Annotated in this window: 52 protein-coding genes, 1 pseudogene and 1 other annotated feature (1 of these 54 running past the window's edge); of the genes and pseudogenes, 8 read left to right on the plus strand and 45 right to left on the minus strand. The window is 37.4% G+C overall.

What is annotated here, in order from left to right:
• Positions 1-50: 50 nt before the first annotated feature.
• The 15 genes and pseudogenes from RV15_RS06275 to RV15_RS06345 form a co-directional block, all read right to left on the minus strand.
• A complete protein-coding gene (locus tag RV15_RS06275) occupies positions 51-563 on the minus strand; it encodes an adenine phosphoribosyltransferase (protein ID WP_071877203.1) in 513 nt (170 codons plus the stop codon).
• 3 nt (positions 564-566) lie between these two features.
• The gene (recJ, locus tag RV15_RS06280; protein WP_071877204.1) at positions 567-2,879 is read right to left on the minus strand and encodes a single-stranded-DNA-specific exonuclease RecJ; all 2,313 of its coding nucleotides are present in this window, start codon (positions 2,877-2,879) and stop codon (positions 567-569) included.
• 131 nt (positions 2,880-3,010) lie between these two features.
• Positions 3,011-3,445: a LapA family protein gene (locus RV15_RS06285; protein WP_071877205.1), complete on the minus strand. Its 435-nt coding sequence runs from the start codon at positions 3,443-3,445 to the stop codon at positions 3,011-3,013.
• A gap of 13 nt (positions 3,446-3,458) precedes the next feature.
• Positions 3,459-4,259 (minus strand): SDR family NAD(P)-dependent oxidoreductase, encoded by an 801-nt coding sequence (locus RV15_RS06290; protein WP_071877206.1) that lies wholly within the window; start codon positions 4,257-4,259, stop codon positions 3,459-3,461.
• 12 nt (positions 4,260-4,271) lie between these two features.
• Complete coding sequence (gene rnz, locus RV15_RS06295; protein ID WP_071877207.1) at positions 4,272-5,204, minus strand: ribonuclease Z; 933 nt, start codon at positions 5,202-5,204, stop codon at positions 4,272-4,274.
• Between the two features lie 68 nt (positions 5,205-5,272).
• Complete coding sequence (locus RV15_RS06300) at positions 5,273-6,568, minus strand: sensor histidine kinase (protein ID WP_071877208.1); 1,296 nt, start codon at positions 6,566-6,568, stop codon at positions 5,273-5,275.
• Entirely contained in the window at positions 6,549-7,253 is a 705-nt protein-coding gene (locus RV15_RS06305; protein WP_071877209.1) for a response regulator transcription factor, read from the minus strand. Before RV15_RS06305 ends, RV15_RS06300 begins: the two co-directional genes overlap by 20 nt.
• Before the next feature lie 142 nt (positions 7,254-7,395).
• Positions 7,396-7,518: pseudogene (locus tag RV15_RS19110) on the minus strand (DUF3788 family protein); the annotation flags it as partial.
• Positions 7,519-7,536: 18 nt separating this feature from the next.
• Entirely contained in the window at positions 7,537-8,109 is a 573-nt protein-coding gene (locus RV15_RS06315; protein ID WP_071877211.1) for a DUF1269 domain-containing protein, read from the minus strand.
• Positions 8,110-8,178: 69 nt separating this feature from the next.
• Positions 8,179-10,056, minus strand: coding sequence for a carbohydrate-binding domain-containing protein (locus tag RV15_RS06320; RefSeq protein ID WP_071877212.1), 1,878 nt, complete (start codon positions 10,054-10,056; stop codon positions 8,179-8,181).
• Between the two features lie 9 nt (positions 10,057-10,065).
• Positions 10,066-10,743 (minus strand): DUF4956 domain-containing protein, encoded by a 678-nt coding sequence (locus tag RV15_RS06325; protein ID WP_071877213.1) that lies wholly within the window; start codon positions 10,741-10,743, stop codon positions 10,066-10,068.
• Positions 10,733-11,461 carry a polyphosphate polymerase domain-containing protein gene (locus tag RV15_RS06330; protein WP_174549271.1) on the minus strand — a complete coding sequence of 243 codons (729 nt, stop codon included), beginning with the start codon at positions 11,459-11,461 and terminating at the stop codon, positions 10,733-10,735. The genes RV15_RS06325 and RV15_RS06330 overlap by 11 nt, the downstream gene beginning before the upstream one ends.
• A 116-nt stretch (positions 11,462-11,577) precedes the next feature.
• Positions 11,578-12,690: an alanine dehydrogenase gene (gene ald, locus RV15_RS06335; RefSeq protein WP_071877214.1), complete on the minus strand. Its 1,113-nt coding sequence runs from the start codon at positions 12,688-12,690 to the stop codon at positions 11,578-11,580.
• 22 nt (positions 12,691-12,712) lie between these two features.
• Positions 12,713-13,984 carry a kynureninase gene (gene kynU, locus RV15_RS06340; protein ID WP_071877215.1) on the minus strand — a complete coding sequence of 424 codons (1,272 nt, stop codon included), beginning with the start codon at positions 13,982-13,984 and terminating at the stop codon, positions 12,713-12,715.
• A gap of 75 nt (positions 13,985-14,059) precedes the next feature.
• Entirely contained in the window at positions 14,060-15,247 is a 1,188-nt protein-coding gene (locus tag RV15_RS06345; protein WP_071877216.1) for an MFS transporter, read from the minus strand.
• 333 nt (positions 15,248-15,580) lie between these two features.
• Between RV15_RS06345 and RV15_RS06350 the strand changes: the two genes are divergently transcribed.
• Positions 15,581-16,021 (plus strand): Lrp/AsnC family transcriptional regulator, encoded by a 441-nt coding sequence (locus tag RV15_RS06350; protein WP_071877217.1) that lies wholly within the window; start codon positions 15,581-15,583, stop codon positions 16,019-16,021.
• Between the two features lie 127 nt (positions 16,022-16,148).
• On the opposite strand, the gene obgE is transcribed toward RV15_RS06350, so the two are convergent.
• Positions 16,149-17,462 carry a GTPase ObgE gene (obgE, locus tag RV15_RS06355; RefSeq protein ID WP_071877218.1) on the minus strand — a complete coding sequence of 438 codons (1,314 nt, stop codon included), beginning with the start codon at positions 17,460-17,462 and terminating at the stop codon, positions 16,149-16,151.
• A 207-nt stretch (positions 17,463-17,669) separates the two neighbouring features.
• Positions 17,670-18,659, minus strand: coding sequence for a DUF4003 family protein (locus RV15_RS06360; RefSeq protein WP_071877219.1), 990 nt, complete (start codon positions 18,657-18,659; stop codon positions 17,670-17,672).
• A gap of 202 nt (positions 18,660-18,861) precedes the next feature.
• On the opposite strand from RV15_RS06360, the gene gap reads away from it, so the two are divergent.
• The gene (gene gap, locus RV15_RS06365) at positions 18,862-19,872 is read left to right on the plus strand and encodes a type I glyceraldehyde-3-phosphate dehydrogenase (protein WP_071877220.1); all 1,011 of its coding nucleotides are present in this window, start codon (positions 18,862-18,864) and stop codon (positions 19,870-19,872) included.
• Positions 19,873-19,963: 91 nt separating this feature from the next.
• Here the strand turns inward: gap and RV15_RS06370 are convergent, their stop codons facing one another.
• The 12 genes from RV15_RS06370 to RV15_RS06425 form a co-directional block, all read right to left on the minus strand.
• Entirely contained in the window at positions 19,964-21,052 is a 1,089-nt protein-coding gene (locus RV15_RS06370) for a 3-deoxy-7-phosphoheptulonate synthase (RefSeq protein ID WP_281246826.1), read from the minus strand.
• Between the two features lie 4 nt (positions 21,053-21,056).
• Positions 21,057-21,299: a binding site (T-box leader), on the minus strand.
• Positions 21,300-21,426: 127 nt separating this feature from the next.
• Positions 21,427-21,924 (minus strand): ferric iron uptake transcriptional regulator, encoded by a 498-nt coding sequence (gene fur / locus RV15_RS06375; RefSeq protein WP_071877222.1) that lies wholly within the window; start codon positions 21,922-21,924, stop codon positions 21,427-21,429.
• 124 nt (positions 21,925-22,048) lie between these two features.
• Positions 22,049-22,918 (minus strand): CvfB family protein, encoded by an 870-nt coding sequence (locus tag RV15_RS06380; RefSeq protein ID WP_071877223.1) that lies wholly within the window; start codon positions 22,916-22,918, stop codon positions 22,049-22,051.
• Between the two features lie 19 nt (positions 22,919-22,937).
• The gene (locus RV15_RS06385) at positions 22,938-23,264 is read right to left on the minus strand and encodes an AzlD domain-containing protein (protein WP_071877224.1); all 327 of its coding nucleotides are present in this window, start codon (positions 23,262-23,264) and stop codon (positions 22,938-22,940) included.
• Complete coding sequence (locus RV15_RS06390) at positions 23,257-23,961, minus strand: AzlC family ABC transporter permease (protein WP_071877225.1); 705 nt, start codon at positions 23,959-23,961, stop codon at positions 23,257-23,259. Before RV15_RS06390 ends, RV15_RS06385 begins: the two co-directional genes overlap by 8 nt.
• A 242-nt stretch (positions 23,962-24,203) precedes the next feature.
• Positions 24,204-26,222 carry a cell division site-positioning protein MapZ family protein gene (locus tag RV15_RS06395; RefSeq protein WP_071877226.1) on the minus strand — a complete coding sequence of 673 codons (2,019 nt, stop codon included), beginning with the start codon at positions 26,220-26,222 and terminating at the stop codon, positions 24,204-24,206.
• Between the two features lie 157 nt (positions 26,223-26,379).
• Complete coding sequence (gene rpoD / locus RV15_RS06400; RefSeq protein WP_071877227.1) at positions 26,380-27,486, minus strand: RNA polymerase sigma factor RpoD; 1,107 nt, start codon at positions 27,484-27,486, stop codon at positions 26,380-26,382.
• A gap of 76 nt (positions 27,487-27,562) precedes the next feature.
• Entirely contained in the window at positions 27,563-29,467 is a 1,905-nt protein-coding gene (gene dnaG / locus RV15_RS06405) for a DNA primase (RefSeq protein WP_071877228.1), read from the minus strand.
• 266 nt (positions 29,468-29,733) lie between these two features.
• On the minus strand, positions 29,734-30,648 hold the full coding sequence (locus RV15_RS06410; RefSeq protein ID WP_425429265.1) for an SPFH domain-containing protein: 915 nt from the start codon (positions 30,646-30,648) through the stop codon (positions 29,734-29,736).
• 52 nt (positions 30,649-30,700) lie between these two features.
• Positions 30,701-30,934: a hypothetical protein gene (locus RV15_RS06415; RefSeq protein WP_083429121.1), complete on the minus strand. Its 234-nt coding sequence runs from the start codon at positions 30,932-30,934 to the stop codon at positions 30,701-30,703.
• A 39-nt stretch (positions 30,935-30,973) separates the two neighbouring features.
• Positions 30,974-33,310, minus strand: coding sequence for a cation-translocating P-type ATPase (locus tag RV15_RS06420; protein ID WP_071877230.1), 2,337 nt, complete (start codon positions 33,308-33,310; stop codon positions 30,974-30,976).
• A 143-nt stretch (positions 33,311-33,453) separates the two neighbouring features.
• The gene (locus tag RV15_RS06425; protein ID WP_071877231.1) at positions 33,454-34,071 is read right to left on the minus strand and encodes a lysozyme family protein; all 618 of its coding nucleotides are present in this window, start codon (positions 34,069-34,071) and stop codon (positions 33,454-33,456) included.
• Positions 34,072-34,245: 174 nt separating this feature from the next.
• On the opposite strand from RV15_RS06425, the gene RV15_RS06430 reads away from it, so the two are divergent.
• Entirely contained in the window at positions 34,246-34,965 is a 720-nt protein-coding gene (locus RV15_RS06430; protein ID WP_071877232.1) for an alpha/beta fold hydrolase, read from the plus strand.
• 9 nt (positions 34,966-34,974) lie between these two features.
• Positions 34,975-37,563, plus strand: coding sequence for a bifunctional lysylphosphatidylglycerol flippase/synthetase MprF (gene mprF, locus RV15_RS06435; protein ID WP_071877233.1), 2,589 nt, complete (start codon positions 34,975-34,977; stop codon positions 37,561-37,563).
• A gap of 47 nt (positions 37,564-37,610) precedes the next feature.
• Here mprF and RV15_RS06440 read toward each other — a convergent pair whose 3' ends face one another.
• The 11 genes from RV15_RS06440 to RV15_RS06490 all read right to left on the minus strand — a co-directional run bounded on the left by RV15_RS06440 (position 37,611) and on the right by RV15_RS06490 (position 48,290).
• On the minus strand, positions 37,611-38,483 hold the full coding sequence (locus RV15_RS06440) for a PhzF family phenazine biosynthesis isomerase (protein ID WP_071877234.1): 873 nt from the start codon (positions 38,481-38,483) through the stop codon (positions 37,611-37,613).
• 117 nt (positions 38,484-38,600) lie between these two features.
• Positions 38,601-39,788: an elongation factor Tu gene (tuf, locus tag RV15_RS06445; RefSeq protein ID WP_071877235.1), complete on the minus strand. Its 1,188-nt coding sequence runs from the start codon at positions 39,786-39,788 to the stop codon at positions 38,601-38,603.
• Between the two features lie 202 nt (positions 39,789-39,990).
• The gene (locus RV15_RS18710) at positions 39,991-40,152 is read right to left on the minus strand and encodes a hypothetical protein (RefSeq protein ID WP_167364083.1); all 162 of its coding nucleotides are present in this window, start codon (positions 40,150-40,152) and stop codon (positions 39,991-39,993) included.
• Positions 40,153-40,165: 13 nt separating this feature from the next.
• Entirely contained in the window at positions 40,166-40,522 is a 357-nt protein-coding gene (locus RV15_RS06455; protein ID WP_071877237.1) for a hypothetical protein, read from the minus strand.
• Between the two features lie 336 nt (positions 40,523-40,858).
• Complete coding sequence (nagE, locus tag RV15_RS06460) at positions 40,859-42,856, minus strand: N-acetylglucosamine-specific PTS transporter subunit IIBC (protein WP_071877238.1); 1,998 nt, start codon at positions 42,854-42,856, stop codon at positions 40,859-40,861.
• Positions 42,857-42,877: 21 nt separating this feature from the next.
• Positions 42,878-43,711, minus strand: a complete 834-nt coding sequence (locus RV15_RS06465) for a PRD domain-containing protein (protein WP_071877239.1) — start codon at positions 43,709-43,711, stop codon at positions 42,878-42,880.
• 305 nt (positions 43,712-44,016) lie between these two features.
• Entirely contained in the window at positions 44,017-44,643 is a 627-nt protein-coding gene (gene rpoE / locus RV15_RS06470) for a DNA-directed RNA polymerase subunit delta (RefSeq protein WP_071877240.1), read from the minus strand.
• A gap of 75 nt (positions 44,644-44,718) precedes the next feature.
• Positions 44,719-45,153 carry a YwiB family protein gene (locus RV15_RS06475; RefSeq protein ID WP_025868892.1) on the minus strand — a complete coding sequence of 145 codons (435 nt, stop codon included), beginning with the start codon at positions 45,151-45,153 and terminating at the stop codon, positions 44,719-44,721.
• A 209-nt stretch (positions 45,154-45,362) separates the two neighbouring features.
• Positions 45,363-46,304 carry a sugar-binding transcriptional regulator gene (locus tag RV15_RS06480; RefSeq protein WP_071877241.1) on the minus strand — a complete coding sequence of 314 codons (942 nt, stop codon included), beginning with the start codon at positions 46,302-46,304 and terminating at the stop codon, positions 45,363-45,365.
• A complete protein-coding gene (locus tag RV15_RS06485) occupies positions 46,291-47,295 on the minus strand; it encodes an alpha-ketoacid dehydrogenase subunit beta (RefSeq protein ID WP_071877242.1) in 1,005 nt (334 codons plus the stop codon). The genes RV15_RS06480 and RV15_RS06485 overlap by 14 nt, the downstream gene beginning before the upstream one ends.
• Positions 47,292-48,290 (minus strand): thiamine pyrophosphate-dependent dehydrogenase E1 component subunit alpha, encoded by a 999-nt coding sequence (locus tag RV15_RS06490; protein ID WP_071877243.1) that lies wholly within the window; start codon positions 48,288-48,290, stop codon positions 47,292-47,294. The genes RV15_RS06485 and RV15_RS06490 overlap by 4 nt, the downstream gene beginning before the upstream one ends.
• A 193-nt stretch (positions 48,291-48,483) precedes the next feature.
• Here RV15_RS06490 and RV15_RS06495 point away from each other — a divergent pair, with 193 nt between their 5' ends.
• Genes RV15_RS06495 through yidA form a run of 4 tightly spaced genes read left to right on the plus strand, consistent with a single transcriptional unit; the run spans position 48,484 to position 51,924 of the window.
• Complete coding sequence (locus RV15_RS06495; protein ID WP_071877244.1) at positions 48,484-48,843, plus strand: hypothetical protein; 360 nt, start codon at positions 48,484-48,486, stop codon at positions 48,841-48,843.
• Positions 48,836-49,684 (plus strand): lipoate--protein ligase family protein, encoded by an 849-nt coding sequence (locus RV15_RS06500; protein ID WP_071877245.1) that lies wholly within the window; start codon positions 48,836-48,838, stop codon positions 49,682-49,684. The genes RV15_RS06495 and RV15_RS06500 overlap by 8 nt, the downstream gene beginning before the upstream one ends.
• A 37-nt stretch (positions 49,685-49,721) precedes the next feature.
• Positions 49,722-51,092 (plus strand): HD domain-containing protein, encoded by a 1,371-nt coding sequence (locus RV15_RS06505; RefSeq protein WP_071877246.1) that lies wholly within the window; start codon positions 49,722-49,724, stop codon positions 51,090-51,092.
• A 25-nt stretch (positions 51,093-51,117) separates the two neighbouring features.
• A complete protein-coding gene (gene yidA, locus RV15_RS06510; protein WP_071877247.1) occupies positions 51,118-51,924 on the plus strand; it encodes a sugar-phosphatase in 807 nt (268 codons plus the stop codon).
• 125 nt (positions 51,925-52,049) lie between these two features.
• Here the strand turns inward: yidA and RV15_RS06515 are convergent, their stop codons facing one another.
• From RV15_RS06515 to RV15_RS06535, 5 genes are all read right to left on the minus strand, one after another.
• Entirely contained in the window at positions 52,050-54,128 is a 2,079-nt protein-coding gene (locus RV15_RS06515) for a BglG family transcription antiterminator (protein WP_071877248.1), read from the minus strand.
• 38 nt (positions 54,129-54,166) lie between these two features.
• Positions 54,167-54,811, minus strand: coding sequence for a beta/alpha barrel domain-containing protein (locus tag RV15_RS06520; protein WP_071877249.1), 645 nt, complete (start codon positions 54,809-54,811; stop codon positions 54,167-54,169).
• A gap of 13 nt (positions 54,812-54,824) precedes the next feature.
• Positions 54,825-55,718: a 4-hydroxy-tetrahydrodipicolinate synthase gene (gene dapA, locus RV15_RS06525; RefSeq protein WP_071877250.1), complete on the minus strand. Its 894-nt coding sequence runs from the start codon at positions 55,716-55,718 to the stop codon at positions 54,825-54,827.
• 17 nt (positions 55,719-55,735) lie between these two features.
• Positions 55,736-56,356, minus strand: coding sequence for an SIS domain-containing protein (locus tag RV15_RS06530; RefSeq protein WP_245791269.1), 621 nt, complete (start codon positions 56,354-56,356; stop codon positions 55,736-55,738).
• Between the two features lie 62 nt (positions 56,357-56,418).
• Positions 56,419-57,671, minus strand: partial view of a PTS ascorbate transporter subunit IIC gene (locus RV15_RS06535; protein WP_071877251.1) — the 3' portion only. Its footprint extends 7 nt past the window's final position; the window shows 1,253 of its 1,260 coding nt (coding positions 8-1,260); its start codon lies off the right edge, out of view — the gene reads right to left on this strand; it ends in the stop codon at positions 56,419-56,421.

Genomic DNA, 57,671 nt, shown 5'->3' on the forward strand with positions numbered 1-57,671 from the left:
TTTCTTTACCAACATTAGTTGACAAAGAGCCTTTAAATTCCGCTAATTTTTTAATATTCCATCAATGTAACAATTTCATAACCAGTAATTTTATCTCTTCCATGCAGGTCCATCAACTCAATTAAAAAGGCACAACCGACAACAATGCCGCCTAATGCTTCAATTAGTTCGATGGTAGCTTTGATCGTACCGCCAGTTGCCAATAGATCATCACAAATCAATACTCGTTGACCAGGTTTTATAGCATCTTTATGAAGTGTTAACGTGTCAGTACCATATTCTAAATCATAGGTTACTTCAATCGTTTCACGAGGTAATTTGCCTTTTTTACGAACAGGAGCAAAACCAACGCCTAATTCGTAGGCAACTGGGCAGCCCACGATAAAACCACGTGCTTCAGGTCCAACAACCATATCGATTCTTTTTTCTTTGGCATAATCAACGATTTGTTTTGTTGCTTCACGATACGCCTCTCCATTGGCCATCAACGGGGAGATATCTCTAAAGATCACTCCTTTTTCCGGATAATCTGGAATACTAGCAATATAATCTTTTAAATCCATTTTTTATACTTCCTCCTCATTCCACAGCCATTGTTGTAATGTCTCACGATCGCTGTATAACAAAAACTCTTCTGTTTTGATTCTTTTTAAGCGAGTTTGATAAACCTGACTTTCCGTAAGTGCATGATTTTCAGGGTTCTCAACTTTTCTTAAAACACCGTTTTCTATTGTAACAAATCCTAGATCAAAAAACACCTGTATCATAAAAATTAATAGTTTTTCTTGGATTTTTAAGTGCTGCGCTACAACATTTAATTTGTAACGAACATCGACTTGTTCTTGTTGTCTAACAAATTTATAAAGTTGAGCATACTGCTCTCTTGTCCCAGTTCCATTTAGATACGCTTCTTCTGATGAAATACCCATCAGATACACACGCTCTATTTTTCCAGCTTGAGTAATTTGTTTTAACCAATCAATATCATCTGGACAATCAACAAAGACTAGTTGCTGGCTATTGGTTATTTTGATTTGCTCAACAGTCTCCTCAACGGTCGTAAAAAACTGTTGATGACTTGTTTGATGATCAATTAATTTTTGGCTATCAGAATTGAAAAATATATACATTGTATTTAAAACAGGAATTTCCTTTTGTCGGCCGTTTTTCCCTCGAAGGTCAAACAATTGAACGCCGTCCACTGAAAAATCACTGACCATCAGTTGCGGTTTTTTATTGCCGTTCCACTCATTGATTGACAGCTGACCAGTGATATTCGTCGTCCCCTGCCCGAATTCTTCTGCTTGATTACCCATCTGAAAAGCAATAGCATCTAATGTAGTACCTGCTTGACTCAGTTGGAATTTAAGGTGACTCTTATCTGCTCCAATTTGTCGACATTGTTCGACTGTTATATCTTCAAACAAAAAATTAGGTACGGGATTATCTGTCCCAAACGGACCAAGAATTTTAAGTTGTTGAATAAATGGAATTGTGGCTTCTTCCACTTTAAGCGTTTCATCGATCAATAATTCTTGACCTTGAGAAAGGTCTATCTGATTTTCTTTTAGATAGCTAATCAGATGTTCTTTCATTCTCTCGATGTTCATGACAGGCAAGGTCATCCCAGCAGCCATATGATGACCGCCAAAATGGGTAAACACGTCACGAATCTCACTTAGCGCGTCAAATAAGTTCAAAGCAGAAACGCTACGTCCTGAACCTTTAGCGGTTTCATTATTTTCATCAATCGTCAACACGATCGCTGGTTTTCCAGTATCTTGCATAATTCTTCCAGCAACAATCCCCAGAACGCCTTCATGCCAGCCTGGCTTTGCCACGATATGAATTGGATCAGTCGGGTCAATCAGTTCAAAAGCTTCATTTGTGATTCTTGTAACAATTTCTTTACGCTCATCATTTTGACTATTGATAAACATTGCAATTCGCTCAGCTTCCTCTTCATCAAAAGTCGTCATTAATTCTACCCCAGGTGCTGCATCACCTAAGCGACCTAAAGCATTTAAACGCGGAGCAATCGTAAAACCAATGCTCTCTTCACTGATTGCTTCTTTTTTAAGTTCTGCTAAATGGATCAAAATATCAAGACCGATTCTTTCGCCCGTTCGAATCATCTCTAATCCCATTTTAACCAGAACGCGATTTTCATCTGTTAAGGAGACTAAGTCTGCTATTGTGCCGATTGCAACTAAATCAAGAAATTCAGTAGGCAGTTCGCCCAATAAGGCTGTTGCTACTTTAAATGCAACTCCTACACCAGCTAGATCTCCAAAAGGATAGTGCCCTTGCGGATGCTTTGGATGGATGATTGCATAGGCATCAGGCAACTCTGGAGGCAGTTCATGATGGTCTGTAACAATGACATCGATCCCTTGTTCTTTGGCATAATGGATCGCTTCATGACCTGCAACACCATTATCGACGGTAATAATCAGTTGGACCCCGTTTTCAATTTGTTCTTTAAAGACAGCTAAATTAGGTCCATAGCCATGAATGAAGCGGTTTGGCAAGAAATAATCTACTTCTCCACCAATCAGTTCAATTGCTTCTTTCATGACAGTTGTACTTGTGATACCATCCGCATCATAATCTCCATACACTAGGATTTTTTCGCCTTGTGCTACAGCTTCTTGCAGCCTAGTGACCGTTTTTTCCATATCGTACATTAAAAATGGATCATACAAATTTTCTACTGTAGGATGCAAAAAAAGATCTAAGCTCTCCTTTGACCGAATGTCTCGATGCCATAAAATTTGTCCAAGTAATGGATTGATTTGTTCATTTACTAATATATTTGAAAATTCTTCTGGCAACTCTGTTTTTTCCCGTAATTGCCATGTATATTTTGCTTTTTTCACGACGTCACTCCTAACCAAGTAATTATATCAAATAGAATCGAAAAACTAAAGAAAGTATCCTAAAAAGAACGACAAATTAAAAAGCAAAGATAAAATAATACTGCTTTATCTTTGCTTTTACTGTTGTATATTTATTCTTCATTATTTCTTGGCTTGGTAAAATGATCGACCCGACTACCTACAGGCTCTGTATCTATCACGGGTTCTATTGGTACTTGAGCTTTAGTAGCATCATACTTTGCTTGTAATTCAGCTAGCTGATTTTCATACGTTCGTTTTACTTTTTCAACTTCTTCTTGAGCCAATTGATCAGCATCATTTTTGTATAACTCGATATCTTTTTTTAATTCTTTTACTTGTTTTTTCTGTTTCCACATGGTGGTTGTTGACGTCAATAGACCGATCAAAGCTCCAACGATGGCAGAGCCCAAAATAATGAGGATCAATGGACCAGAGATTTTAGTAAATCCAAAATTGACAGGTACTGTCTGATTATTTAATACAGCAAAAATCACAACGATCAGAACCAAAACAAGGCCCATAACCACACGCCACTGATTTTTCATATTAGTTTCCTCCTTATTTTTTATTTAACAATCCACCAGCCAATAGATCGCCTATGTGTGGGAATAGGGTATATAGGCGATAAGCGCCTTCCATGACACGAGGACGATTAATTTCACGTTTACAAGTTCCCATCGCACTGACAATTTCTTTAGCTAGTTTATTCGGTTCTAAAACAAGTAAATCAACTGAGGCTAAATAGTCCCCTGAAGGGTCAGCTTTATCAAAAAACTCAGTTTTGATTGGTCCTGGATTAACGGTTGTCACTGAGACACCTAATGGTTTTAATTCCAGACGTAAGGCATTTGAAAAACCTAAAACCGCAAATTTTGTAGCAGAGTAAGCAGTTGATTTTGCTGTTGCTATTTTGCCAGCCATAGAAGCGATATTGATAATCTGGCCTGTGCCTCTTTCGGCCATTTGAATCGCCGCTTTTTGAGTAAAGACCATCATCCCTAATACATTGACTTCAAACATATTTCTAGCAACGGCTAAATCAATATCTACAAAGTTTTCGAAAATGCCAAAGCCAGCATTATTTACTAACACATCGATGGGTCCTACTTCTGCTGCGATTTTTTCAAAAACAGTTTCTACATTTTCAGGATCCGCAATATCTAATTGAAATGAGAAGGCTGATTTTCCGCTTAATTCTTCACAAGTTTCTTTTACTTTGCCGATCAAATTGATCCGTCTGGCGCAAACAACCACGATCGCTCCTTTTTTAGCAGCCTCATAACAGATTTGCTCGCCTAATCCAGCTGAGCCTCCTGTAACTACAACTACCTTATCTGTTAAATCCTGACTATGATGCATGTTAATTCCCCCTTACTCATCTTTAAAAGGTACTTCTACAATTTCCATATCTTTCACAATTTTTGTTCTAGGAAAAATCTCCTTGGCTTCATTTTCTAACTGAATAATATCACCTGTTAAATAACGCGCACTGATATGTGTTAGTACTAGTTTCGCTACATTAGCTTTCAATGCAACTTGCGCTGCTTGATGACTAGTTGAATGGAAATACGCTCTTGCCATTTTTTCTTCATCTTTATTAAACGTACTTTCATGTACAAGCAGATCAGCGTTTTCAGCAAGTTGAACACTATTAATGGTCTTTCTAGTATCTCCTAAGATTGTGACGATTCGCCCAGATTTTTTTTCACCGACGAAGTCTTTCCCATTGATTGTTTGCCCATCAGGCAAAGTTACGGTTTCACCTCGTTTGATTTTTCCATAAACTGGACCAGACGGAATATTTAAAGCTGCTAATTTGTCTACTTGAAGCTCACCTTCATGATCTGCTTCCACGATACGATAACCGAAGCTGAGAATTCCATGCTCTAACGGTAAACAAGACACAGTAAATTGTTTATCTGAAAAAATGATTCCTTCTTCTTTGATTTCAATAAACTTCAGTTCATAAGAGAGTTTCGTTTGTGATACTTTTAACGCAGTTCGCACAAATTCTGCAACGCCAGGTGGTCCATAAATCTCCAATCGTTCATTACCGCCTTGAAATGAACGACTACTCAATAAACCAGGCAGGCCAAAGATATGATCTCCGTGCAAATGAGTAATAAAGATTTTTTCAATCTTTCTTGGGCGAATATTGCTTTTTAAAATCTGTAATTGTGTTCCTTCACCGCAGTCAAATAACCATACGGCATTTCTTTCATCTAATAATTTTAATGCGATACTACTCACATTTCGATGTTTTGCTGGTACTCCAGCTCCTGTACCTAAAAATTGTAATTCCATTGGCTACCTAACTTTCCTTAAACTTCTTCTTTATTTTAGAAGAAAGTCGCCACTTTAGCAAATAATTTTTATTTTATAGGAAAACGTACTAATACAATTGTACCTTTTGGTAAGTTATCGGTTAATTCAATTTTCCCTTGATGTTCATCTACAATCCACTTGGCGATGGCAAGACCGATTCCGTAGCCTCCTGTTTTTCGATTTCTAGACTGTTCTCCACGATAAAAACGTTCAAAAACAGCTGATTTTTTCTCATCTGGGATTCCGCTGCCTGTATCACGGATTTTTATGAGCCATTCATTATTTTTCACACTTGAACAAACAATTATTTTCTCATCAGGGTTAGTATATTTTAGTGCATTGTCCAGCAAAATAATCAATAATTGATGAATTCGCTTTTTATCAAAAAAGACTTGCTGCTCTTGCCCAAGCTCAATGATAAATTCTTTCTCTTCTGCTGCTGCTAATTCTTGATAAGGTAAAAGAACTGTATTTAAAAAACGATTGATTCTGACTGGTTCCTTCTCCAAGGTCAGTGCATCAGAGTCCGAGCGAGCCAACAAGAGCAAATCACTTGTTAATTGACTTAAACGTTGAACTTCTTCCAATGATAATGCGATTGTTTCTGATTCTTCTAAGATTGTATGATTTGGTTTGGTAAATAATTTTTCTAGTTTGGCTTGAATAATAGTTAATGGCGTTCTTAGCTCATGAGAAGCATTTTCGACAAACTCCTGTTGCTTTTTCCATGAAGTCAAGATAGGTTTCATAAACCATTTAGATAGAAAATAACTCAAAGCAATCGATAGTAATCCGAAAATAATCATGCAAATAATCAGGATCTGTTTGAACTGATCAACAGTTCCTTTGATTGGGTCAGTATTGACTAAGAGTTGCAGATATACTACTTCCTGCTGATTTTTAACAGGAAGTGTAATTGAACGGAATTGTAAAGAGCGATCGTTACTATCTTTTGTTTGAACACTGCTGATCTTATGTAAATTCTCAGTCGATAATTTTAAATTTTGAAAATCGTAAAAACGTGAACCTAGTTCTGCTTCATTGAGGATTTTTCCCTCTTTAGACCAAAGAATTACTTGTTGTTGAAAATTATTGGGTGGTGGCGTATTAAATTTATCAGGTTGCACCGGCATTTCTTGCAGCTGTTCACCTTGTATAAGTTGGTGCTGTAAAAATTTTTCATCCTCAGAAAGACGCTTTAAATCATGGTCAACGGACTGGTAAATCGACGTTTGAACAAGCTGAAAGACAATCAAACCTAAAATGAGAAAAATGCTGGCAAATGAAATCAGATTGATCACAAAATAATTGATTCTTTGCTTTTTACTCAGTTGTTTGTTCATGTTTCAGCTCCTCAGGTATTTCAAAAAGATATCCGACATTCCGCAAAGTTTTGATCCATTGATCGATACCAAATGGTTTTAAATTTTTTCTCAAATTACTCATATAGACTTCAACGACCGTCAAAGTCGTGTCAGATTGAAATCCCCAAATTCGGTCGAATAATTGGTCTTTCGTGATGATTCGGCCCTTGTTTTGCACAAGATAATGCAATAAATCAAATTCTTTTCCTTGAAGAATCAAGTCGTTTCCCTTAAAACTAGCCTGGCGGTTATCCATGTCTAAGCATAAAAAACTAACCACTAATTCGTTTTTCCCATTCATCCCTAAGGAGCGGCGAGCGAGTGCTTGAACACGCAGTAATAACTCTTCTCGATGGAAAGGTTTAGTTAAATAGTCATCTCCACCATTTTTAAACCCATTAACTTTATCCTTCAGCCCATCTTTAGCTGTTAGAATCAAAACAGGTGTGTAAATATTTTTCTTTCTCAAACCTGTTAAAACCTGTTCGCCAGACAATAGCGGCAACATCAAGTCCAATACGATCAAGTCATAAATTCCCCGCTCCCCTTCATACAAGGCTTCTTCTCCGTCGTATACTTGTACGATATCACCTATTTCACTTAAAATTTCTAAAATGCTATCTGATAAAATTTCATCATCTTCTACTAATAGTATTTTCAGCATTTGTTTTCACATCCTTATAATCAAAAAAGAAGACGCGTGGGAATCATTTCTTTGTCACGTCCTCTATCTTCGTCTTTATTCATTTTTAATGTATAGGAAGTGATGGGAACATAAATCTACGAGTTACGACCCAATCACTTAGAATCCGGATGAACGGTGGAAGCAGAAGCATCCCCTTCGGAAATAAGCAGAAATTCACAAAAATTTGAAGAACAATTTTCGTAAATTCCCTCTTATTTCTCGGGGTTAAACACTTCTGTTCCATCCTCTTCCTTAAAAGCTTTTAATCTTCTTTTTTTTCAGTTGAGTCTTGTTTTTTATCCTGCCAAGATTTTTCTGCTGAATCTTTTGTTTCCTTTTCAACAGCCTTCGCATCTGTTATTTCTTTTTCAACATCTTCAAAATCTAAACGGGTGATTTCGCCGCCTAGCTCATTCATAATCAATTGGTTTAATGGACGATTGTCATCTTCCTCAGCAATCAGAATCAAACCTGTTTCACCTTCGCCGATTTGTTTGGTTACATGTTCAAAAACCGTCTGAGCGCCTTGGATTTCCTTTGCATCCTGAGAAGCTCCAAATAAACTTCCCGCAAACCAACCAAGTAAAATACCTAAGGGACCTCCTAGAATACCAATCAGCATCCCGATCATACTATTCTTTGCAGTATGATTATTCCCTGTAAAGTCTAAGAAATCATCGATCTTAAACTGATGAACACCATCATTTACATGGGTTACTACAGCCATTTGTTCCCCTTTGATTTTTTTCTCAACATACAATTTCTTTATTTCTGAAAATGCTTGGTAAGCCTGGCTTTCTACTTCAAAATGCATAATAATAACTCGTTTAGACATATAAACACCTCGTTCTCTTTGATATCCTTATTCTATCAATAAAGTAGCTAGTAACGCAATGAAAATCAATTATCTCGGTGGTTGACCGCCAGGCCCTCCGCCCATTTGATTGCCAGTGACTTCTGAGCCAGATTGATCAACTGATGTCAATACGTCATTGATTGAAATTTTTGCTAGTTCTGTTCCAGTTGAATAACTGCCGTTGCTGTATAAACCATTTTTCGCTACTCCAGTATCTTTGCCACCAGTCGATAAGGTTACCGTTTCACCAACTTTTAGATCAGGTGAACTAATTGCGATATGAGAGAAATCTTTTTCCGGCGCAAATGAAATAATCGTTTCTCCAGTAGCATTTTTTAGATTGACCAAGGTCCCTGCTTTTTGAATATCATCAAAGTAAAGACTCAGTGCTGCTTGAGAAGAAGCGTCACTAGCGCTCATTGCCATCCCGGAACTGCCGCTTGCAACAAATACACCGCCATCTATTGTAAAGGTTCCATCATAATCAAGTGCGCCATTGCCATCATCAGTTGGACCATTTACGATTAGCGTGCCAGCAGTCATTCGAATATCACCGTTACTATCGATTCCGTCACCATCAGCATTTACATAAGTTGTTCCACCGTTTATTTCTATAAATTTAGTGCTATCTCCACCGCCGCCTGGCTGTCCTCCACCGGGTTCACCAAATGAATCTGCACCGAATTGTCCTCCTTGCTCTTCTTCGCCAGAGCTACCGCCAGCGGCATTGATACCATCATCGGATGCCTTAACAGAAATCTCGGCGTCGTTAATCATTACCGTTGCCCCTTCTAATCCTTCGTAAGAGTGATTAACTGTAATCTTTCCGTTATTGATCAGCAAATCAGTATCTGCATGGATACCGTCATCGCCACTTGCTAATGAAAAGGTACCATTATTGATCGTAACCGCTGCATTGGAATGGATTGCATCATCAGCTGTATTTAAATCAAACGTTCCATCATCTACAATGATATTTCCTGACGCTTTCAAGCCTTTGTAACTAGCTGTGGTATCAATTGATTGAGCATCGTAACCATCTGCTGTTTGGATCTTGATATCAGATTTTGCGATAGATAAATTTGTTTCCGCCTGAATACCATCATTGCCAGATTGAATCGTAAACGTCCCGCCATCTATTGCGATCCAACCTTTATTTGCGTCCGTACTATTATTTGCTTGAATCCCATCGCCTTCTGTTGTGTTCAAAGAAAATGTTCCACTTGCAATCGATACAGAGTCTTTTCCTTTGATCGCGTTGTTTTTAGCGGTAACATTGATCGTTCCATTTGTAATAACCAAGTCATCTTTACTCCGAATGCCGTTACTATAGTTACCTGTAACTTCTAACGTTCCAGCACCGTTGATTGTTAAATCATCTTTACTGAAAAAAGCAGCATCTGGTTCTGTTTCGCCCTCTATAGCAAATGTGTACTTGGAACCATCTGAAAGTCTGTTTTTTGAGTCTTGTGCTAAAGTCGTGATTACTTTTTTGGCTTGCTCTACATAAATTGCTGAAGATGATTTGCTAGTTATTGATGCGTCGTTTAAAGCCAGATGAACGGTCTCTTCATTCGCATTGATTTTTAACTGCCCGTTGTAGCTACCTGATATGATATAGGTACCACCAGCAGTGATCGTGATCGTCTGATCTTTTTCTGAAGCACCGGTCCCATCGATTTTGCTTCCAGAGTCTTTTAGTTCAATTTTAGTCGCTGTTTTTTCATCATAGCTTTCATTAAAATCTTCTTCAGAATAATCGCCGTATTTATTTTCAGTTGATTTGGCGGCCTCTTGAACTGCAACAACTTGTTTCTGACTTTTTGAAGTTGACGTAGTTGTGTTTTGGGCAGCTTCTTTGGTACATCCCGTTAGTAGGATCAGCACGGTTGCTAATACCATTAAACCAAATTTTGTTTTTTTCATTATGCTCACCTACAATTCTTCTCTATTTGTCGAAACTTTGCCTGAAATAATTGTTAAATTACCATTTCTAACACGCATAGCATCCATCAATTCTTTTTCCGTTTGGCTATCTTTTAAGGTTATTCGATAGCGAAGTTCGTATAAACTGCCCATGTTGGTTGTTTTTACTGAATCTAAACTAGATGTGTAAGCATATTGCTGAAATAGATCATCAAACAAATCAGGATAATCTAAATCTTCTGGAATAGTGACCTTAATTTCCCGTTCCGCCACTTTTTGTTTTTCACCAAAATGAATCGTATTCAAGAATACTAAAAAGCAGGCAATAATTACGGAAAAAATGGCAATATAACTAACATACCCCATACCTGTGGCTAAACCAATTCCCATTGACCAAAAGATACTGGTGATCTCTCTTGCACCACCAGCTACCGAGCGGAATCTAATCAAGCTGAATGCACCTAAAACCGCCACACCGGTTCCTAGATTTCCATTGACTAACATGATTACTAACTGAACTAATACAGGTAAAACAGCCAGAGTGATTACAAAGTTTTTACTATAAACATTTCTATACATATGGATGCACGCAACTAAAAGTCCAAGCATGATAGAAGTAACAATACAAAGTAAAAGCTGTTTGATTGAAAGAGCTACAGCACTTTCTACTAATAAACTAGACAACATTTAAAAAATCCTCCTTGCAATATAAATATCTCTGATACGTTTGAGCATATTTTGAAAATGAGGTTGGGTAGATTTCAAGTTCTGCTAACAGTTCTGAAAACCAAAGCGGATAAGCGCCTAATGCTTTAACCTCCATCAACACATCAATTTCTGACGCTACTCGTTCTCCTTTATCATCTAACACTTGGCTTAACTGTTCTTTTCGATAACGAATATTGAAATCAAACGTAATTCGAAAGTCTTCGTTTTCTGAATCAAAAAGCGCTCGTCGATCATAAGCAATCATGACCTTAGGCTCAAGTCTTTTTCTAGCGATTAACCAGTCGATTTCCTGTTTAATTTGCTGATCTTTGGTTTGTTCAAACTTGAATGAATGCGGATGCTGGAGATACTCTTTGCCGGATTGATACGGAAGTGCAACCCTTCTTTTATAAACCACACCGCTGACTTTCTTTTTAATTTCAAGAAAAACAGTTGAGTTCTCATTTGGGATTCCGTAACTGCGAATCCGAAATTTTTCCTTATACATTGGTTTTGCGATAGAGTGACGAATCATCTCATAATCTTCTGTGTCAAAATACACTGAAATAATTGTATGTAATCCGTATTCGTCTTCTCGCATAAAAGGCTGTAGCTTTTCCCTTAATAGATAATACTTTTCCTTTGTCAGTGGGTATTTTTTTTCTTTCCGTTGAAAGCTATTCTTTAGTTTCACCATTTTATCTCCTCCTTTGACTAAACTCATTGTATAAGAGGAAACATAAACCAAGCTTAAAGAGCAAAAAGGATGAAACAAAACCAAAAATCAGTTTTGTTTCATCTAAAAAGGCTCTTTTATGTTAATAGCTCACATACTGGTGTGTATTCTTTATTTTGATCCTTTGCTACGGCTTCCATTGTTAAATGTTTTTTGTACGTATTGATTCCTGTCGAAACCGTAGTATTATCTTTCGCTGCTTGAACGATTCCTTTGTTGGCAATCGTAATGGCATATGGGATCGTGGCGTTAGTTAAAGCAAATGTTGAAGTTCTAGGAACTGCCCCCGGCATATTGGCTACAGCATAATGTACAACGCCATGTTTGACATAGGTTGGATTATCATGAGTCGTGATTTGATCAGTCGTTTCAAAAATTCCGCCTTGGTCGATTGCAATATCAACAATTACCGCACCAGGTTTCATTTGCTTGACCATTTGCTCAGTCACTAGTTTGGGTGCTTTTGCTCCTGGAATCAGAACAGCACCAATCACTACATCCGCTTCTTGTACTTTCTTTTCAATATGATACGCATTAGAAATCAGGGTTTGAACATTATTGCCGAAAAGATCATCCAATTCTGCCAAACGATTAGGATTAACATCTAGAATTGTAACCTTTGCCCCTAAACCAATCGCGATTTTGGCAGCGTTAGTTCCTGCGACGCCACCACCGATAATCACAACTTCTCCTCTTTCAACACCTGGAACACCAAACAGTAAAATCCCTTCTCCACCTTTAGGTTTTTCCAAAAATTGTGCACCGACTTGAACAGACATTCTACCTGCTACTTCACTCATCGGGGTTAATAATGGTAAGGTATGGTTCAGAGTCATTGTTTCATAAGCTACAGCTGTCACACTATTTTCGATCAATGAGTCTGTTAATTCAGGTTCTGGCGCCAAATGTAGATAGGTGAATAAAATCAAATCCTCGTGAAAATATTGAAACTCTTCTTTTAATGGTTCTTTGACTTTAATGACCATATCAGATTGCCACACAGCCGCAACATTTGGTTCAATTTCGGCGCCGACCTCTTGAAATTCTTGATTGGTAAAACCAGAGCCCAGTCCTGCTTCGCTTTCAATGACTACTTGATGACCATTATTGATCAGACTAACTACACCAGCAGGAGTAATAGCAATTCTATTTTCATTATTTTTGATTTCCTTTGGAATACCTATACGCATGATTTTCACCTCACTCATTTATTTAAACCACTAATGACCGTTCATTACTAAAATGTTCATACTTTTTATTTACAGCAATATCTTCTAACATTTCAACTAAAATGTAAACTTCTTCATAGGTGTTATACAAAGCAATTGGGGCTAAACGAACAACATTTGGTTCCCTGAAATCAGGAATAATATTAACTTCTTTTAATGCTTTACAAATCCTATAGGCTTCTTCATGTTCTAAACAAACGTGCCCACCACGCTTACTATCTTCACGAGGATTGCCAACAGCATAACCATATTTGGCAAGTTTTTCATCGATTAGATACATCAAATATGCTGTGATCAATAATGATTTTTCGCGAATTTTATCCATACCGACCTCATTAAAGATAGTCAAAGTTCCTTCTAATGGTGCCATAGCTAAGAAACTAGGAGAACCAATTTGCCAGCCGCTTGCATCACGTTGGTGCTCAAACTCATGTTTCAGTTCAAATTGCGTATCATCTTTATTTCCCCACCAGCCTGCTAATCCTGGTGTTTCTTTAAAGTGTTTCTGATTCATATATAGCCCAGCGATCGAACCTGGTCCTGCGGATAAATATTTATACGTACACCAAATAGCAAAATCAGGATCCACCTCTTTGAAATCCATTGGTATTGCACCAATTGCATGACATAGGTCCCAGCCAATCAAAATTCCTCTTTGATGTGCGGCCGCCGTTACTCGTTTCATATCCAATACCTGAGAACTGCGGTATAAAACGGTCGGCAACAAGATGATCGCAACGTCATCTGTCATGGCTTCAATAACAGCTGATTCGTCAATCAAACGCCCATCAGCACTTTTCACAACTTTTACAGCCTCTTTAGGGTCATATCCTTTTAAACGAACTTGGCTGTCGATCGCATAACGATCTGTTGGGAAGTTTAAATCATCCACTAAAATTTTATATCGATCTTTTGTTGGTTTGTATAATGTACTGATACATTGGTGGATGTTGATTGTTGTGCTGCCTGTAATAACGACCTCATCTGGATGAGCATTAATTAGCGGGGCCGACATCTCACCTAATTTCCCAGCATAATGGAACAAACCATCCCACAGTTTGATTCCTTCTTTTTTCCAGATATCCATCATATTCAGTAACGCTTTTTCAGCATCTTTTGACGCCAGTCCTAGTGAATTACCGTCCATGTAAATTTCACCAGGTTGCACATAAAATCGGTCTCTGATACTTTTTAGTGGATCTTTCTGATCCATTTCTTTTGCAAAAGCACGGTCTGTTTGAAATACTCTTTCCATTATTCGTCACCTTCCAAGTTTTTTATTTAAAAAGCATCTCTAATAAAATGAAAATACTTTTTTGAACAAGATAAATTATGACAACATACTCTTTTTATTTAGTTTAACAAATCCCAAAACTGCCAACAGTGCGGCAACGCCTACACCACTAAGGACGTATATAGCTGCTGTCCAAGATTGGCTAGACTCACTAATTTTTGTAACAATCGGTGTTCCAATAAAGATGCCTATATAATAAAACAAATTGATAAATGAAATACTAGCACCGATCAAGCGCTCTTGTGTCACAACTTTAGGTGCTAAAATCATTACGCAAGAAGAAGACAAACTAGCACCTGCCGAGAGTGCAAAAAGCTGTGCAATAAAAGTCCCACTGCTTGCTAGGTGGCCCATCCAAAACGTTGCTCCAAGCATCAGTATAAATGAACAGAAAATAATCATCTGCCCTTTTTTAGTTTTGTCGATCAAATACCCTGCCAAAGCACCAAAAGGGATTCCAAATAGTCCAAAATAGCCTGTATAACTATTCGCCAATGTCTCTGATAAGCCATACTGCTGGGTATACATCTGCGGGTATAGATTGATAAAAGCAAAGAGTATAAATGCCATACACCCTTGAGCAAAGGCTAACAGCCAAATCGACTTATTTTTTATCGCTTTTGCGATCAATCCATTGTTTTCTTTTTGCCCAGCAATCGTACGGCTAGTTGGTTCATCCAGCAAAAAAAGATACAGACACAGCAACAGTATAGATAAACCTGCGATGATCAGCCAAAGAGAACGTAAGCCATAAGCTGCGGCTAAAGGTTTAAACAAATTCATTGCCAACATCGAACCCAAAGCAGAAAAAGTTCCCCAAAGTCCCGTCGCAATTCCACTACTGCTATCTTTAAACCAAAAGTTAATCAAAACGATCCCCACCATGATAATCATTGAAAAAGAAATTCCTTCAATCGCTCTTGAAATTAACAAGGACCAAAAACTACTAGAAAAAGCGCCCCAGATATTTCCGATTGCTAAACAACCCATCAAGCCAACTAATAATTTTTTTGGACCAAATCGTGTGACTAATGCACCTCCTGGAATTGCTAAAAAAATCCCAGAAACAGTGAAAATCGACATTAACCAAGATACAAGTGAAAGACTTACGCTTAAATCCTGACCCAATTCATTTTGGATCGGCACCAACTTCAATTGACTTAACGAAACGATCACGCCACCTGCATACAACAACAAAAATTTTAACCATCTGTTTCTCACCATAAAGAATACTCCTTTTTGGTTTGTCTTTTATTGAAGAAACAATACAATTACTAGTAAAATACGAATCATCTTAAGATAAATTAATCATATCGAACTTTTAGGCTTCTTGTATATAAATATATGAACTATATGTAACCGTTTTCTTTTCGAATTTAAAAAAGTGTGCCAATTATTTTTACAATCTGAAATCATTCTTTTTATAACTGATAACACTTAGACATAAAATAAAAGAAAACCTTACAAAGTTAATTTTATCTGGTAAAGAAACTGATTATCCTCTATAATTAATAGACAAAATGTTACTGTTGGAACAATGAATAAGGAGGTAGACCATTGGATAAAACGGACCGTAAACTATTAAAAATTCTGCATGAAAACTCACGTATCTCAATCGTTGAATTGTCTCAAAAAATCAATTTAAGTCGACCTAGTGTGAAAGAAAGAATCAATAAGCTAGTTGAACAAGGAATCATCAAAAACTTTACGATCCAAGTTTCTATGGAGCAAATCGAACAAACCATCACCTTCTTCACTGAGTTAAGTCAAGTAACCCTTTCTGTTGAGAAAACGTTGGCTTTATTAAAAAATACGCCCTGCATAAATGAAGTACATATTGTTAGTGGTGATGTTAACTATCTAGTAAAGGCAACAGTAACTACTACGACTGAAATGAAAAACTTGCTAGCAAAGTGGATGCAGTTTGCCCATGTCAAAAGTTCGATTGTTCTAGAAACGGCCGTAGAGAATCAATTCTACCTTAACACTGAAAATTAATCTAAATGAAAAAAATACTATTTACTACTCTTGTTATTTGTCACCTCACACTTGTGAATATCATCACTATTCTCGGCAAAAAAAAGAGCCGATAGATCATCAGCTCTCTTCTATATTCATTCTTCTTTTAATCGACAAATTCAAATTCATACTCAGCAATTCGGACAATGTCTCCATCTTTTGCTCCACGAGCACGTAATGCTTCATCCACACCCATTCCACGTAACTGACGTGCAAAGCGCATAACACTTTCATCATGTTCAAAGTTTGTCATTTCAAATAATCTTTCCAATGATTCTCCTGATAAAATCCATGTAGCATCTGAATCACGGTCGATCGTAAATTCTGGTCCTTCTGGTTGGAAGCCATAGTGAACAGTATCTTCTACTATTTCTTCTTCATATAATGGGAACTCAGGCGTTACATCGATTAAATCTGCTGTTGCGTTAAGCAAAGGCTCGATTCCTTTGCGTGAAACACCTGAAATCGGAAAAATAGGTAGATGATCAGCATATTCATCTGTTCGTTCTTTTTCAATCTGTTTTTTGAATTTTTTCAGATTCTCTTCCGCTTCCGGCATATCCATTTTATTTGCTACAATAATTTGCGGACGTTCCATTAAACGCATATTATGTGATGCTAATTCTTTATTGATCGCTAGATAATCCTCATAAGGATCGCGACCTTCCATCCCACTCATGTCGATCACGTGCAAAATAACTCTGGTACGTTCGATATGACGTAAAAATTGAGTACCAAGTCCAACTCCTTGAGATGCACCCTCTATCAGACCAGGCAAGTCAGCTGCTGCAAAGCTTCGTCCATCACTCGTTGACACCATTCCAAGGTTAGGAACTAAGGTAGTAAAATGATACGCACCGATTTTAGGTCGTGCAGATGAAATGACAGACAGTAATGTAGATTTGCCCACAGATGGGAAACCAACTAAACCGACATCTGCTAAAACTTTCAATTCCAGCTCAATTTTTCTTTCTTGCCCTGGCTCACCATTTTCAGCGATTTCTGGTGCAGGATTTTTTGCAGAAGCGAAACGGATATTACCTCGTCCACCTCGTCCGCCTTTGGCTACAGTCAAAGTTTGACCATTTTCAATTAAATCTCCGATCAAGACACCAGTGTCCGCATCACGAACTGTGGTACCTGGTGGAACTTTAACAAATGTATTTTCTGAGCCACGACCATGCATCCCTTTGCTCATTCCATTTTCACCAGGTTGAGCTTTAAAATGACGGTTAAAACGAAAATCCATCAAGGTTCGGAGTCCTTCTTCTACAACAAGAATCACATCTCCTCCTTGACCACCATCACCTCCGGCTGGTCCGCCATCTGGTACGTATTTCTCTCTACGAAAGGCAACCATTCCGTCTCCGCCTTTACCAGCCTTGACATCAATTGTTACCTGATCTAAAAACATGGACATATTTTTGTCCTCCTATCTTAAAGAAATTAGGTTAAAGGTCTTCATCACTCTAAATAAAAGAGGCGACCTTTCCCTGATATTCCTTTGGGTTTGCTTTTTTACAAATCTAGTTATTCGTTTTTACTTCGCTTTTTCCATAACAAATTCTGTTTGAAAGCCTTTCTTATTGTAAAGGTTAAACGAGAATTTGTCTAGCCAAACTCGTTTTTACGAACTAGAATTAGAGGCTGTCACAGATATGGCAATAGCCGCAGCTGCTACACTTGCTTCTTGCACTAACATCATCGTGATTGTTAAAGCGGATATATTCAAGTTATCGTTAGATAATAGAGCCATCTCTTCATGGATCAGTAAGCCTAATGCAAGAGAATGACGAAAGTTTTTATAAAAACGTAAACTTGTTTTTTCTTCAAGAAGTTCTAGATACTCCCCTAATGCTTGGAAATTAAATTTCTTTAAAGTCGTCAAAAACGTCAGTGTGACAATAGTATTATAAAATTCTGGTTTCAAACGAAGCCCAAATGATTTCAACATTTCTAGTGTATGATCTAGCGCTTCAACCAATTCCTGAGAAAAAGAACCAGTAAGCATTACGGCTGTTGCTGCAGCAAATTGTAGTTCGTTTGATTTATAGAAACCATGATCATTTAATGCCTGATAATACTCTTCCACCAGCATACCGATTTGATTTGTCGTCAATGCTTCCAATGTTTCTTGCTGGGCTAGCATGATCGCAATCATACCGTCTTCAGCACCAGTCAGAAAATAATGATGGCTTTTGATTTCATCATAGATACTTTTTCCTCTACGAGCAATAAACTCTTTTTCAGCATTCTCAGTAAACTGAAGCAAATAGGCTGAAAAATAAGAATATGATGATGTCTGAAAACCAATATCACGTAATCGTTGATAGTCTGTGATCAAGATATGAATGTCTAACTCTCTATTTTTTCCATTTGCAGATAACAGGCCTAGTAAAATACCTCTAAGCGGCTGACCTAACACGTTAAAGACCCCCAACTCATCTTGAAGAATTTGTTCAAGATGACGATATTCGTCATCTGAGAAATGGCGTGAGTTGGTCGTAAATGCTCTGGCGATCGTATAGGCTGACTGTTTGTCAAACCATTTTCCTTTACCTACTTTGATTTCTTGATAGTTTTTTTGAAGTAACGCAACAACTTGCTTTCTATTCATTTTATTTCACTCCCTTTAGCGTTTAAAAGACAAGATTTTTGACAAAAAACTGAAAAGCGTCCATGCTACAAGTATAGCGTACATTATCGTCTTTTTAAATAAGTGATTGTATGATGCTACTTATTTGAATGTTGTCTAGCATGATACGTTGTCAAAGGTAGATGAGCTCGTTACGCATTTAATTTTAAGGAGGAAATTTAGTATGACAGTAAAAGTAGGAATCAATGGTTTTGGGCGTATTGGCCGTCTTGCATTTCGTCGCATCAAAGAAGTTTCTGATGATATTGAAGTTGTAGCAATCAATGATTTGACAAGTCCGACTATGTTAGCGCAATTACTCCAATTTGACTCAACTCATGGAACATATCCAGGGAAAGTCACAGCCACAGAGGATTCAATCGAAGTTGATGGCGAAAAAACAAAAGTATATGCGGAAGCGGATGCCAGCAAATTAAAATGGGTAGAAGAAAATGGCGTTGATATCGTTTTAGAATGTACTGGTTTTTACACTTCAGAAGCTAAAGCCAAGGCTCACTTAGATGCAGGGGCAAAACGAGTTGTGATTTCAGCTCCAGCTGGTGATATGAAAACGATTGTTTATAATGTTAATGATGATACTTTAACACCAGAAGACAAGATCATTTCAGCTGGTTCTTGTACAACCAACTGTTTAGCACCCATGGCCTATTTCTTAAATAATGAATTTGGGATTGAAGTTGGCACAATGACTACAGTTCATGCTTATACCTCCACCCAAATGCTCCTAGACGGTCCTGTGAAAGGCGGCAATTTGCGTGCTGCTCGTTCAGCTGCAGATAACACCATTCCTCATTCAACAGGAGCGGCTAAAGCCATTGGTTTAGTGATTCCAGAACTAAATGGAAAACTCCAAGGTCATGCACAGCGTGTCCCAGTCGTCGATGGTTCTTTAACTGAATTAGTGTCTATTTTAAAAACAAAAGTGACGGCTGATCAAGTAAATGAAGCCATCAAAAAACAGACCATCGATAATCCTTCTTTCGGTTATGACGATCGTGAAATCGTATCTGGTGATGTGATTGGTACAACTGAGGGTTCCATTTTTGATCCAACTCAAACAGAAGTGACAACATCCGGTGATTTCCAACTAGTGAAAACTGTTGCATGGTATGACAACGAATATGGTTTTACTTGCCAAATGATTCGTTTATTGGAAAAATTTGCAAACGTATAAAAAACAGTATACTTTAGACATTTACAATCCGAAAAAAACAAGTTTTTCATGAACATTCATGAGAAACTTGTTTTTTTTAGTTACTCAAAAATCAAACATGTTCAGCGATATAGTTGACTAATTCTTCTGTCTCATCCCACCCTAAACAAGGATCTGTAATTGACTGACCAAAGACTTTGCCATCTGCTTCTTGGCGACCGCTTTCAAGAAAGCTCTCAATCATAAAGCCACGAACCCATTTTTTCATATCAGTATTCCATGAGCGATTAATCAGGGTTTCTTTGACAATCCTGATTTGTTCTTTGTATTGCTTACCAGAATTATCATGGTTCGTATCAATGACAATAAACGGATTATTATAATTGCCTGCTTTATAAAGATTGACAACTTTCAGTAAATCTTCATAGTGATAATTGGGATTATTCTCACCATATTCATTCAAGCCGCCTCTTAAGACAACATGAGCGAGAGGATTTGAACTAGATTCTACCTCAAGTCCATTAAAAATAAATTCTTGCTTTTGTTGAGCGGCGTATAATGAATTAAATAAGACATTCAAATTACCACTAGTTGGGTTTTTCATTCCTGTCGGCTGATCGATTCCACTAGCAACAAAACGATGCTGTTGATCTTCAACAGAACGAGCGCCAACTGCAATATAGCTGACTAAATCTTGAACAAATTCTAGATTTTCAGGATAGAGCATTTCGTCTGCTGTTGTTAAGCCAGTCTCGCTAATAACACGATTATGCAGGCTACGAACAGCAGCAATTCCTTTAATTAAATTACTTTTACCTTCTGGATTTTGCTGATGAAGCAAGCCTTTATAACCGTCACCATTCGTTCTGGGTTTATTTGTATAGACGCGCGGTACCATAAAAATTTTATCTTGAACTTTCTCTTGCAACTTCGCCAAACGAGTCACATATTCCATCACAGCTTCTTCATTATGGGCGGAACAAGGTCCGATCAATAATAAGATTTTTTCGCTTTTTCCTTCAATAATCTCTTTTAGTTCCTGATCCCGAATGGCTTTTAGTTGCTTTTGTTCTGGCGTTAACTTGGATAATGATTTGACTTGCTCAAAATCGATTGGATCGCTTAATGCTTTGAAACTCATATGATGACTCCCCTTCTTTTTTCTTATATTCAAACAATAAAAAAGCCCCGTCCTTTTCATTACTGAAAAGGACGAGACCGAAAGACTCGTGTTACCACCTTTGTTTACAATTAGTTCACACTCATTGCCTTGACAGGTACAAATTTATACCCTGGCACAATAACGGGTGCGCTTAACCGTCACAGCCTACTTCATTCGGTGTGAAGTTCAAAGAGGAATTCGGATACATTAGGTTCGTGCGCCTCTCAACAACCGGCTACTTTCTGTCCACCCTTATTATCTTACTGGTTCTTATCAAAACTTTTATTGTTTATTGAAGTCATTGTAAGAGATTCTTTCAGAATTGTCAATCTTTTTCAGAGAGAAATCAAAAATAGAACTCACTCTAAGAATTGATTAAAGGCTAAAATAGAAGCATTTAGCTTCGGATTATTTTACTCAGAATGCGAAAGCTCTGTTTTAATCTCTTGGCTTGAGTGATTTTTCTTTTTTTGTTGACATTCTTGGCAAATACCGTGGAATGTCAAGCGATGATCTTTTACCACAAATTGATAGCGCTGTTCAATTACTTGCTCTACTTCACCTAATAAATCCTCTTCTACTTCTTCAATATTACCGCATTCTAAGCATAGAAGGTGATGATGAAAGTGCTTTGCGCCTTCTTTTCGTAAGTCATAACGGGCTAATCCGTCATTGAAGCTTACCTTGTCTACGACTTTTAAGTCAGTTAAAATTTCTAATGTACGATAAACTGTTGCAAGACCAATCTCCGGACTTTTTTGTTTAACTAAAAAATAAATTTCTTCTGCCGATAAATGGTCCTTCTCGTTTTCCAGTAATACCAAGACTGTTGCTTCTCGTTGAGGCGTCAGTTTGAAACCAGATTCATGCAATTGTTGTTTGGTTTTTTTTAAAGCAGCAGTAGAATCCATAAAAGCAGCCCCTTATTTATAATTATTTTAATCTAGAACTATAGTTTGCAGTAACAAATTATAATAAGTATAAATTAACTCAGAAATATTTGCAAGTGATTCTCAATTAGAAATCAGAAAACAATTATTTTTCCTGATCTTCCTCTTTTAACAACGTAAAGCCATCTTTTTGAATGATCTTTCCTTGCTTCAATAAATTGCCTATCGCACGCTTAAATTGAGCTTTACTAATACCAAATGTCTGTTTGATTTCTTCAGGATTTGATTTATCAGTAAATGGAATTTGATGATCCGCAGCTCGCTCTAAAAAGGTCAGTAGCATAGATGCGTCATCTCCGATCGCTTCGTGAGCACGTGGTTTTAATGAAATATTAAGTATGCCGTCTGGACGTACACCAATCACCCGTCCGTTGACTCTTTCGCCTAAACGAGGCTCTTGGTAACGCTCTGAAGGATGAATAAATGCAATATAAAAGTCATCAGTCAAAACGAATGAGCCAATCATCTTCAAACGATAGACGATTCCGCTGATATTTTCATTTTTTAATTCTTCTGTTCCTGGTTTAGCCATCGCTTTAAATATTTTCTCATCTGCTAGTTCGCCCCAGATTCGTTCTTTGTTATCAACCTTTAATGAGACCATTAGTTGATCACTTTTTTTCGGCCATAATTCACGCATTACAGGTAGTTCGTCTAAAGAAACGACAACATCCTTATCCTTTAGACCAATGTCTACAAAAGCGCCTAAATCGCGTCTAGTACCCGTCACAGTTCCAAAAGCAAACTGACCCATGCGAGCCGTTGGAATAATTGTAGTCATCTCTGGTTCTTGTTTTTGGTTCATATAACCAAAGCCCTCTACGGCTTCCCCGATTTCATGACTACCTTCTTCTTTGGATAAACGCAAAGTAATCCCATTTTTTTGTAAAAAGTAATAATTTTCATTTTCATCGATCACTAGTGCTGTAAATATTTTTGCTAATAGTTCGTTCATAATTTTCTCCTTCTGGCACTTAGCCTAAAAAAATACGTAATAATGCAATCGTAACAATTCCTACTAAAACTGTTTTCATTAAATCCTTTGTACGAATAGCAACAAGTAAAGTAGGTATACAACTTAACGCTTCTAACGTTTTCACTTTAGGAAAGCCTGTCGCCTGAACTTCTAAAATACTCTGAAATAAGAGTGCCGTCAAGATACAAATTGGAATATAAGATAAAAAACGGAGAAACCAGTCTGGAAAATCAACTCGTTTTGAAATTACAAATGGAATTATCCTAGGAATCCACGTGACTAATGAACAGCCTAAAATTGTCAATAATACGTAATTGTTACTCATGATGATTCACCATCCCAACTGCACAGCCTAAAAGAGTTGCAAATAAAACCGAAAGTTCTGGTGAAAAAAAGCCCATAAAACAATAAAGTGACAAACAGACAACACCTAAAACGATCAATGTTTCTTTGGTTCGTTTTTTAATTGGTATATCTACCTGTAAAATAAATAATCCTGCAAACATTGCAACTAAAGCAAAATCTAAGCCTAGTACATACGGGTCCGGAATCCACGCACCTAGTACCCCACCGACAATCGTCGATAGGATCCAAGTTAAGTAGGCCGTGATATTCAATCCGTGAGTCCACGCTGAACTAACTCGATTGTCATTATTCAAAACGGTCATGAGCACACCATAGGATTCGTCTGTCAAAAGAGTTCCTATGCCGATGCTCGTAATCAATGGTTCCTTTTTAAAATATGAAGCAACCGACATACTCATTAAAAAGTGTCGTAAATTAACTAAAAATGTCGTAAAAATAATAGCCGAGATCGGCGAGTGAATCGCCAACATACCGCAAATAATAAATTGTGCTCCACCAGCATAGACCAATATCGACATTAAAGCGATCTCTACTACCGATAAACCAACATTTTTACCAACGACACCGGCAGCGATCCCAATGCCCAAATAGCCTAAAATCGTCGGAATACATGCATTAACACCTTCTCTAAAGGTTAAATATTCTCTTTTTTCCATACTTTATTCTCCTTGTGCCAAATCAATCGTCATTGATCGTTTTGCTTGGACACTTCCTTCTGATGTTACTTGTATTTAAGGTGACTGAGAGTGGAACATAACTTTGCACAAGTCATATCCCACTCTCCTATAATTTGAATAAACAGCTGGAGCAAAAGCTACTCCACCTCATTTCTTGAGATTAAAACATTCTTACTCAAGCGAATCGATACCTTCATTTTTTTATTTTCAACTAAATGAACTCATCTTCCGGCGTTTCTTGATGCATTTCCTTTAAACCAACCGGTTTTGGCGTTGATCGTCACAAGATACTGATTGTCTGCTCCGTATAGATTGTAATACCCTTCACCATTTATAATTCTCGCTGGTTGCAATGAATACCCGCCATCTTTAATGTATCCACGTTCAATACAGGTTGCGATGACTTTCTCTTGAATACCTGGCACCCAGCTCCACGCAGGATTGCTCATATCGGTAACATCATTTTCATCAACGGAATAGACTGGCGCTGTATAAACCCCTTGTGCGTTTGGTGCAGAAAACGTATTGGAATCTGGTTGTACGCCATTAGTTCCTTGAGTATTGCTCCCTTGATCAGCAGTTGCCTGGTTTTCATTTGGTTGGACTGGTATTTGAACTATATCAGCTTGTTGCGACGCTGCAACTGCTTCAGCTTCAGTTAACGATTTATCAGCTTTGACTAAGACGTCATTTAACGGTTTACGTAAAGAGTCATTTTTGACTGGGTCAACTTCTGTTTTTGCTGCTGTATAACTTTCTCTCGTTAGGGCTTCAGTCAATTCATTATCCTTATAAAAAACATCGACTGCAGCTTTTGCTTTTTGCAATTGATCATATTGACTAATTGCTTGATCAGTTGCCTGATTCAATAATTTATCAAAATCATCTTTTTCTTCACGTTTTACAAGATCAATTTTTTTATCTGCCTTGATCGCAACATCTTTCAATTTATTCCCATCAACAATCGGTTGAACGAATAATTCGTTTACTTTTGAGATTGAAGTTTGCTTATCTACCACTTTTTTATAAACAGACTCTAACTTTTTGTAATTTGAATCATCTTCAAGTGTATCTAGATTTTCTTTGATTTTTTTGGGACTAACACTCACCATTTCCGGTTTAAGAAATAATTGTTTATCATCTGTAAAGTAACTGTTCAGCTCTTTTTCTGTTTGTTCAGCTAATTCTTCCTGTTTTTGCGTTACTTGTCCACCAGTTGCAGTTTTACTTTGCGTCTGACTGTAAGCATACCAAGAACCGCCGGCAAGCACGACGACCGCGGCTAATATGAGTGACATTTTTTTATAATTTTTACCTGCAGGTTGCTTAACGGGAGTTTCGTCGTTTGAGCCTTTTTGAGCCGCCTGTTTTGTACTTGTTTTTTCAAATGGATCTGTCGATGCCTTCTCTTCTTCACCTTCTTTAAAGAAAATAGGTGCAGCATCCATTTCGATTTCATTAGGTTTTTTACTTTTAGATGGGATTTCTGATGTTGTATTTATTGGCAGTGCCTTAGGTCCTATCGTTTTGACTTCTTCATCTGGCTCTTCAGGCTTCGTAAATCTTGTAATCTCTTCTGTTTGTTGCCTTTTTTCCTCTTGATTTAGATCATTCTTCGTCGGTTCTATTGAATGATCCTCTGATTCATCGGATTTCACTTCATCGTGTCCTTTATCTGTCGATTCTGAATGATTATCAGTACTTGAAGGTTGCTCAGTATTTTTTGATTTTCCATCAGTTGCTTGAGCCGAGTCTATTGTTTCTTTTTCAGCTTGAGTTGGTTCATCTGAGCTTAGTTTATCGTTTTTATGTTCATTGATATATTGATCTAACGCAGCAGTATTCGCTAACTCATCGGCCTTTTCAGTTGATGAAGCTGGGTCTGCTTTAAGCTGTTCATTTTTTTTAGATTCTGACGCTACTTTGGGATCTGTTTGTTTTTTTTCATTTTGCTTTGGTTCTTCAGTTATTTTTTCTTCGGGTTGTTGCTCATTAAACATCGTCATGACATGGCCAATACTCATATCTTTTAGTTCAGACCATTCAATATTTTCGTTTTGATCCTTATTTAAGAAGTTGGAAGTCGTCTCTGCTTTTTCACTACTCTCATTCTTTTTACTAGCTTCTTTGTGAGTTGTTTCCTCTTCGTTAAGCTCTTTTTTTAAAGTGTAGCCACATTTTGGACATTTTTCTTTTTCATTCTCTATTTCAGTTCCGCAATTCGGACATTGTTTCGTCATTCATTCCGCCTCACAATCTACTCATTCATAAATCTAATCTACCATAAAATCGTGTTTCTTCCAATATGTAGTCTGTGACTTTTTTGTTACGATTGTTAAAAACAGCTCTTTCCGAAAGAAATCGAAAAGAGCTGTTCAAAATGTTAAGAAAAACTTCTTATTCTAGAAAATCTTTTAATTGTTTAGAACGAGAAGGATGGCGTAATTTGCGTAATGCTTTAGCTTCGATTTGACGAATACGTTCGCGGGTTACACCAAATACTTTCCCAACTTCTTCCAATGTACGGGTACGTCCATCATCTAGACCAAAGCGTAAACGTAAAACATTTTCTTCACGGTCAGTTAATGTATCAAGCACATCTTCCAATTGTTCTTTCAACAACTCATAAGCAGCATGTTCAGCAGGGCTTGTTGCATCTTGATCTTCAATAAAGTCACCAAGATGAGAATCATCTTCTTCACCAATTGGTGTTTCTAAAGACACAGGCTCTTGCGCAATTTTTAAGATTTCACGTACTTTTTCAGTTGGCAAGTCCATTTCTGCACCGATTTCTTCTGGCGTTGGTTCCCGCCCTAAATCTTGCAATAATTGACGTTGTATCCGAATCAACTTGTTGATTGTTTCAACCATATGCACTGGAATTCGAATTGTTCGAGCTTGGTCAGCGATTGCACGTGTAATTGCTTGGCGAATCCACCATGTTGCGTACGTTGAAAATTTAAATCCTTTACGATAATCAAATTTCTCAACAGCTTTCATTAGACCCATATTTCCTTCTTGAATCAAATCAAGGAATTGCATACCACGTCCTACGTAGCGTTTCGCAATGGAAACAACCAAACGTAAGTTAGCTTCTGCTAACCGTTGTTTTGCTTCTTGGTCGCCTTCTTCAATTTTTAGGGCTAATTCGACTTCTTCTGCTGCAGTTAATAATTGAACGCGTCCGATTTCTTTTAAGTACATACGAACAGGATCATTGATTTTAACACCAGTCGGGGCTGATAAATCTTCCATTTGGGCTTTTTCAGCAACTTTTACATCTTTTTTAAGGCTATGTTCACTTGGATCACCATTTTCATCAACAACGCTGATACCAGCATCTTCGACTTTTTGGATCAATTTTTCCATTTCATCAGCATTCAATGTAAATGGCGTTGCTAATTTGTTTGTTAGATCATCATAAAGAACATTGCCTTTCGGTTTGCTCTCTTTGATAAAGGCTGCCAATGCAGCTGCATATTTTTTTTCTGTTTCTTTTTCCATGAAAGAAGGCCCCCTTCATTTTTCCATTCAATTAAATATATAAATAATAGTCTAGTACAGTGTCTAAAGATTTCTTTTAGGACGCTGTCCGACTTTTTTGCAATTGTTTTACTAAATTAACAACTTCAATAGCTAATTCATCAACCAACTGTTTATTGCCAAGACGTTCTGCTTCTTTTTTTTGCAATTGTTTTTCCTTGAGCTGATCTTCCAAACTGGAATTTTGGATCACCCTTATCACATCTGCAATTTCCCGTTCAGAACTTTCCTCTGATATTGTCTGTAAAGAAATATCGATTGATAATTTTTTGATGACATCATCTTTTAGATAATCGATAAAATCGGCAAGCAGAAAATCAGAATGGATACTCATGTAACTATCCAACAACAAATAGAGTTCTTGATATTGGTCATGAGCAAAACTGAATTCAGGTAACTGAATCACTTGATTACGAACGCTTTGTTCATTCATCAAACGATACAATAATGTCCGTTCTGCTTTTTCTACTTGAGTCAATGGCAATTTGTTTTGAATAGATGGCACAGCAGGTGGTTCTTGCAGCTCCGGTGGTTCTTGCATATGATCGATTTCATAGGCTTGAGGCGGAGGTGATGCTGGCTGCCTTTCTCGTCGTTTAGCAGAGCGTTGCTGTGTTTCAAGCTGTTTTAACTGCTCTTCTAAAGATTGAAAAGATAACTGAAATTCTTTAGCCAACTGATTGAGGTAACGGTCACGTTCTAATGGCGATTGTACCAAACTTAATTCTTGAAGCAGCTCATTCACGTAGTCAAGCTGTTCTTTTTCATTGTTCATATTTCGGGTTAAGCGATGATACTGCATTTTAAAACTAAAAACCGTTTCTCGACCATGCAACGCTAATTCACGAAATGATTCATTCCCATATTTTCTTAAATATTCGTCTGGATCCAATTTTTCTGGAATGCTAACAATACTTAACTGAAAACGACTATGTTCACCTAGTAATGAAATCGCTCGATTTGTGGCTTCAACACCAGCATTATCACCGTCATAACAAACCACAAGCTCTTTTGCTACTCGTTCAAGCTTACGAATCTGTTCATTTGTCAAACTAGTACCCATAGAGGCAACACCACTGGTAATACCTGCCTGCCAAGCAGCGATTACATCCATAAAACCTTCAAATAAAAACACGGTATTTTCTTTTCGGATTTCTTTACGAGCTTTATCGAAGTTAAATAATGTGTCTCTTTTATTAAACAAGACTGTTTCCGGGCTATTCAAATATTTCGGCATATCATCACCCGGAAAATCTGCCGTTTTGAGTAATCTTCCTGAAAAAGCAATCACATTTCCACGATCATCATTGATTGGAAACATCACACGCTGGTAAAACCGATCTAAAAATTCACCGTTGTCTCTTTGAATAAAGAGACCAGACTCTTTAAATAACTCTTCAGCGATTTCTTCATTTTGGAACACTTGACTCAAAAAGTCGCGTTTTTGCGGAGCGAATCCGATTTTAAATGTCTCAATAAGCTCTTTTGTTAAGCCGCGCTCCAGCAAATAGTTCAACGCTGGTTCACCGATTTGAGTATTCATCAACACATGATGATATAAATCTGCTGCCTTTTTATGCAGTTCGATCAATTTACGATTTTGCAAGTTTTCCGTTGAGTCAGACTCCGTTGTATTGACCCAGTCGATATTTACTGGGATCTGTTCTAATTCAGCCACTCTTCTTACGGATTCAGGAAAATTAATTCCTTCTATTTCTTGCAGAAAATTAAAAACAGTTCCGCCTTTTCCGCAGCCAAAACAATGAAAAATTTGTTTGTCTTCTGCTACTGAAAATGAAGGGGAACGTTCTTCATGAAACGGACATAAACCCATATAATTCTTACCGGATTTTTTCAATTGAACATATTGTCCAACAACATCAACGATGTTCGTACGTTGCCTTACTTCCTCTATCACTTCTTGAGGAATTCTTTGTGCCACTGTTCTCACCTCCTAAAAATAGCGAAACGCTAATTCACGTGATCAGTCAGTAAAAAAGCACTGAAATCTTCAGCGCGATTTTCAAAAGACACAATTACACATGCTTCATTGTATCACACTAAACATAATTTTCAAGTAAATTGCACCTTAATTTTCATGAATGATGGATTTCATCATTTTTAATTTACATAACATTATTACGGTAACCTATGTTGAAATAAATAAACGAAGAAAACAACTAACTGTTTTCTTCGTTTATTTAATCGTTATTCTCCCTTATGGGAATGATTGGTTTGATTTTTAGTATCTTGGGCTGTCCACAACTCTTTGACTACAGGAATGTTTCCAAGCTCTGTCATGTTGCTTGGCAAGATAACAGTATTTGTTTTACTTCTAACAACTTGTTTAAATGCTTCTATCCCTAAATAGGCTAAAGCTTGTTCATTTAGGTCGCTATCTTTGATTGCTTGATTCAAAGATAAAATCCGTTGTCTTTCTGCTTCTGTCGTAATACGGATTCTTTCTGCTTCAGCATCTGCGTCGATTTTTGTACGCTCTGCACGAGCCTCAGCATCGATTTTCGTTTGTTTGGCTCTCGCTTCAGCGTCAATTTGCATTTGTGAGGCATTGGCCTCTGAATCTAAAATAATCGATTGTTTTCTACCTTCTGAAATCGTGATCGTTGATTCTTTATCTCGGCTTGCAGTGATTAGCTTATTCATTGAATTAACGATTTCATCTGAAACAGAGATTTCTCCAATATTGATTCGATCAATCGACAAACCATACCCAGCTGTAATGTCTTTGACACTTTCAAATAAGCTCACGTTGATCTCTTCGGTACCATTAAGAACTTCATTCAGATCCATTTTGCCAATGATTCCACGTAAATTTGACTGACAATCTTGTATCATCGATGTTACAGAGTCTTCATTATCATACACAAATGCCCGAACATCTGTCACATGATATTTAATGGCTTCATCGACTTCTACGATTACGTTATCGCGAGTAATCACGCTTTGAGATTCAATCTCTAAAGGGGTTTGTTTTAAAGAAACACGACCTCTTACTTTGTACAACACTGGAATCAAGAAATGAAGACCTGGGTCGATCGTTTTCACATATTTCCCAAAACTTTCAACGATTTTTACCTCTCCCTGTTGAACAATGATCACCATTTTCGAGATTAGCACCAAAATTAACACAAGAACAATGATAAAAATTAGAATATTAAGGATTATCAAGATAATTCACATCACTTTCGAATAAATAGTTATTTACAGATACAAATAATTCGGTACTGGAAAAATCTACGACTTCCAGCATCGCCCCTTTCTCAGGGATACCATTTATTACACGATACATGTACGGACTACCGTAAATCCGAACCACTCCATTAAAATTATCTGTTGCAGACCGAAAACACTTCCCGATAGTTTTGCGCATTTGATACTCTCCGCTCATAAATATCTCTCCCTGTTTTTCACACTTTGTTACTCCATTTTAAAGATCTTTGATTGTTTTACCCGCTCGTTTCAATTGGACAAGGCCGATCATGATTCGAACAATAATATTGATTAGCATCATTACCACAAAAATCGGTAACGTTTGCTGAGTTAAAAAGCCTACTTCTAAAATACTATGGAATAACATAGCAGCAACATAAATTCCGCCTACTGTTGTAACGGCTAAGAAAATTCGTAATGGATTAAATGGTAAACAAGCACGAACAACTGCCATGCAACTAATACCAATCAATAAATAATACATCAAGGTTGTCGTATCGATTTGCGTAAATCCTTGATTTTGTCCCAACAAATAGATTGTAACGATATTTAACACGACCAACACCGCATTCACTGAAGCATTTCGTAAAGCTGTTGGTAGGAATTTCCCTCGTACTTTTCGTTTATCACTTTCAAATGACAAGAAAAACGCAGGATAGCCTTCGATCGCCAAATCAATCAACGTGATTTGGATCGGTATAAAAGGAAATGCAATGGTCGTAAATACACAAATCATTGATAGAATAAATGAATAAATCGTTTTGATAAAAAACACACTCGCAACTTTCGTTACATTATTCACGACACGTCGACCTTCAAATAAGACATCTGGTAATGTTGTGAAATCAGAATCCAACAACACTAAATTAGAAATCTGTCTTGTTGCACCGTCGCCTTCTGCCATCGCAATACTACAGTCTGCTTCTCTTAAGGCTAAAACATCATTAACGCCATCACCAGTCATGGCCACAACATGATCATTGTCTTTTAATTCACGGACGATCGTCCGTTTTTGTTGAGGTGAGACACGACCGAAAACAGTATATTCATGCACTGCTTTGCGGACTTCTGCTTCTGTCTCCATGGTCGAAAGGTCAACATACGATTCATACCCAAATAAGCCAGCGCGACGAGCAATATTAGACACGGTTATTGGATTGTCGCCAGAGATCACCTTAAGATCGATGCCTTCTTCACGGAGATAAGCCAACGTTTTCTTTGCATTTTGACGAATCGGATCATCAATTTCTAAAATAGCCAAAGGTTCTAAATAAGGCATCTTTTCTTCATCTAACGGCGTATTTTCAGCAATACCCAACATTAATACACGATAACCATTTTCTTGTGCTTCGATCACTTCTTTAGGTAAACGACTCTCTACAAATAATCTTTCTGGTGCACCAAGATAAACGGTCCCTAATTCGTTAAATTCGATTGCCCCCCATTTTCTTTCAGAAGAAAATGGCAAGCTTTTTACCGCTCCATAGCGATTAGAAAGTTCAAAGTACTCTCTAATTGCTTGCATCGTGATGTTATTATCGGTACTTTCAGCCAAGTAACTACCGATAATTTGCGGGAAATTCTCATGAAAATCAGCATGTAAAACGTCCACTTTTTGGACTTTCATTTTTCCTTCAGTAATTGTTCCAGTCTTATCTAAACAAAGTGTATCAACATGAGCTAGTGTTTCAATTGAATACATATCTTGAACAAGAATTCGCTTTTTAGCCAGTTTTACAACACCTGCTGTTAAGGTAATACTAATCAAAAGAACTAACCCTTTTGGTAACATTCCCAGTAACGCCGCAGCTGAAGCAACCACAGAAGCTTCTAACCCAGAATCACGAATCATAAAACCTTCTATAAACAAAATGATCCCTAGTGGAATGATCACTAAACTCGTAAATTTTGATACTTTACGAATTGAATTCACTAATTCAGACTGGATCGGTTTGTGCACCTTGGCTTCTGCAGTGATCTTAACGGCATAGTTGTCAGCCCCCACGTGGATCACTTTTCCGTATACTTGACCACTCGCTAGAAAACTACCAGATAACAAAACCGCCCCTTCTGTCTTCTCAATCAAATCTGATTCACCAGTTAATAAGGCTTCATTTGCTTCTGCTTTTCCGTCTAAAACTTCTAAATCAGAAGGTACCTGTTCCCCAGCTGAAATTAGCACGATATCATCCATCACTAATTCTTTTGTATCGATTTCTATCTCTTTGCCATCTCGAATGACATGAACACTTTCTTTAGCGACAATCGATAATTTTTGCACGAGGTTTCTTGCATGAATCTCTTGGTAGATGCCCATCCCCATATTTACTAATATAATTGCTAAAAATGCTAGGTTGGAATATGCCCCAACAAAAAGTAGACACAGCGCAATTCCAAAGTTTAAAAAGTTAAACAGCGTCATTACGTTATCATAAATAATATCTTTTGTAGATTTAGCCACGTTTTCCTCGTAGTCATTTTGTAAACCTTGTTTTTTTCGTTCCTCAACCTCTGATTGAGTCAATCCTTGTTTCAGGTCAAACTTATTAGTCATGGATTTAGTTCCCTACTTTCTCCTTGTTAAAAATGCATCCTCTTTAGTTTACTTGTTAATAGAAAGAACTTCAAGAAAATCCTTAAGAATTCGTACTTTTTAACAGACGATATTCTTAAGGATCGATATTTTTGCTCATTCGATTATTTTAACCACTTAATAAACTGCTCATTCATCTTCACTAAATCAGCATAAAACATATTCCCACCATTGCTGTACAAAAATCCGCCGTTGTAGATAAGCGCCTGCGGCCGATAATAACGGTATGTTTTTTGATCATTATTTCCCAATAACGGCGATAGCACCTCTTTTGAATATTCTTCTGCTAGTCGAATCGAATTTTTCCCGCCACGCTCTTTTATAAACTGAATATAATCCAATCCGAAATTATACGCTTGAACAGCAGTCCAGATATCACAGCCTGCATCATTAGTCTTTTCGATGGCCTGTGCTAAAAACGCTACACCTGCATCGATACTTTCTTTCGTAGTTCCAATCATCTGCCGTTTGCCATAAGCACTTTCACTGCTTTGCATCAGATCTTCTGTACGCCCCTTGGATTCAGTATAAATAATTGCTAAAACCAAATTTTTGTATTCAGGAATATTATTTTCTGTGACCGCTTGTTCTACCTCAGCTTCGTAGTTCATTACGTGCTGAACATTTTGGCGAATTTGGTAGCCTAAGTAACCTACACCAATAATCAACACTAGAAAAAACAAAAGCAATAATTTTTTTACGATTTTCATCAATTTGCCCATCTTATCATCCAAACTTTTTGTGAGTAGTTTTTATCATACTTTATTATTCAAAAAAAATCTAAAAAAAGGTTGATTCTTTATGATTCTTTAATAAAAAATTGACAGGCTCTTGCCTCATTTCAGTTTGAAATCTACGTAAAAACCGATATACTAAGAAAGATGGGTGGTAACAATATGGATAAACAAAAAAAAGTACTATTAACGGTAGACAATAGTTCGATTTATTATGAAGTATCAGGTCAAGGATTTCCTTTGTTTCTCCTTCATGGTAACGGTGGCAGTGGTAAGTATTTTGAAAAACAAGTGCCTGAATTTAGTCGTTATTTTACTGTCTTTACAGTGGATAGCCGCGGTCATGCTCGTTCAACGAACACGCGTAACTCGCTCACGTTTGACGAAATGGCAGAAGATTTATACCAGATCATGAAGCAAGAACAGGTTACTCAGGCTAATATCGTAGGTTTTAGTGATGGGGCAAATCTTGCAATGGTTTTCACAAAAAAATACCCTGAAATGGTACACCGCCTCGTTTTGAACGCTGGAAACACGGTGATTCAAGGAGTCCGTTTTCCTATAAGGATTTTTACTGCTATAGAATATGTTTTGTTACAATTTCTGGCTAAGTTCAGTAAAAAAGCGAAGAAACAGCTTCTCACTGTTCGTTTAATGACACATGATATTGGCGTTTCCAACGTCGATTTACAACAGTTCACAGCTAAAACTTTAGTAATCGTTGGTAAATACGATATCATCAAGCGATCACATTCAATTTATCTAGCAAAAGAAATCCCACATGCATCATTTGTCTTAGTTCCAAAACAAGGACATTCTTTTGCTAAAAAAGATCCCCAAACATTCAATCGAGAAATTTTAACATTCTTACAAGAAAAGTAGGTGCTAATAATGAAAAAAATGCTTCAATGGTTTAAAGACCATCTTAGTTATTTTAAAAGTATATTTATTTTTTCAGTCGTAATCATCGTCTTTCGTGAATTACTTTCGATCAGCAAAACTATTTCATTTGAGCAACTGTCAGACATTTTTCAAGATCTTGCTATTTGGAAAATTGCTTTGATGTTGCTGATTGGTCTTGTTGCTGTTTCCCCAATGATTGGCTACGATATCATCCTTAATAAAATATTGAAACAAAAACCCAAAAAAGTCTTTCTCATAGAAAGTAGTTGGATGATCAATACAATCAATAATATCGCTGGATTTGGCGGTTTAGTCAGCATTGGTTTACGTTCAGAGTTTTACGGAAAAGAGAAAGATGGCAAAAAAGTTGTTCAAGCTCTTTCAAAAATTCTGATTTTTCTAATGTCTGGACTTTCTATTTATAGTTTGATAGCCTTTTTCCTAGTTTTATTCGGTCATACCAATGATTACTTACAACAATATTGGATTTGGTTGATTGGCGGTGGTCTGTATTTTCCAGTTGTTTTGATCGCAAGCTTGATCAGAAAAGATGAATATATTGGAGATATCGATAATCAGACACGAGCAGGGCTTATTTTGACTTCGTTTTTAGAATGGACTGGCGTTTTAGGCAGTTTTATTCTAATTGGTATGTTGATGGGGGTTAAAATGAATCCACTTCAAATCATCCCTCTTTTTATCGCTGCTTCAGTGATTGGGATCGTGTCGATGATCCCAGGTGAACTTGGTAGTTTTGATATTATGATGATCGTGGGATTATCCGCTCTAGGAATCAATCGAGAAGTTGTAATTGCTTGGATTTTACTTTATCGTCTATTCTATTACATTATACCATTCATGATAGGTGCCCTCTTTTTTGTGAAAAATTTAAGTCATAGCTTAAATACACGTTACTCTGGGATTCCAAGAGATTTGGCAACAGAATTAGCGCATAAATTTGTTGTTTTTCTTATGTATTTTTCTGGGATTATGATCGTGCTTTCTGCAACGATCCCAGAAGCATTTAGTCAAATTAACTGGTTGAGGAAGTTAAATCCACTTTCGTTCCACCTTATCACGCAGCTTCCTGCTATTTTACTAGGATTTTTATTACTGATCACAGGTCGAGGAATTGCTGCTAGGGTCAAACGTGCCTACCTGCCAACAATTGGTTTAATCCTGGTTACCTTGGGGTATACGTTCGTAAAAGATTTCAGCTGGGGCATTCTAATTTTTCTTTGTCTTTTGCTTGTAATCGTTATTTTCTCAAAAAGAGAACTGTTCAGAGAACAATTAGTCTATTCTTGGGAGATGATCACGGTTGATGGTCTAATTTTTCTAGCGCTGACTATCTTATATATCGTGATCGGCGTATACAATTTGCCAACTTTTCCACATCATAAACGTCACTTTATTTCGTTCTTGTTCTTTCCCTCAGAAAAAATTTGGTTTTCTGGGTTTATCGGAATTTTGTTAGTCACACTCTTTAGTTATTTATTCATCCGTTATCTAGAAGGCAGCCGCTATAAAATGGGCTCCGCATTAGATGAAGAACGTGCACTTACTCTTTTAACTACCTATGGTGGAAATACAGATAGCCAGTTGATTTTTCTCAGAGACAAAGAGATGTATTTCTACACAGATCAAAACAATGAAGATACAGTGCTATTACAGTTTAAAACGTTAAATAATAAGTGCATTGTCATGGGGGATCCTTCTGGTAAAAAAGAAGATTTTTCAGTAGCTGTTGAACAGTTCATTAATGAAGCAGATCAATGGGGCTATCTTCCTGTTTTCTATGAAGCGTCTGAGGAAGTAGTGATGTTTTTACACGAGTTCGGCTACGATTTCATCAAAATGGGAGAAGAAGCCCACGTAGACCTTCCAACCTTCACGTTATCTGGTAAAAAAATGAAAAGCGAGCGAGCTGTTATGAATCGTTTTACAAAAGAAAATTATCGGTTTGAAGTACTGTCGCCACCGTTTTCTAGCGAACTAATACAGGAGTTGAAACAAGTATCTGATGAATGGTTAGGTAGTCGCAAAGAAAAAGGCTTCTCGTTAGGTTTTTTCTCTGAAAGTTATCTGCAACGAGGAAAAATAGCTGTTGCCAAAAATCAAGAAGACCAAATTGTGGCTTTTGCAAATATTATGCCAACCTACACCAAAGAAGAAGGTACGATCGACTTGATGCGCTACAGCAAGAAAGCCCCTTCTGGCGTGATGGATTACCTGTTTATTTCTCTATTCAACTATATGAACGACGAAGGATTCGCTTACTTTAATTTAGGTATGGCACCTTTATCAAATGTTGGAACGTCTAAAAAAAGTTTTCTTCAAGAACGAATCGCTTATCTAGTTTACGAATTCGGTTCCCGTTTCTACTCATTTAGAGGCCTCCGTGATTATAAAGAAAAATACGCAGCTAAATGGGTACCTAGATACACATTATACTCACGGGATAGTTTCATCGCCTATGTTATGATCGCCTTATTGATCATCGATAATGCGCCGATTGAGAAACAAAAGAAAATTCATGGTGTTCGTCGAATTCTTAGAAATAGATATCAACGTTAAATTTAGAGCCTGAGATAAAACTGATTTTTAGTTTTGTTTCAGGCTCCTTATGTTATCTCAACTTCAAATTCTTCATTCAGGCAGGCTGTTCCAGAGATTTTAACCTTATGTACCCCTTGGCCATCTTTTACGACATACACTAAAACAACGCCTTCCATTTGGACATGTTTACCTTGAAAAACAGTGATTTCTTTGGATTCTTCATGGCGATAAATGTGGTTTAGTGCATATGCTCCCATCACACCAGAAGCGGTCCCTGTAACTGAGTCTTCTGTTGTTCCAGAAAATGGCGAGGAAAAGTGGCGAGCTGTAAATATTCCTGCTTGTTCATCAAGTATTGCAAAAGGATGGATCGATGATCTAGGCATCTCTTTTAAAATTGCTGGAAAATCCTTCTGTATCGGCTTCATTTCATCTAAAATTGTGGCATCAACCACAGGCACAATTAACGTCCATGAACCTGTATTACCATATTGTATAGGTAAATCTGGATGAAGGTCTGAAGGTACGATACCTAGGCTTCGACAAAGTGCTGCCTGATCCCCCTTAAAGCCAATAAACTTAGGCTCTGCCTGCTTCATGGTGATTCTTTGCGATTTTTCTTCATACACAATTGGCAATATTCCAGCCCCAGTTTCAATTTGCAGCACCTGATCGCCTGTAGCATTAAAAAGCGCGAAAATCGCACCAATTGTTGCGTGTCCACAAAGTGGTGTCTCGTGTCCAGGTGTAAAGTATCTTAATTTAACATCCGCGGTCTCGCTTGAGCACACAAAAACAGTTTCGTTAAAACCAACTCTTTTTGCGATTTTTTGCATTTCTTCTGTAGTATAATTATCTCCAGCCAATACAACACCTGCAGGATTCCCTTGACCTGCGCTAGTAGTAAAGGCATCCACTCTTAAAACTGTACATTTCATCGCTTCTAACTCTCCTTCTTTTTTGACAAATAGTATAACATAAAAGTAGCTTGTATGAATCCTATTAACTGAAAAAAGAAGAATCTCTGATTAGATCCATCAAAGATTCTTCTCTCATTATTTTTCTATTTCAGTAACAATGCCTGATCCAACAGTTCGTCCGCCTTCGCGAATTGAAAATGTTGTTCCTTGTTCCACCGCAATTGGATGAATCAATTCAACATCGATCGTGACGTTATCTCCTGGCATAACCATTTCAACACCTGTTGGCAACTCAACGACTCCAGTTACGTCAGTAGTTCGGAAGTAAAATTGCGGACGATAATTCGTAAAGAATGGTGTATGTCGTCCGCCTTCTTCTTTTGTTAAAACGTAAACTTCTGCAATAAATTTCGTATGCGGAGTAATTGAGCCAGGTTTTGCGATTACTTGGCCACGTTCGATTTCATCTCGAGTGATTCCTCTTAAAAGAACACCGACATTGTCTCCTGCTTCCCCATAATCTAATGTTTTGCGGAACATTTCAATTCCCGTTACTATAGCTTTTTGCGTATCAGGTTTAATTCCGACAATTTCGATTTCATCCCCGACACTTACTTTACCTCGATCGATACGTCCAGAAGCAACGGTTCCTCGACCCGTAATTGAAAAGACATCTTCCACTGGTAGTAACAATGGTTTGTCGGTATCTCTTTCCGGTGTAGGAATATACTCATCCACTGTGTCCATTAATTCCATAATTGCACCTTCAGCAGTCGGGTCACCTTGTAAAGCCTTCAAAGCTGAGCCTTTGATGATTGGTGTATCATCTCCTGGGAAATTATATTCATTTAGTAACTCACGCACTTCCATTTCAACAAGATCGATCAATTCTTCATCATCAACTAAATCAGTTTTATTAAGAAAAACAATCAAATATTTTACGCCTACTTGACGAGATAATAGGATATGTTCTCTAGTTTGCGGCATTGGTCCATCTGTTGCTGATACTACTAAGATCGCACCATCCATTTGGGCAGCACCTGTGATCATATTTTTCACATAGTCTGCGTGTCCTGGTGCATCGATATGAGCATAATGCCGAGCTTCAGTTTCATATTCTACATGTGATGTGTTGATTGTAATACCACGTTCACGTTCTTCTGGCGCTGCGTCAATACTAGCATAGTCTTGCGGGTTTGCTAGGCCTTTTTTCCCTAATACTGTTGTGATCGCAGCGGTCAATGTCGTCTTTCCGTGATCGACATGTCCAATCGTACCGATATTTACATGTGGTTTACTTCTGTCATAATGTTGTTTTGCCATAATTTACAAACCTCCTATTTTGGTTAAAGGTGTAGTAGAACATCAATTTAAAATTGACCATCTCTGACCTTTATAGTGTTATTATATACCTTTTAAAAGATTGTACAAGTTATTTGCTTACTTTTTATAAGTGTCGTAAAAAGTAAGCATGATTAAAAAAGAAGAACAGAAATATCTCTGCTCTTCCTAGTCGTGTTAGTGTTTATTTTTTATAAAATTGATCCATCTTCTTTTCAACAGCTTCACCGCAAACATTTGCGAATTCTGCTGATAGTCTGCGAAGTTCGATTGCGTCGTTCAAGGAAAGCTCCTCCGTCTTTAATTTTTCAATCAAACCTAATAATTTTTCTGTATTGTCGTTCATACCATTACCACCCTTATTCTCCATCAACCACTTGCTCATATACCTTTTCATCATAAACCGTTAAGATGAAGTGTTCTTTATAAGACTTTGTTACATCCTTTATTGACTCTATCAAATGAGATTCACAATCAATATAAAGAATGATTGCTTCAAATCGATCTTTTGTCTCTTTTAAAAAAACTGTTAAATCGTCAAGTGTATTGTGTTTTGTCATTGTTTCATAGGCAGGCATTTGTTTTGCTCGAATAAAATTATAAGGAATACCTCCAGGATAGCCGATAATTGCAACTTTTTTCCCTGTGTGATCTTTTTTTACTAGTTCCCAAATTTTGTTAATTTTCCTAGAATTATTCCCTTTAATAATAATCATGTAATTCTGCTCCTTCATCTTTATCATATTTACCCAATATGACACAAAGAAACCGTATGATCATCAACTGGCACTTCTTTGTGTCCAGCGTTATTCATGCAAGATAATCTCCTCCTAAATCAAAAGCTGAAAGAGCTCGTTTGGCCTCGATAGGAAAATAGAAAAAATGACAGAGGCGCTTTTTTGCCTCATTTTTTCTTTATCTTTTTACCGAGAGGCTAGCTCTTGAAGCTAAATAGCATAAAACAAGTACACTTTAACCATATCATAGAAAAAAAATAATGCAATAGAAGAAAGAAAGCTACCTAAGAATATTCTCAGGCAGCTAGTGTCCACTTATTTTACAGTCACTTTACCAATTAATTCATTAGCAGAAACTGTTTGATTTGTTTTTGTTAAATCATAGTTTTCAACAACATCTTGATTTGTGAAAACAACGATCAAATCAGATTTTTTACCAGCAGCTTCTAATGCTGCTAGATCGATTGTTGCTATTTTATCACCTTGTTTTAACACTTGACCTTCTTCAACATGTAAAGTAAAAGGTGCTCCTTTTAGCTCAACTGTATCTAAGCCCATGTGTAACAATACTTCAATACCAGAATCTGTTTGAATTCCTAACGCATGTTTTGTTGGGAAGATACTTGTGATTTTACCTGCTACAGGTGTAGAAACGTCACCATCGGTTGGGATAACTGCAAAACCGTCACCCATCATTTTCGATGAAAAAACATCATCTTGTACTTCAGAGATTGGAATAGCTTTACCATTTGCAACAGCGTATAATTCAGTTTCTTTAGCCGTCGCTTTTGGTGTTACAGTTTTCACTTCAGGCTTTTTTACAGGTTCACCTGAAGTAACTGGTGCCCCACCATTATGAAGCTTAGTCATTTCATCCGCTACAAATTGGACTTCGGTTCCCACAATCACTTGAATATTCTTATCATCAATCACTTTCACACCTGGTACACCAGTTGCTTTGATTTTTGCTTGATCGACTTTACTTGTGTCGTTAACAGTTAAACGTAAACGAGTTGTACAATTATCGATTGACGTAACGTTCGCATTTGCACCTAAACCTTGGTAGATTTTGTTTGCTAACACAGCAAATTTATTGTCACCAGTAGTATCTAAATCCGGTGTTTCTTCGCCGTCGCCTTCTTCGCGTCCTGGAGTCATTAAATTAAATTTAGTGATTGCAAAACGGAATGCAAAGTAATAAATTACCGCAACTACCAAACCTTGAACGACTAACATCATTGGATGATTTGCAACTGGATTTTTCAGACTTAAGAAGAAGTCAACAAAACCTGCACTAAACGCAAACCCGGCAGTCCAATGCATAAATGCTGCAAACGCTAAAGATAGACCTGTAAGTACAGCATGTACTACGTATAAAGGCCATGCCACAAACATGAATGAAAATTCTAAAGGTTCAGTTACACCTGTAAAGAATGCAGCAAAACCTGCTGCTAACATCAATGAAGCAGTTACTTTTTTCTTCTCTGGACGAGCACATTGATAAATTGCAAAGGCTCCTGCTGGTAAACCAAACATCATTACTGGGAAGAAACCAGCTTGATACATACCTGTTTGACCAATAATTGCTTTACCTGAGTCTAATGCTTGTTGTCCAGCTAAGAAGTTACCGATATCATTGATATTTGCAACGTCAAACCAGAAAACTGAATTCAATGCATGGTGTAAGCCTGTTGGAATTAATAAACGGTTGAAGAATCCGTATAAACCAGCTCCAACAAAACCTAAACTAGAAATAGCTTCACCAAATGATACTAAGCCGTTATAAACAACTGGCCAAATAAATAATAAAACAAATGAAATTGCTAACATAGCAATAGCTGACATAATTGGAACTAGTCTTTTACCACTAAAGAATGAAAGTGCCATTGGCAATTTCACGTTATGGAATTTGTTGTACATTGCAGCAGCTGTCAAACCAGCCACAATCCCTACAAATACGTTATTTCCCATGCTGTTGAAAGCTGGACTTACGTCTGCGATATCTTTCAATCCCATAAGTGCTTGTACAGAAGCTGTACTCAATACTGCTTTAGGTACTAGATAAGCGACTAAACCTGCAAGTGCCGCAGATCCATCTTTATCTTTTGACATACCCAATGCCAAACCTACAGCGAATAACAAAGCTAAGTTATCAAGAATAGCTAATCCGCCATTCATTAAAAATGTTGTCGCCGCACTAGGTCCTACTGTCCCTACGATCCAGTTTGCAATCCCTACTAATAGAGAAGCAGCCGGCAATACCGCTACAGGAAGCATCAACGAGCGTCCCATTCTTTGCATATATGCTTTCATTTTTGTATCTCCCCTTGTCTGTTATTTGATCATCTTCAGCCGTTCGATATGAATAGCCAGATAACCTAATTCTTCATTTGGTACTTGATAGTGAAAATTTCTCATTAACAAAACTTGTACTTTTTTGGATATCTCGTAACTTTCTGCGTATTTTTTACGCACAACGTCCAAAATTTCATCATCCAACACTGCATACTGACTTTGTTGAAAACGGTGAATAAACAAACGTAAATGATTGACTAGTCGTGAATAGCATAAGCTCATCTTTTCATCATGAATATTGATGTCTAATTCTTGCTCGATCAAATGAATAATTTCTGAAACAATTGTGACCTCACGAATACTTTTGCTATTATCCGTACGTCCACTGCGAGCACTGTGAATATGGATTGCGATATAGCCTGCTTCATCATAACTAAATGGAATGCCTAACGTTTGCGTCAAATAATCCACTGCCCATTGCGCAATTGAAAACTCTTCAGTATAGAGAATTTCGATTTCATTCAAAAGTTTATTTCGCACAATGATATTATTTTGGATATTCTCTGCGGCAAATGCAATATGATCACTCAAACCAATATTGATATGTTCATTCAATTTTTCACCCAAAATCGTCTCCGCATGGGCAATGATTTCTTCCGTGACAAAAAAATACTTTTCATCGATTTGTGATAATAAAACTTGGAGCTTTTTCAAGCCTTCTGGTTCCATTACAAACATTCGTTCCACTTGTTGTGGGGGTAACAAATCATTTTTCTTTTTGTTAAAACCCACGCCCTTACCAACTGCCACTTTTTCCTGCCCAGCATCAACAACGAGCACAGCATTTTGATTAAGTACCTTTTTAATTTTCATAAACATTCCTCTTCTGCAGAAGTAGATTGTCCGCTAACATGTATCAAGACAACAAAAAAAGCATAGAACAATCCCGTCAAAATATGAGTATATCATATTTTTTTGAAATTCTTCCATGCCTAGTATTATCTAGTCACATGAAAACGCTATTCATTTTTGTTAACAGTGATAGTTTACAAAGATATAGACCATTTGTCAATCATTTTGATCTATTTTTTTATACTAAACTAAAAATCTGGTCATTCACGATCTGATGAATCAAAATATGAGTGTTCTCGCGTTGAGAACACTCATATTATTAAACGCTATGCTTCTTCTTCAGGAGTCGCATATTCATCTTCGTCATCAAAGTCATCGTCTACATCATCTTCATCAATAATGGTAAGATCTTCTTCAATTCCTGGTAAGACTTCTTCTTCATCATCCGAATCTGCGCCGATTTCTTGAAGATCAGAGTTATATGCTTTGATCTCTTCATCATCATCGTCGTCATCGTAAAGTATATCGTCGTCAGCGTCATCTGTTAATTCAGCATCTTCCGGATCGTCATCGTTATAGTCGATCACATCTTCATCGTTAGCGCCACTAATAAAGGCATTGACTTTCTTACGTTTTCTACGGCGTGGTTTGTCTTCTTCATCTTCATCTAAGCCGTGTGTTACTTCTTCGTTGATAGAATCAAGTGGATACCATGAGCGCAAGCCCCAACGGTTATCTCCAAGAGAGATAAAACTGCCATCAATATTTAAGTCAGTATAAAATTGTGCTAAAGAGTCACGAATTTCGCTGTCAGATTTTCCAAGATAGTTTTGAATTTGGTTTACTAAATCAGAGAAGTCCATCACATCTTCACGTTGTTCTAAAATTGCGTGCGCAACTTCGATCATGGATAATTCATCTTTGTTCAACCCGTCAAATACATTAATTTCCAAACGGTACACGTCCTTTCACAGTCTACTCCTTATCATACAAAAACATGAAGAAAAAATCAATTGATTATTGCATAATTAAGCAGTAAATTCTAGTTCTAAATGATATTCACCGATTTTTTCGGCTTGAGAATACAAATCATAGTCGATCAGAATCGTTCCTGCAACAGGCTGATCTTTCAGACTAAACCGCAAATTACGGGTAAAAGTAGTAATTTGAAATAAGCCGTAGGGTGTTTTATAGCTAGTCTCTAAGCGTTCTTGATAGGCAAATTTCAACCGCATTCTAAGACCGCCCGCACGAATCAATTGGATTTTCCCATCTGGTTCAACTTTGATCGTAACTGGAACAGCTTCCCCTTCCTCTTGCTCTTCTTTGTAACGAATATATAGCGTATCGCCAATTTTTACTATTTGGCCTTCCAAATCAAAATAAAAATTTTTCTTCTCACCAGCCTGATCCACAACTGTCTTTAGTTGAATAGATACTGGTGTTCCTTGTGATAAATCCATAAAAAACACTCTCCTTAATATAAAAACACAACGGACTTGGCCTAGTTTTTTCCTAAGTCTGACACTTAAATCGACACTTCTCTACTTCTGTAGTTAGATCCATCAAAAACTGAACAGCCACAGATAGCTCATCTGAAAAGTAAGGAAATCTGTGAATGGCGTATTAGTTACAGTCATATTTTAGCTTTCTTTTGACAAATCAGTCAAGTTCAAACTAAAGCTTCCGCAATCGTCTGATCAATAACTAAAATAGTACAGCATTTACCTAATAGCAACGACTTGATACTTTCAGCTTTTTCCTTACCGCAGCCAATAATCATCACATCAGGTATCGTTACTAAGTCTTCCACTTTAATGCCTAGCATTCGTTTGCTTATTTCATTGTTCACTGTTTGACCATTTTTGTCAAATAAGGACGCTACCGCGTCTCCTTTAACACCTGTTTCTTTGATCATTTTTAATTCTTCTGCTTCGATATAACCAAGACGTTTCCACGTAGAGCTTTTATTCGGATTGCCTACTCCAATAATTGCTAAGTCGACATTTCGAGCTTGATTCAATGCCTTTCCAAGTAATTGTGTCTTATTTAGCACATCTGCTAGTTTGATACTCTCAGCTAGTGCAGGCGCATAAAAGTACTGACAGCGACTGTTGAGTTTTTCAGCTAATCTGAAAACCAAGTGATTTGTATCGAAATAGAGATGCTCACTGGAAACACCACCTACTAAAGGACATACATTAATCGTTGGAAATGAGTAATAAGGCATCTCATCGATCATATCTGCTAGCGTCGTTCCCCATGATAATCCAACACTCATTCCAGCTTTTAAACGTTCTTTAAGACACGCAGCCGCGGCTAGACTAACTTCCTTTTTCACTGCCTCAACCTGTTTTTGCTCATTAGCAGGAATTACAATCACATCAGCCAGCTGATATTTTTCTTCTACGCGTAACGCTAGTTCAACGACATGTGCAGATTCATCTTTGATTGAAATTGAAACGACCCCTGTCTCCTTCGCCTGTTGTAAAATCTTTGAAATAACAGGTCGGGAAATACCCATTTTTTGAGCAATAACAGCTTGGGTTAAGCCTTGTTCATAATACATTGTAACAATTTTCAACATTTTCCGGTAATCTTCACTGATTTTCATTAGAAACCTCAATTTCAGACATGACTTGATCCAAGGCATTTAACACTGAATCAACTTGTGGTATTGCTTTAGCTTCTAAGACTTTTTGTGCCGGCATTGGTACGAATTCACCGCCTAATCGAACGATGGATGTTTTCAATTTCATAGCAGCGCTAGACTCAGCAATAATCGCAGTAAGCTCTGCGCTAAAGCCACTATTTTTTACAGCTTCTGTTGCGACGATCACTCGTTTTGTTTTAGCAACAGAGGCTAGAATAGTTTCTTTATCAAGGGGGACTAAGGTCCTTGGATCGATGACTTCAACTGAAATGCCTTGCTCGTTTGCAATTTCTGCTGCTTCTAACGCTTTATTGACCATAACTCCTGTTGCAATAATTGTGACGTCTTCTCCAGCGCGTTTAATCTCTGCAATGCCGATTGGTACAGTATAAGCAGCATCAGGAACAACTCCAGTTGTTGCGTATAAAAGCTTATGTTCGTAAAACATAACTGGATTATTATCTTGAATGGCCGCATGTAGTAATCCTTTTGCATCATACGCATTAGCAGGCTGAATGACTTTTAATCCAGGTATATGAGCCATCCAGTTTTCCAAACTTTGCGAATGTTGAGCGCCAGCGCCAGTTCCTGAGCCAGCAGCCGTCCGCATCACCAAGGGAACTTTTGCCTTTCCGCTATACATATAATGAATTTTTGCGGCTTGATTGACCAACTGATCCATCGCAACAGTAATAAAATCTGAAAACTGTAGCTCGATTATCGGACGCATACCAGTCATTGCGGCTCCGACTGCGGCTCCGGCAATTGCACTTTCCGAAATAGGCGTATCACGTACTCGCTGTTTGCCATATTTTTCCTGAAGTCCTTTGGTTGCCCCAAATCCGCCGCCATAAGTACCAATATCTTCGCCTAAAATAAATACACGATCATCTTGAGCCAACGCTTCATCTAATGCTTCATTGATTGCTTGTAAATAAGTAATTGTTCTCATACCTCATCCTCCGCATAAACGTGCGTCCACAAATCAGCAACTGTCGGCTCACTATCTAGTTTCACAGAAGCAACTAGTTCAGCCATTTCTTGCCGTATGGTCATCTCTAACTGTCTGATTGCGGCTTCTTCTATTCTAGCTGTTTGGATTAACTTTTGTTCCAAACGGACAATAGGGTCATTGTTTTCCTGCCATTGCCGACATTCTTCTTGCGAACGATACATCAGCTTATCAGATTTAGAATGACCTTTATGGCGATAGGTTAGTGCTTCAATCAGAGTTGGTCCTCCACCGTTTCTGGCTTTTGCCACAGCTTGTGAAACAGTTGAAGTCACACTAGCTAGATCATTTCCATCGATCGTGAACCCTTCAATCCCGTAACTCTTGCCTCGTTCAGAAAGCTTATCGATATTGACCATCTGTTCAATAGAACTACTCATGCCATATTGATTATTTTCAATAAAATAGATGACTGGTAATTGCCAAATAGAAGCCAAATTCAAAGCCTCGTGGAAGCTACCTTCATTTGTTGCCCCGTCACCTGCATAACACAGAACAACTTGATCGGTCTTTTGCATTTGAGCACTTAAAGCTGCTCCTGCGGCAATTGGAAAGCCTGCTCCAACAATACCATTCGAGCCTAAATTTCCAACATCTAAATCCGCAATGTGCATGCTGCCACCTTTACCTTCGTTTGTTCCAGTCTTTTTACCTAACATTTCAGCGAACATACTGCGAATATCCGTTCCTTTTGCGATACAATGTCCATGATTTCTATGTGTGGATACAATCCAATCACTTTTGTTTAAAATACCAGCACCACCAACAGCCGTAGCTTCTTGTCCAGTACAAAGATGCATTGTGCCATATAATTCCCCAGCATCAAAAAGTTCTTGGATTGTTTCTTCAAAAATGCGAATTTTCCACATTATTTTCAGCGCTGTTAACTCATCAATTAGGTTTATCTGTTGGGTTTGGTTTCCTGCTTGGTTCATTTTTTCACTCCTTTTACATTTGTTCTATAACGAATCATATGTAAATATTTTATCGTTTTGTGTAGCTGATAGCAAGATTATCTCTTCATTTTTTTGATTTCTTTAAAATTTCGCCATTTTCCTGTTATTTCTATACAGATAAGCATGATTTTTTGTTTAAATCGTTTATAATAGAATACGGAGGTGGAAACAAATGTTATTTCATGATGAAGCTGCGATGTTATTTTGTATGCATTGCCAAAAAGAAACACTCCACGATATTCAATATATGAACGAAATCATTTCCAGCATTGAATGCACTGAGTGTCATAATCAACTGAGTATCGATATCGATGCAATGAACCAATTTTATCATTATCTTTACGAGCGCTTAGTTTCTAAACCTGGCCGTTTAACAGAAGAAGCCAGACAAGATTTCAGTAAATTTTTAGCCACCATGCCAATGAGGATTATCAGTAAACCAATGCGTTTTACGACTGAATATAATCAAATGAATAAAGAAGTGAAGGACTACGTTTCACGCGTAAAACAGGATGAAGACCAAGATGACTAAATTAAACCACTTACTTACAAACGATAAAGTGTTTTTATATGATCAACATTGTTTGACTGAAAAAGATTACTTTCTCCCTTTTGCTTTAACTGATACCTTTACAACTTTTTCCGGAATCAACCAACAAACGATCATCCACTTTTGGCAACTTGATCAAGCTATGATTCTTGGGATGAAAGATACTCGCGTGACGGACTTAAAAAGTGGATTAGCTTCTTTAAAACAAGATGGCTATCGAATTGTGATTCGCAACGCTGGAGGACTAGGAGTCATTGCTGACGCTGGAATTTTAAATGTTTCATTGATTATACCCAATCCAGGAAATAAAAAAATTAGTATTGATGAAGCTTATACCTACATGTGGAACTGGATTAGAGTAGCTTTTGAAGATTCCGAGCATCTGATAGCAGCTTTTGAAATTGCTGAGTCTTATTGCCCAGGCACATTTGATTTAAGTATCAATGGTAAAAAGTTTGCTGGCATCGCACAACGTCGGGTGAAAGACGGGACTGCTGTCATGATTTATTTAAGTGTCAATGGTGATCAACAAAAACGTGGTGAAAGTGTACGGCGGTTTTACGAAGCAAGTTTACAGGAAACCTTTGGTCAACATGGCTATCCCCCAGTTGATCCTGCCGTAATGGCTAACCTAGAAGAGTTACTCAATAAAAAATTAACGATCGATGAAGTGAAAAAACGATTGATTAGTGTATTATTAGATAACACATCTGTTACACTTGATGATCAAACATTGCCACGCTTAATACAATCTGACTGGTTTAAAACTGAAAATGATAAGCAAATCAGCAAAATGCAGCAAAGAAACCAATTACTGAGCTAATAGTACAATAACAATCGACTAAAAAAGGAGTGAAACGATGCCTACACCTTATAAGCAACAAATTTTACCCATTGAAAAAGTCTTTAGAGATCCCGTCCATAACTATATCCATGTGCAACATCAGGTTATATTAGACTTGATCAATTCAGCAGAAGTCCAACGTTTACGCAGAATCAAGCAATTAGGCACCTCTTCTTTTACTTTTCATGGTGCGGAACACAGCCGATTCGCGCACTCTTTAGGAGTTTATGAAATTACTCGGCGTATTTGTGATATCTTTCAACGCAATTACTCAGCTGAACGCCTAGGTGATGATGGCTGGGATGACAATGAACGTCTAGTGGCCCTTTGTGCCGCTTTACTTCACGATGTCGGTCATGGACCGTACTCTCATACATTTGAACACATTTTCAATACGGATCATGAAGTGATCACCGTTGAGATTATCACGTCACCTGAAACAGAAGTGTTTCAAATCTTAAATCGGGTTTCCGCTGACTTTCCAGATAAGGTTGCCAGTGTGATCACAAAAGAATATCATAATCCCCAGGTTGTTCAAATGATTTCCAGTCAAATTGATGCTGATCGAATGGATTATTTACTCCGAGATGCCTACTTTACTGGGACAGAGTATGGCACCTTTGATTTGACTAGGATTTTACGCGTAATTCGGCCATATAAAGATGGTTTAGCTTTTGCTATGAATGGTATGCATGCTGTAGAGGATTATATCGTTAGCCGCTACCAAATGTACGTCCAAGTCTATTTTCATCCAGTTTCTCGCGGTATGGAAGTTATTTTGGATCATTTACTTCATCGCGCACGAGAATTATATGAGCAAGCACCTGAAGATTACCAACTGCATTCTCAGCTATTAGTCCCTTTTTTCAAAGGAACTTTTTCATTACAGGAATATTTAAAACTCGATGACGGCGTTTTAAATACCTATTTTACTCAGTGGACTTCGCTGCCTGATCCGATTCTTAACGATTTAGCCAATCGCTTTTTAATTCGTCGACCGCTTAAATCAGTTACCTTTTCTGGTAAACGGGATTCCGTAACGATTCGTCATCTGCAAGCTTTGATTGAAAAAGTTGGCTATAATCCAAAATATTATACCGCCATCAATTCTAGTTATGACTTGCCTTATGATTTTTATCGTCCAGAAAAAAACAGCCATCGGACTCAGATCGAAATCATGCAAAAAGACGGCACTTTGATTGAACTCTCTAAAATCAGTCACTTAGTTGCTGCTCTCGCAGGTCAAACACAAATCGATGAACGTTTTTATTTCCCAAAAGAAATGATCGATCCCAAAAGACAGCAGCACTATGATTTATTTGATGACACCTACCGCGAATTTGCGGCTTATATTCACAATGGTGCATTGATTGAAGGAAAAAATTAAAAGAAGATGTATACAGGAGGAAGTTATGACAGTCAAATTAGTTGCAATAGATATTGATGGAACATTGCTTGATTCAAATAGAAAAATCAGCCCGAAAGTAAAGGCAACACTAAAAAAAGCCAATGATAGCGGCATGTATATCGTTTTATGTACAGGACGGCCTTTACCAGGGGTCAAAGAACAGTTAGCCGAATTAGATTTATATGGCGATAATGATTATGTAATTACTTACAATGGTTCTTTGGTTCAAGCAACTAAATCCAATGAAATCATTTCCCAATATACGTTAAGTTATGATGACTTTTTAGAAATCGAACTGATGTCACGAAAAGTCGGTGCTCATTTACACACGATCGATGATCGTGCGATTTATACAGCAAATCGTGACATTGGAAAATATACCGTTCATGAAGCATATTTAGTGGACATGCCACTTAGGTATCGTGCAGTTGATGAAATGACTCCTGACATGTCGATTATTAAGATGATGATGATTGATGAGCCAGAAATTTTAGATAATGCCATCAGTCAGTTACCAGAGGAATTTACTAACAAGTACACGACTGTTAAAAGTACCGATTTTTATTATGAAATATTAAATAAAGAAGCGAGCAAAGGAAATGCTTTAGCCAAACTTGCGGAACATTTAGGAATTTCTCAAGCAGAGACAATGGCCATTGGTGATAATGAAAATGATCTATCTATGATAGAATATGCTGGCATTGGTGTCGCTATGGGCAACGCAACCGAGAGTGTAAAGCGTGCAGCCGATGTTCAAACAACAAGCAACGATGAAGATGGTGTTGCTGAAATTTTGCTTAAATATATTTAAAAGCTGTACTATGGATGTTCATTTAACCTGAAAAAATAGATTTTTACACCCTATTTATTTGATTCTAAAGAGGAAGACAAAGTAAATTTTACTTTTGTTTTCCTCTTTAGTTGTTTTCCACTCCATTAATTCTCCATTGTTAAAACTTCTTCTTGTGACAGATAATGATACACCTCATTGGGGTCATCACTCGTATCTAGCAAAGAATAAAAGTCTGGGTCATCCAATAATTTGACTAATTCGACCATTGCATTTAAATGGCGATTATTTTCAGTAGCAGCTAGGCAAAATATATACTTTACTGGATCATTATCTTTGTTCCCAAAGACAATCGGCTCTTTTAACACGCTGATACTCATACCTAATTGCATAACGCCATCAATTGGTCTTGCATGAGGTAATGCAACGTTTTTAGAGATTACCATATATGCCCCTTCCCTTTTAGCAGTTTCAATAATCGTATCGATGTAATTCCGCGTAATTCGGCCTGTCTTCAACAATGATGCTGCGGATAAACGAATTGCTTCTTCCCAATTTTTAGCGCTCATCTCTAGTTGGATCAATTCAGGTGCAGTGATTTCCTGTAAACTTGGGCCATCATTTTCAGTTTTGTTCGGCTCTTCTTGATTAATTAAGTATTCATATAACTCATTTTCCAAGCTCGACCCTTCAGAAATTGCTGCATGTCGTTTAATGATTTCCATGATTTTGCCAACACTAGGTAATTTGAAATTGAAATTGCCAATTTGAGTGTATACGTCGCTGATCAAGCGGTACTTTTCTCTGGTATTCATGATTGGACTAACAATATAGACCGGTTTTTTTGTATAAAACAAACGAATATTAGGCACCGTAGAAAAAATTAAATCATAAGAATCAGTTAGTCGTTCAATGTCATTGGTTTCGACCGGACCTAAAAACGATAACTCTGGAAAGAGGGCTTTTAACTCGGTATATACAATAGACGAGCTACCAATTCCGTTAGGACAAACGATCAAAGCGACTTTTTGTATCGTTGTATATTCATCAAAATTGGAACACAATGCCGCAAAATGCATCGTCAAAAATGCACTTTCATCCTCTGGAATCCGATGTTCAAATAACGAAGAAAATGGCTTTAATGTTTCTTCAACAATATTGAACAACTCGCCATATTCATTTTTGATTTTATTGTGAAGCGGATTTACAATAGGCAATTTAAAATATAAACGATAATAAGCTGGTCTAAGATGAGAATACAACTGATGCACAACTAATTCTTGATTGCTAAAACGAATTCCTGAGATTGCTTCAAAACGTAAAATAATTCGTTTAACTAGCTCCATAATTGTTTCGTAGTCTTTCGTCGACTCACTTGCCCGACCAATTGATAAACCTAAAATCCATGCACATAAATATCTATAAGCTGCCTCATCTTCAATTCCAAAGTGGGCGAGAATGCTTTTTGAAAATTGATATTCTTTCATTGCAATCAAAGCAGGTAACTGATATTTATCATGGAAAACCGCTGGTAAAATATGCAGCCGTTTTTTTAAGAAGATGAAGGTATATAAAAATTCGGTCAACCGATTTTCAACAAAGGTTATGCCATATTCCAGTGTGTATTTTTCAATCAATCGTTTCGTTGATTCAAGCGTTTCAATATGATGATTCTCTAAAAACTGATCATAAATGAAGGCTGTATTATACTCTGTTGAATCCCAAATAATCATTTTCATTAAATGATAACGGATGTGCTCCTCACTTCCAGATAATCGATAGCCTGTTTTTCTAGTGTAAAGCAACTGAATATTTTCTTTTTCCAATTCAATTGTTAAGTTTTTTAAGTCATTAATAATGGTCGTTTTCCCAACGCCAAGTTCTTCAATGAAATGATTAATCGAAAGGTAGTCATCCGCATAGTAAAATAAGATTAAATATAGATACTTCGAGCGCTCAAAGGCATTCATTAAATATTCTTTTGCATAAATTTTATCTGAAAGTAGCGCAATAAACTGTTCTCGGAGTTGGTTCGTTAAGATGATCCGATTGTTTTCAATCACTAATTTTGATCCAATGTCAATTGTTACAAATTCATTGATTTTTTCTACTGAATATTCTAATTGTCGTTTGGTTAAACCAGTTTGAGCTGCCAATTCGTTTACGTCATGTATTGAGCGCTCAACTAGCCGTTTCATTACTTTTCTAGAACGTTCATCTGTCATTAAATCCCCTCCTCCAAAAACAGTTTCGATGCACACTTTTACAAGCTTTTATTTCGACTGCTATGTTTAACAACTGCTAACTTCAACTGCTTAGCATTTTCAGCAATTTCTTCTTTAGTGCCTGTTGTCAAAAGACTCCCGACCCCCACGCAATCTACTCCACTCGATAACCACTCATCAATATTCTCTAAATTAACACCACCTGAGGACATGATCGGCAGATACGGTGTTGGTGTTTTCAATGTTGTAATCAGAGTGGGACCATAATAGCTCGAAATCGGAAATGCTTTAACCATTGCTGCTCCTGCTTCTAGTGCTGTGATCATTTCTGTCATACTAGTGCAGCCTGGCATATATGGAATTTGATAACGGTTACACATTTTACAAACAGCCGCATCATAATTTGGAGCGATGATAAAACTTGCTCCAGTCAAGATCGCTAGACGAGCAGTTTCGCTATCCAAAACGGTTCCAGCACCGATTAATAGTTTAGTTCCATACCGTTCGCTTAGTTGCTGAATAATTGCTCCTGCGTTGGGTAAAGTATAACTTATTTCTAGACAATCCACTCCACCTGCTAAACAGCCCTCCGCAATTTCAACAGCCCGTTCGATTGTTTCGACCCGAACAATCGCCATAATTGTTGTTTCTTCTATTCTATTTAGTATAGTTGTTCGAAACATGTTTTTTCCTCCTTTAAAAAGACTCACTGTTTTCTAGGTAATAATCCATTGTTTTTGCCACTTCCAATAACACTTTTTCACTAACTGGCTGAACAGGCAACCGGGGATTTCCAACTGTAATTCCCTGATAATTAATAGCAGCCTTTAATACAGAAGGAATTGTTCCGAGTTTTAAAATACGCCGAAATTCTTCAATACTATTCTGCATTGATTGGGCTTTTTCCATGTTTCCTTCTATCCAATAACGATAAATAGCGACATCGATTTCGGTTAGAACATTTGACGTAGCTGCAACTGCTCCTGCAGCACCCGCTTTTAACGCATCTAGAATCAATGAATCAGACCCTGATAAGACAGCAAATGCTTCATTTTTTGCTGCTTGGATATAGCCTTTTATATTTTCAAGATCACCGCTGCTATCTTTAATACCAATAATATTTTGATGTCCAGCTATTTTCCCAATCATGCTGGAGCTAATCGTTACTCCGGTGTTTTTAGGTATATTATAGAGCAAAATAGGCGCTGTGTTTGCTTCAGCAAGTGTTAGATAATGGGTAATCAATTCCTTTTCAGTTGGCGGAACAAAGTACGGGGTGATCACAGATAATGCATCTGCTCCTAGTGCTGTCATTTCTTTTGATAAAGCAATAACTTGATCCGTACTATTTCCACCAGTTCCAACATATACTGGTACACGCCCATTCGTCTCTGTAATAACACTTTGAGCAAATTTTAGTTTCTCATAGTCACTTAAAACATGAAATTCACCATTTGTGCCAAGAATAAACAGACCATTGACCTTTTTTTCAATTAAATGATTCACTAGTTGTTTTGTCGCATTTACATCGATTTGATTCGCTTTATCTAGAGGTGTGACCATTGCTGTAATGAGTCCTTCTGGTTTCATTTTATCTCCTCCCTTCCTTACTCGCATGCTGAAATACTTTGACCCAACTTACCTCCTGGATGCCATTTCACATATTCTTTGTTAGTTATCCCCTTTTCTTCTTGTAGTAAAATACTCAAAGATTGGAGTAGTAAAACCTCCACTAAAATAGAGGCACGAGGGGGCTTGTTCAAGGAATCGCCCTCATTTTCCACGCCAGCGAAAAGTAAGCAATCACTATTTTGGGCCAACCACGAGTGCTTTTTACCAGTGACAGAAATAATGCTAGCACCGTTTTTTTTTAGCGTTTCAACGGTCTTTTTCAATTCTTCTGTTTCCCCACTATTCGAAATTGATAAGACAATATCACCTGACCTCACTTGCCCTGACGATCCGTGAATAGCTTCTGTTCCGTCTAAAAAATAGGCTGGAGTTCCTGTTGAGGAAAATAATGAAGCAATATATTCAGCCACATGCCCAGGTTTTCCAATCCCTGTCACATGAACACGCCCGCCACTTTCTTCCGAAGTTAAAATCAGCTCTTTTGCAATCATCAATTGTTCTACCGATATTTCTTGAATAAACTTATTTAATTCTTCAGATGTATTTTCAAAAAAATTAACTAATGCTCGATCTAGTTCTTGTTTCATATGATCCATTTTACCTCCCATCATTTTTTGGCTCTATTTTAAGTTCAACTATTTATATTAGAGTGCTTCTATCAAGAAAAAAGACTTAATATTTTCTCAACAAAAATGCCGATAACATTGTAATCAATATTTGGGAACGTCGAACCTTCTAACCCCATGCTGCCATATACTGGATAAAGAATTATCGGTAAAAAAGCTAGCAATAGGCCAACAATGAATGAACCAGCCACCGCTCCACGCCAGCCGCCAGTTGAGTTACCAAACACACCTGCTGTTCCTCCAGAGAAAAAGCAAATATGAGCCGCAGGAATAATCACAATCGGAAATTTAAAAATAACCATGATAGCGACTCCAACTAGACCTGCAGCATATGCAGATAAAAAGCCAACGATTACAGCTGTTGGTGCATAAGGAAAGACCGTTGGAACATCTAGTGCTGGACGAGAATTTGGAATAAATTTTTCTGAAATGGATACAAAAGCAGCCGTGATTTCTGCTAAGAACATCCGTACACCTGTCATTAAAATCGACATGCCAGCTGTAAATGTAAAGGCTTGGATCATAGGGAAGACTAACCAATGAGTCGTTCCAGCCAATTCTTGAGTTGCTTCTTTACCCGCTTTTAAAGCGGATACATAAAAGAGAATCAGCATGATCACTGCCACACCCATCAAAAAGTCCCTAAAAAATGATAGCCATTTTGGAAAATTAATATGCTCTGTACTTTTGTCTTCATGTTTGCTAAATAATTTACCAATATATCCAGACAAGGAATACCCAATCATGTTAAAGTGACCAATCGCAACATCGTCACTTCCAGTAATTTTCCGCATGAACGGCTGACATAATTGCGGTAGTGCAGCTGAACAAAATCCTAGAATCGTTCCACCTAAAATAATTGCAGCAATATCTGAAATACCGTGAGACTTGATGATCAATGAAAGAACACAAGCAAAAAATAAACTGTGCCCTGTTGTAAAGAAGATATTTTTCATTGGTGTGATTCGAGCAAAAACTAGATTCATTAAAAACCCTAGGATCAACGTGCATGATGTCACTAATGCATACTGCTCTTGAGCCATTGCTGTTGCAGCTTCTGGTGAAGCGACAACGCCGACAATATTAAAGCCTGTTTGAAATAATTTATTAAAATTCTGCAAAGCTCCTGTCATCAAAGCTCCGCCAGCACTAAAGACCATAAAACCAATGATTGTTTTAAACGTTCCGGTTAGAACTTCAGTACCTGATTTTTTTTGAGCCACTAATCCGACAAATGCGACGATCCCAAGTAAAATTGCTGGTGTACTTAAAAAGCTAATAATAA

It is taken from the genome of Enterococcus silesiacus (assembly GCF_001886225.1).
Classification (GTDB): domain Bacteria; phylum Bacillota; class Bacilli; order Lactobacillales; family Enterococcaceae; genus Enterococcus_L; species Enterococcus_L silesiacus.

What these genes read in the sequence shown, in the direction of transcription:
- RV15_RS06370 (WP_281246826.1), bottom strand. Translation starts at nt 21,052, where the DNA reads ATGAAAAGGACGGGGCTTTTTTATTGTTTGAATATAAGAAAAAAGAAG.
- RV15_RS06500 (WP_071877245.1), top strand. Translation starts at nt 48,836, where the DNA reads ATGACTAAATTAAACCACTTACTTACAAACGATAAAGTGTTTTTATAT.
- RV15_RS06330 (WP_174549271.1), bottom strand. Translation starts at nt 11,461, where the DNA reads ATGGTGAAACTAAAGAATAGCTTTCAACGGAAAGAAAAAAAATACCCA.
- gap (WP_071877220.1), top strand. Translation starts at nt 18,862, where the DNA reads ATGACAGTAAAAGTAGGAATCAATGGTTTTGGGCGTATTGGCCGTCTT.
- RV15_RS06420 (WP_071877230.1), bottom strand. Translation starts at nt 33,310, where the DNA reads ATGACTAATAAGTTTGACCTGAAACAAGGATTGACTCAATCAGAGGTT.
- RV15_RS06300 (WP_071877208.1), bottom strand. Translation starts at nt 6,568, where the DNA reads ATGAACAAACAACTGAGTAAAAAGCAAAGAATCAATTATTTTGTGATC.
- ald (WP_071877214.1), bottom strand. Translation starts at nt 12,690, where the DNA reads ATGCGTATAGGTATTCCAAAGGAAATCAAAAATAATGAAAATAGAATT.
- nagE (WP_071877238.1), bottom strand. Translation starts at nt 42,856, where the DNA reads ATGAAAGCATATATGCAAAGAATGGGACGCTCGTTGATGCTTCCTGTA.
- RV15_RS06495 (WP_071877244.1), top strand. Translation starts at nt 48,484, where the DNA reads ATGTTATTTCATGATGAAGCTGCGATGTTATTTTGTATGCATTGCCAA.
- RV15_RS06410 (WP_425429265.1), bottom strand. Translation starts at nt 30,648, where the DNA reads ATGGTGATCATTGTTCAACAGGGAGAGGTAAAAATCGTTGAAAGTTTT.
- fur (WP_071877222.1), bottom strand. Translation starts at nt 21,924, where the DNA reads ATGGATTCTACTGCTGCTTTAAAAAAAACCAAACAACAATTGCATGAA.
- obgE (WP_071877218.1), bottom strand. Translation starts at nt 17,462, where the DNA reads ATGTCCATGTTTTTAGATCAGGTAACAATTGATGTCAAGGCTGGTAAA.
- RV15_RS18710 (WP_167364083.1), bottom strand. Translation starts at nt 40,152, where the DNA reads ATGAACGACAATACAGAAAAATTATTAGGTTTGATTGAAAAATTAAAG.
- RV15_RS06315 (WP_071877211.1), bottom strand. Translation starts at nt 8,109, where the DNA reads ATGTCTAAACGAGTTATTATTATGCATTTTGAAGTAGAAAGCCAGGCT.
- RV15_RS06465 (WP_071877239.1), bottom strand. Translation starts at nt 43,711, where the DNA reads ATGAAAATTAAAAAGGTACTTAATCAAAATGCTGTGCTCGTTGTTGAT.
- RV15_RS06475 (WP_025868892.1), bottom strand. Translation starts at nt 45,153, where the DNA reads ATGGATTTATCACAAGGAACACCAGTATCTATTCAACTAAAGACAGTT.
- RV15_RS06505 (WP_071877246.1), top strand. Translation starts at nt 49,722, where the DNA reads ATGCCTACACCTTATAAGCAACAAATTTTACCCATTGAAAAAGTCTTT.
- RV15_RS06325 (WP_071877213.1), bottom strand. Translation starts at nt 10,743, where the DNA reads ATGTTGTCTAGTTTATTAGTAGAAAGTGCTGTAGCTCTTTCAATCAAA.
- RV15_RS06440 (WP_071877234.1), bottom strand. Translation starts at nt 38,483, where the DNA reads ATGAAATGTACAGTTTTAAGAGTGGATGCCTTTACTACTAGCGCAGGT.
- RV15_RS06390 (WP_071877225.1), bottom strand. Translation starts at nt 23,961, where the DNA reads ATGGAAAAAAGAGAATATTTAACCTTTAGAGAAGGTGTTAATGCATGT.
- RV15_RS06395 (WP_071877226.1), bottom strand. Translation starts at nt 26,222, where the DNA reads ATGACGAAACAATGTCCGAATTGCGGAACTGAAATAGAGAATGAAAAA.
- RV15_RS06360 (WP_071877219.1), bottom strand. Translation starts at nt 18,659, where the DNA reads ATGAATAGAAAGCAAGTTGTTGCGTTACTTCAAAAAAACTATCAAGAA.
- RV15_RS06430 (WP_071877232.1), top strand. Translation starts at nt 34,246, where the DNA reads ATGGATAAACAAAAAAAAGTACTATTAACGGTAGACAATAGTTCGATT.
- rnz (WP_071877207.1), bottom strand. Translation starts at nt 5,204, where the DNA reads ATGGAATTACAATTTTTAGGTACAGGAGCTGGAGTACCAGCAAAACAT.
- RV15_RS06415 (WP_083429121.1), bottom strand. Translation starts at nt 30,934, where the DNA reads ATGAGCGGAGAGTATCAAATGCGCAAAACTATCGGGAAGTGTTTTCGG.
- dapA (WP_071877250.1), bottom strand. Translation starts at nt 55,718, where the DNA reads ATGAAACCAGAAGGACTCATTACAGCAATGGTCACACCTCTAGATAAA.
- RV15_RS06530 (WP_245791269.1), bottom strand. Translation starts at nt 56,356, where the DNA reads ATGGATCATATGAAACAAGAACTAGATCGAGCATTAGTTAATTTTTTT.
- rpoD (WP_071877227.1), bottom strand. Translation starts at nt 27,486, where the DNA reads ATGGAAAAAGAAACAGAAAAAAAATATGCAGCTGCATTGGCAGCCTTT.
- RV15_RS06485 (WP_071877242.1), bottom strand. Translation starts at nt 47,295, where the DNA reads ATGAGAACAATTACTTATTTACAAGCAATCAATGAAGCATTAGATGAA.
- mprF (WP_071877233.1), top strand. Translation starts at nt 34,975, where the DNA reads ATGAAAAAAATGCTTCAATGGTTTAAAGACCATCTTAGTTATTTTAAA.
- yidA (WP_071877247.1), top strand. Translation starts at nt 51,118, where the DNA reads ATGACAGTCAAATTAGTTGCAATAGATATTGATGGAACATTGCTTGAT.
- RV15_RS06320 (WP_071877212.1), bottom strand. Translation starts at nt 10,056, where the DNA reads ATGAAAAAAACAAAATTTGGTTTAATGGTATTAGCAACCGTGCTGATC.
- RV15_RS06520 (WP_071877249.1), bottom strand. Translation starts at nt 54,811, where the DNA reads ATGTTTCGAACAACTATACTAAATAGAATAGAAGAAACAACAATTATG.
- RV15_RS06515 (WP_071877248.1), bottom strand. Translation starts at nt 54,128, where the DNA reads ATGACAGATGAACGTTCTAGAAAAGTAATGAAACGGCTAGTTGAGCGC.
- RV15_RS06480 (WP_071877241.1), bottom strand. Translation starts at nt 46,304, where the DNA reads ATGAAAATCAGTGAAGATTACCGGAAAATGTTGAAAATTGTTACAATG.
- RV15_RS06385 (WP_071877224.1), bottom strand. Translation starts at nt 23,264, where the DNA reads ATGAGTAACAATTACGTATTATTGACAATTTTAGGCTGTTCATTAGTC.
- kynU (WP_071877215.1), bottom strand. Translation starts at nt 13,984, where the DNA reads ATGGAAAGAGTATTTCAAACAGACCGTGCTTTTGCAAAAGAAATGGAT.
- RV15_RS06290 (WP_071877206.1), bottom strand. Translation starts at nt 4,259, where the DNA reads ATGCATCATAGTCAGGATTTAACAGATAAGGTAGTTGTAGTTACAGGA.
- RV15_RS06285 (WP_071877205.1), bottom strand. Translation starts at nt 3,445, where the DNA reads ATGAAAAATCAGTGGCGTGTGGTTATGGGCCTTGTTTTGGTTCTGATC.
- RV15_RS06275 (WP_071877203.1), bottom strand. Translation starts at nt 563, where the DNA reads ATGGATTTAAAAGATTATATTGCTAGTATTCCAGATTATCCGGAAAAA.
- tuf (WP_071877235.1), bottom strand. Translation starts at nt 39,788, where the DNA reads ATGGCAAAACAACATTATGACAGAAGTAAACCACATGTAAATATCGGT.
- RV15_RS06305 (WP_071877209.1), bottom strand. Translation starts at nt 7,253, where the DNA reads ATGCTGAAAATACTATTAGTAGAAGATGATGAAATTTTATCAGATAGC.
- RV15_RS06425 (WP_071877231.1), bottom strand. Translation starts at nt 34,071, where the DNA reads ATGGGCAAATTGATGAAAATCGTAAAAAAATTATTGCTTTTGTTTTTT.
- RV15_RS06455 (WP_071877237.1), bottom strand. Translation starts at nt 40,522, where the DNA reads ATGATTATTATTAAAGGGAATAATTCTAGGAAAATTAACAAAATTTGG.
- RV15_RS06345 (WP_071877216.1), bottom strand. Translation starts at nt 15,247, where the DNA reads ATGGTGAGAAACAGATGGTTAAAATTTTTGTTGTTGTATGCAGGTGGC.
- RV15_RS06380 (WP_071877223.1), bottom strand. Translation starts at nt 22,918, where the DNA reads ATGAACGAACTATTAGCAAAAATATTTACAGCACTAGTGATCGATGAA.
- RV15_RS06490 (WP_071877243.1), bottom strand. Translation starts at nt 48,290, where the DNA reads ATGAACCAAGCAGGAAACCAAACCCAACAGATAAACCTAATTGATGAG.